Origin of the sequence: Streptomyces sp. NBC_01485 (assembly GCF_036227125.1) — a bacterium.
Taxonomy (GTDB): domain Bacteria; phylum Actinomycetota; class Actinomycetes; order Streptomycetales; family Streptomycetaceae; genus Streptomyces.
In genome coordinates, this window is the sequence record NZ_CP109435.1 from 747,912 (window position 1) to 802,562 (window position 54,651).

The 54,651-nt window shown below is 70.7% G+C and carries 56 protein-coding genes and 8 pseudogenes (2 of these 64 running past the window's edge); 29 read left to right on the forward strand and 35 right to left on the reverse strand.

The features are described from left to right. Positions 1-325, reverse strand: partial view of a hypothetical protein gene (locus OG352_RS02985; protein WP_329214020.1) — the beginning only. 554 nt of this gene lie to the left of the window's left edge; the window shows 325 of its 879 coding nt (coding positions 1-325); its start codon is at positions 323-325; its stop codon lies off the left edge, out of view. 156 nt (positions 326-481) lie between these two features. After that, positions 482-1,075 (reverse strand): hypothetical protein, encoded by a 594-nt coding sequence (locus OG352_RS02990; RefSeq protein WP_329214022.1) that lies wholly within the window; start codon positions 1,073-1,075, stop codon positions 482-484. Between the two features lie 81 nt (positions 1,076-1,156). Between OG352_RS02990 and OG352_RS02995 the strand changes: the two genes are divergently transcribed. Beyond that, on the forward strand, positions 1,157-2,404 hold the full coding sequence (locus OG352_RS02995; RefSeq protein ID WP_329214024.1) for an MFS transporter: 1,248 nt from the start codon (positions 1,157-1,159) through the stop codon (positions 2,402-2,404). A gap of 81 nt (positions 2,405-2,485) precedes the next feature. Continuing rightward, entirely contained in the window at positions 2,486-3,232 is a 747-nt protein-coding gene (locus OG352_RS03000; protein WP_329214026.1) for a maleylpyruvate isomerase family mycothiol-dependent enzyme, read from the forward strand. A gap of 13 nt (positions 3,233-3,245) precedes the next feature. Here the strand turns inward: OG352_RS03000 and OG352_RS03005 are convergent, their stop codons facing one another. Further along, positions 3,246-3,650: a MarR family winged helix-turn-helix transcriptional regulator gene (locus tag OG352_RS03005; RefSeq protein ID WP_329214028.1), complete on the reverse strand. Its 405-nt coding sequence runs from the start codon at positions 3,648-3,650 to the stop codon at positions 3,246-3,248. A gap of 86 nt (positions 3,651-3,736) precedes the next feature. On the opposite strand from OG352_RS03005, the gene OG352_RS03010 reads away from it, so the two are divergent. After that, positions 3,737-3,862, forward strand: coding sequence for a hypothetical protein (locus OG352_RS03010; RefSeq protein WP_329214030.1), 126 nt, complete (start codon positions 3,737-3,739; stop codon positions 3,860-3,862). A 10-nt stretch (positions 3,863-3,872) separates the two neighbouring features. Then, positions 3,873-4,169 (forward strand): DUF6332 family protein, encoded by a 297-nt coding sequence (locus OG352_RS03015; RefSeq protein ID WP_329214032.1) that lies wholly within the window; start codon positions 3,873-3,875, stop codon positions 4,167-4,169. Here OG352_RS03015 and OG352_RS03020 read toward each other — a convergent pair. The 3 genes from OG352_RS03020 to OG352_RS03030 form a co-directional block, all read right to left on the reverse strand. Then, positions 4,130-4,795, reverse strand: a complete 666-nt coding sequence (locus OG352_RS03020) for a response regulator transcription factor (protein WP_329214034.1) — start codon at positions 4,793-4,795, stop codon at positions 4,130-4,132. The two genes, OG352_RS03015 and OG352_RS03020, sit on opposite strands and share 40 nt — an antisense overlap. Before the next feature lie 32 nt (positions 4,796-4,827). Beyond that, on the reverse strand, positions 4,828-6,108 hold the full coding sequence (locus OG352_RS03025; protein ID WP_329214036.1) for a sensor histidine kinase: 1,281 nt from the start codon (positions 6,106-6,108) through the stop codon (positions 4,828-4,830). Between the two features lie 146 nt (positions 6,109-6,254). Next, positions 6,255-6,944 (reverse strand): TetR/AcrR family transcriptional regulator, encoded by a 690-nt coding sequence (locus tag OG352_RS03030; protein WP_329214039.1) that lies wholly within the window; start codon positions 6,942-6,944, stop codon positions 6,255-6,257. A 174-nt stretch (positions 6,945-7,118) separates the two neighbouring features. On the opposite strand from OG352_RS03030, the gene OG352_RS03035 reads away from it, so the two are divergent. Then, positions 7,119-7,571, forward strand: a complete 453-nt coding sequence (locus tag OG352_RS03035; RefSeq protein WP_329214041.1) for a nitroreductase/quinone reductase family protein — start codon at positions 7,119-7,121, stop codon at positions 7,569-7,571. Positions 7,572-7,645: 74 nt separating this feature from the next. On the opposite strand, the gene OG352_RS03040 is transcribed toward OG352_RS03035, so the two are convergent. Then, the gene (locus OG352_RS03040) at positions 7,646-8,941 is read right to left on the reverse strand and encodes a geranylgeranyl reductase family protein (RefSeq protein ID WP_329214042.1); all 1,296 of its coding nucleotides are present in this window, start codon (positions 8,939-8,941) and stop codon (positions 7,646-7,648) included. Positions 8,942-9,143: 202 nt separating this feature from the next. On the opposite strand from OG352_RS03040, the gene OG352_RS03045 reads away from it, so the two are divergent. Next, positions 9,144-10,502 carry a dipeptidase gene (locus OG352_RS03045; RefSeq protein ID WP_329214044.1) on the forward strand — a complete coding sequence of 453 codons (1,359 nt, stop codon included), beginning with the start codon at positions 9,144-9,146 and terminating at the stop codon, positions 10,500-10,502. A 35-nt stretch (positions 10,503-10,537) separates the two neighbouring features. Here OG352_RS03045 and OG352_RS03050 read toward each other — a convergent pair whose 3' ends face one another. The 3 genes and pseudogenes from OG352_RS03050 to OG352_RS39875 form a co-directional block, all read right to left on the reverse strand. After that, positions 10,538-11,593 (reverse strand): NUDIX hydrolase, encoded by a 1,056-nt coding sequence (locus OG352_RS03050; RefSeq protein ID WP_329214046.1) that lies wholly within the window; start codon positions 11,591-11,593, stop codon positions 10,538-10,540. 174 nt (positions 11,594-11,767) lie between these two features. Next, complete coding sequence (locus OG352_RS03055) at positions 11,768-11,962, reverse strand: hypothetical protein (protein WP_329214048.1); 195 nt, start codon at positions 11,960-11,962, stop codon at positions 11,768-11,770. Continuing rightward, positions 11,959-12,138, reverse strand: a pseudogene (locus tag OG352_RS39875) (hypothetical protein); the annotation flags it as partial. The gene OG352_RS03055 and the pseudogene OG352_RS39875, both read right to left, overlap by 4 nt. Before the next feature lie 50 nt (positions 12,139-12,188). Here OG352_RS39875 and OG352_RS39880 point away from each other — a divergent pair. After that, a complete protein-coding gene (locus OG352_RS39880) occupies positions 12,189-12,512 on the forward strand; it encodes a transposase (RefSeq protein ID WP_443072137.1) in 324 nt (107 codons plus the stop codon). Here the strand turns inward: OG352_RS39880 and OG352_RS39885 are convergent. The 6 genes and pseudogenes from OG352_RS39885 to OG352_RS03080 form a co-directional block, all read right to left on the reverse strand. Beyond that, a pseudogene (locus OG352_RS39885) lies at positions 12,481-12,612 on the reverse strand (chitinase); the annotation flags it as partial. The gene OG352_RS39880 and the pseudogene OG352_RS39885 overlap by 32 nt on opposite strands. A 105-nt stretch (positions 12,613-12,717) precedes the next feature. After that, a pseudogene (locus tag OG352_RS39890) lies at positions 12,718-13,086 on the reverse strand (cysteine/serine endopeptidase inhibitor); the annotation flags it as partial. 51 nt (positions 13,087-13,137) lie between these two features. Beyond that, positions 13,138-14,163 (reverse strand): glycoside hydrolase family 19 protein, encoded by a 1,026-nt coding sequence (locus tag OG352_RS03065; protein WP_329214052.1) that lies wholly within the window; start codon positions 14,161-14,163, stop codon positions 13,138-13,140. A 183-nt stretch (positions 14,164-14,346) separates the two neighbouring features. Next, positions 14,347-15,288: a glycoside hydrolase family 16 protein gene (locus tag OG352_RS03070; RefSeq protein ID WP_329214054.1), complete on the reverse strand. Its 942-nt coding sequence runs from the start codon at positions 15,286-15,288 to the stop codon at positions 14,347-14,349. Between the two features lie 282 nt (positions 15,289-15,570). Then, positions 15,571-16,135, reverse strand: a pseudogene (locus OG352_RS39895) (transposase); the annotation flags it as partial. Between the two features lie 617 nt (positions 16,136-16,752). After that, the gene (locus OG352_RS03080; RefSeq protein ID WP_329214059.1) at positions 16,753-17,712 is read right to left on the reverse strand and encodes an ROK family protein; all 960 of its coding nucleotides are present in this window, start codon (positions 17,710-17,712) and stop codon (positions 16,753-16,755) included. Positions 17,713-17,944: 232 nt separating this feature from the next. Between OG352_RS03080 and OG352_RS03085 the strand changes: the two genes are divergently transcribed. From OG352_RS03085 to OG352_RS03095, 3 genes are all read left to right on the forward strand, one after another. Beyond that, on the forward strand, positions 17,945-18,982 hold the full coding sequence (locus OG352_RS03085; protein ID WP_329214061.1) for a LacI family DNA-binding transcriptional regulator: 1,038 nt from the start codon (positions 17,945-17,947) through the stop codon (positions 18,980-18,982). Positions 18,983-18,989: 7 nt separating this feature from the next. Continuing rightward, on the forward strand, positions 18,990-19,727 hold the full coding sequence (locus OG352_RS03090) for a hypothetical protein (RefSeq protein WP_329214063.1): 738 nt from the start codon (positions 18,990-18,992) through the stop codon (positions 19,725-19,727). Between the two features lie 86 nt (positions 19,728-19,813). Beyond that, positions 19,814-20,203, forward strand: coding sequence for a VOC family protein (locus tag OG352_RS03095; protein ID WP_329214065.1), 390 nt, complete (start codon positions 19,814-19,816; stop codon positions 20,201-20,203). 75 nt (positions 20,204-20,278) lie between these two features. Here OG352_RS03095 and OG352_RS03100 read toward each other — a convergent pair whose 3' ends face one another. After that, positions 20,279-21,583, reverse strand: coding sequence for a DUF6986 family protein (locus OG352_RS03100; RefSeq protein ID WP_329214067.1), 1,305 nt, complete (start codon positions 21,581-21,583; stop codon positions 20,279-20,281). Between the two features lie 184 nt (positions 21,584-21,767). Between OG352_RS03100 and OG352_RS03105 the strand changes: the two genes are divergently transcribed. Then, a complete protein-coding gene (locus tag OG352_RS03105) occupies positions 21,768-22,691 on the forward strand; it encodes an endonuclease/exonuclease/phosphatase family protein (protein ID WP_329214069.1) in 924 nt (307 codons plus the stop codon). Between the two features lie 85 nt (positions 22,692-22,776). Here the strand turns inward: OG352_RS03105 and OG352_RS03110 are convergent, their stop codons facing one another. From OG352_RS03110 to OG352_RS03125, 4 genes are all read right to left on the reverse strand, one after another. Further along, on the reverse strand, positions 22,777-23,739 hold the full coding sequence (locus OG352_RS03110) for an electron transfer flavoprotein subunit alpha/FixB family protein (RefSeq protein WP_329214071.1): 963 nt from the start codon (positions 23,737-23,739) through the stop codon (positions 22,777-22,779). A 51-nt stretch (positions 23,740-23,790) separates the two neighbouring features. Next, positions 23,791-24,579: an electron transfer flavoprotein subunit beta/FixA family protein gene (locus OG352_RS03115; protein WP_093777933.1), complete on the reverse strand. Its 789-nt coding sequence runs from the start codon at positions 24,577-24,579 to the stop codon at positions 23,791-23,793. Positions 24,580-24,796: 217 nt separating this feature from the next. Next, entirely contained in the window at positions 24,797-25,309 is a 513-nt protein-coding gene (locus OG352_RS03120; protein WP_329214073.1) for a flavin reductase family protein, read from the reverse strand. A 208-nt stretch (positions 25,310-25,517) separates the two neighbouring features. After that, positions 25,518-25,931 carry a TlpA family protein disulfide reductase gene (locus OG352_RS03125; protein ID WP_329214075.1) on the reverse strand — a complete coding sequence of 138 codons (414 nt, stop codon included), beginning with the start codon at positions 25,929-25,931 and terminating at the stop codon, positions 25,518-25,520. Between the two features lie 75 nt (positions 25,932-26,006). Between OG352_RS03125 and OG352_RS03130 the strand changes: the two genes are divergently transcribed. Further along, positions 26,007-26,423, forward strand: coding sequence for a DUF4395 domain-containing protein (locus OG352_RS03130; protein ID WP_329214076.1), 417 nt, complete (start codon positions 26,007-26,009; stop codon positions 26,421-26,423). A gap of 190 nt (positions 26,424-26,613) precedes the next feature. Then, entirely contained in the window at positions 26,614-27,342 is a 729-nt protein-coding gene (locus tag OG352_RS03135) for a lysophospholipid acyltransferase family protein (protein ID WP_329214078.1), read from the forward strand. A gap of 150 nt (positions 27,343-27,492) precedes the next feature. Here OG352_RS03135 and OG352_RS03140 read toward each other — a convergent pair whose 3' ends face one another. The 4 genes from OG352_RS03140 to OG352_RS03155 all read right to left on the reverse strand — a co-directional run bounded on the left by OG352_RS03140 (position 27,493) and on the right by OG352_RS03155 (position 31,481). Beyond that, on the reverse strand, positions 27,493-28,086 hold the full coding sequence (locus OG352_RS03140) for a transglutaminase domain-containing protein (RefSeq protein ID WP_329214080.1): 594 nt from the start codon (positions 28,084-28,086) through the stop codon (positions 27,493-27,495). A gap of 97 nt (positions 28,087-28,183) precedes the next feature. Beyond that, positions 28,184-29,263 (reverse strand): threonine aldolase family protein, encoded by a 1,080-nt coding sequence (locus OG352_RS03145; RefSeq protein WP_329214082.1) that lies wholly within the window; start codon positions 29,261-29,263, stop codon positions 28,184-28,186. After that, positions 29,260-30,006, reverse strand: a complete 747-nt coding sequence (locus OG352_RS03150) for an SDR family NAD(P)-dependent oxidoreductase (protein ID WP_329223683.1) — start codon at positions 30,004-30,006, stop codon at positions 29,260-29,262. The genes OG352_RS03145 and OG352_RS03150 overlap by 4 nt, the downstream gene beginning before the upstream one ends. 71 nt (positions 30,007-30,077) lie before the next feature. Continuing rightward, positions 30,078-31,481, reverse strand: a complete 1,404-nt coding sequence (locus OG352_RS03155) for a DUF6421 family protein (protein ID WP_329214084.1) — start codon at positions 31,479-31,481, stop codon at positions 30,078-30,080. Positions 31,482-31,764: 283 nt separating this feature from the next. Here OG352_RS03155 and OG352_RS03160 point away from each other — a divergent pair, with 283 nt between their 5' ends. Continuing rightward, a complete protein-coding gene (locus OG352_RS03160; protein WP_329214086.1) occupies positions 31,765-32,448 on the forward strand; it encodes a glycerophosphodiester phosphodiesterase in 684 nt (227 codons plus the stop codon). Between the two features lie 124 nt (positions 32,449-32,572). Here the strand turns inward: OG352_RS03160 and OG352_RS03165 are convergent, their stop codons facing one another. Beyond that, entirely contained in the window at positions 32,573-33,124 is a 552-nt protein-coding gene (locus tag OG352_RS03165; protein WP_329223685.1) for a GNAT family N-acetyltransferase, read from the reverse strand. Between the two features lie 239 nt (positions 33,125-33,363). On the opposite strand from OG352_RS03165, the gene OG352_RS03170 reads away from it, so the two are divergent. Next, positions 33,364-33,756: a VOC family protein gene (locus OG352_RS03170; protein WP_329214088.1), complete on the forward strand. Its 393-nt coding sequence runs from the start codon at positions 33,364-33,366 to the stop codon at positions 33,754-33,756. 151 nt (positions 33,757-33,907) lie between these two features. Further along, the gene (locus OG352_RS03175; protein ID WP_329214090.1) at positions 33,908-34,672 is read left to right on the forward strand and encodes a VOC family protein; all 765 of its coding nucleotides are present in this window, start codon (positions 33,908-33,910) and stop codon (positions 34,670-34,672) included. Positions 34,673-34,738: 66 nt separating this feature from the next. Here OG352_RS03175 and OG352_RS03180 read toward each other — a convergent pair whose 3' ends face one another. Then, entirely contained in the window at positions 34,739-35,299 is a 561-nt protein-coding gene (locus tag OG352_RS03180; RefSeq protein ID WP_443072472.1) for a MarR family winged helix-turn-helix transcriptional regulator, read from the reverse strand. Between the two features lie 538 nt (positions 35,300-35,837). Here OG352_RS03180 and OG352_RS03185 point away from each other — a divergent pair. From OG352_RS03185 to OG352_RS03205, 5 genes and pseudogenes are all read left to right on the forward strand, one after another. After that, positions 35,838-36,392 (forward strand): DUF5134 domain-containing protein, encoded by a 555-nt coding sequence (locus tag OG352_RS03185; RefSeq protein WP_329214092.1) that lies wholly within the window; start codon positions 35,838-35,840, stop codon positions 36,390-36,392. 175 nt (positions 36,393-36,567) lie between these two features. After that, complete coding sequence (locus tag OG352_RS03190; protein ID WP_329214094.1) at positions 36,568-37,503, forward strand: M56 family metallopeptidase; 936 nt, start codon at positions 36,568-36,570, stop codon at positions 37,501-37,503. 313 nt (positions 37,504-37,816) lie between these two features. Next, positions 37,817-38,500, forward strand: coding sequence for a phosphatase PAP2 family protein (locus OG352_RS03195; RefSeq protein WP_329214096.1), 684 nt, complete (start codon positions 37,817-37,819; stop codon positions 38,498-38,500). Positions 38,501-38,523: 23 nt separating this feature from the next. Continuing rightward, a pseudogene (locus OG352_RS03200) lies at positions 38,524-38,646 on the forward strand (hydrolase); the annotation flags it as partial. 173 nt (positions 38,647-38,819) lie between these two features. Continuing rightward, a complete protein-coding gene (locus OG352_RS03205; RefSeq protein WP_329214098.1) occupies positions 38,820-39,611 on the forward strand; it encodes a TetR/AcrR family transcriptional regulator in 792 nt (263 codons plus the stop codon). Here OG352_RS03205 and OG352_RS03210 read toward each other — a convergent pair. Then, positions 39,577-41,079, reverse strand: a complete 1,503-nt coding sequence (locus OG352_RS03210; protein ID WP_329214100.1) for an LVIVD repeat-containing protein — start codon at positions 41,077-41,079, stop codon at positions 39,577-39,579. The genes OG352_RS03205 and OG352_RS03210 overlap by 35 nt on opposite strands. Positions 41,080-41,271: 192 nt before the next feature. Between OG352_RS03210 and OG352_RS03215 the strand changes: the two genes are divergently transcribed. Beyond that, positions 41,272-41,913, forward strand: coding sequence for a DUF305 domain-containing protein (locus OG352_RS03215; RefSeq protein WP_329214102.1), 642 nt, complete (start codon positions 41,272-41,274; stop codon positions 41,911-41,913). A gap of 69 nt (positions 41,914-41,982) precedes the next feature. Here the strand turns inward: OG352_RS03215 and OG352_RS03220 are convergent. Continuing rightward, positions 41,983-42,066, reverse strand: a pseudogene (locus OG352_RS03220) (DUF6214 family protein); the annotation flags it as partial. A 724-nt stretch (positions 42,067-42,790) separates the two neighbouring features. On the opposite strand from OG352_RS03220, the gene OG352_RS03225 reads away from it, so the two are divergent. Then, entirely contained in the window at positions 42,791-43,381 is a 591-nt protein-coding gene (locus OG352_RS03225; protein WP_329214104.1) for a transposase, read from the forward strand. A gap of 9 nt (positions 43,382-43,390) precedes the next feature. Further along, a pseudogene (locus OG352_RS03230) lies at positions 43,391-44,011 on the forward strand (solute carrier family 23 protein); the annotation flags it as partial. Positions 44,012-44,105: 94 nt separating this feature from the next. Here the strand turns inward: OG352_RS03230 and OG352_RS03235 are convergent. Both OG352_RS03235 and OG352_RS03240 read right to left on the reverse strand, forming a co-directional pair. Continuing rightward, positions 44,106-45,425, reverse strand: a complete 1,320-nt coding sequence (locus OG352_RS03235; protein WP_329214106.1) for an extracellular catalytic domain type 1 short-chain-length polyhydroxyalkanoate depolymerase — start codon at positions 45,423-45,425, stop codon at positions 44,106-44,108. An 81-nt stretch (positions 45,426-45,506) separates the two neighbouring features. Beyond that, positions 45,507-46,604 carry a non-reducing end alpha-L-arabinofuranosidase family hydrolase gene (locus tag OG352_RS03240; protein ID WP_329214109.1) on the reverse strand — a complete coding sequence of 366 codons (1,098 nt, stop codon included), beginning with the start codon at positions 46,602-46,604 and terminating at the stop codon, positions 45,507-45,509. Positions 46,605-46,923: 319 nt separating this feature from the next. On the opposite strand from OG352_RS03240, the gene OG352_RS03245 reads away from it, so the two are divergent. From OG352_RS03245 to OG352_RS03260, 4 genes are all read left to right on the forward strand, one after another. Further along, complete coding sequence (locus tag OG352_RS03245; RefSeq protein ID WP_329214110.1) at positions 46,924-47,901, forward strand: pectate lyase family protein; 978 nt, start codon at positions 46,924-46,926, stop codon at positions 47,899-47,901. Positions 47,902-47,950: 49 nt separating this feature from the next. Continuing rightward, positions 47,951-48,772 carry a pectate lyase gene (locus tag OG352_RS03250; RefSeq protein WP_443072141.1) on the forward strand — a complete coding sequence of 274 codons (822 nt, stop codon included), beginning with the start codon at positions 47,951-47,953 and terminating at the stop codon, positions 48,770-48,772. Positions 48,773-48,851: 79 nt separating this feature from the next. Further along, entirely contained in the window at positions 48,852-48,992 is a 141-nt protein-coding gene (locus OG352_RS03255) for a hypothetical protein (protein ID WP_329214115.1), read from the forward strand. A 106-nt stretch (positions 48,993-49,098) separates the two neighbouring features. Then, complete coding sequence (locus OG352_RS03260) at positions 49,099-51,084, forward strand: HEAT repeat domain-containing protein (RefSeq protein ID WP_329214116.1); 1,986 nt, start codon at positions 49,099-49,101, stop codon at positions 51,082-51,084. Between the two features lie 136 nt (positions 51,085-51,220). Here OG352_RS03260 and OG352_RS03265 read toward each other — a convergent pair whose 3' ends face one another. After that, on the reverse strand, positions 51,221-51,802 hold the full coding sequence (locus OG352_RS03265) for an Rv1733c family protein (RefSeq protein WP_329214118.1): 582 nt from the start codon (positions 51,800-51,802) through the stop codon (positions 51,221-51,223). 212 nt (positions 51,803-52,014) lie between these two features. Between OG352_RS03265 and OG352_RS03270 the strand changes: the two are divergent. After that, a pseudogene (locus OG352_RS03270) lies at positions 52,015-52,152 on the forward strand (exo-alpha-sialidase); the annotation flags it as partial. A gap of 383 nt (positions 52,153-52,535) precedes the next feature. Here the strand turns inward: OG352_RS03270 and OG352_RS03275 are convergent. The 3 genes in view from OG352_RS03275 to OG352_RS03285 are tightly spaced (at most 56 nt apart) and all read right to left on the reverse strand, a layout consistent with a single transcriptional unit that may run on beyond the window. Further along, entirely contained in the window at positions 52,536-53,348 is an 813-nt protein-coding gene (locus OG352_RS03275) for an ABC transporter ATP-binding protein (RefSeq protein WP_329214120.1), read from the reverse strand. Between the two features lie 13 nt (positions 53,349-53,361). After that, on the reverse strand, positions 53,362-54,336 hold the full coding sequence (locus OG352_RS03280) for a FecCD family ABC transporter permease (RefSeq protein WP_329223687.1): 975 nt from the start codon (positions 54,334-54,336) through the stop codon (positions 53,362-53,364). Positions 54,337-54,392: 56 nt separating this feature from the next. Then, on the reverse strand, positions 54,393-54,651 hold the end of the coding sequence (locus OG352_RS03285) for an ABC transporter substrate-binding protein (protein WP_329214122.1). Its footprint extends 785 nt past the window's final position; the window shows 259 of its 1,044 coding nt (coding positions 786-1,044); the start codon falls outside the window, past its right edge; its stop codon occupies positions 54,393-54,395.

Consider the following 54,651-nt stretch of genomic DNA (forward strand, 5'->3'; position numbering starts at 1 on the left):
CGAAATCCCCCACGGACCGGGCGAGTCGGTAAGACACCATCACCCACACCACGGCGGCCAGACCGACGCCGGTACGGATCTTCTGCATCCGGGCGACCACCGGATCGTCGACCCGCCCCGGCCGCGACGGCCGAAAGACCTTACGCCCGACGGCGATCGGACCGACGGCCCGCCACAGCCGCCGGAACAGCCCCACGCGCGGCACGGGCGGCGGCACCGGCGGCGGTCCGTAGGGCTGGTGCGGCTGATACGGCTGGTTCGGCTGATACGGCTGCTGGTAAGGGTCGTACGGTGGCCGGCCGCCCTGCTGGTTCCAGGCGTTCATGTAGCGGGCTCCCCCGAGTCACGGCTGATGTGCTGCTGCGCTGATGTGCTGAATGTGTTGATGGCGCTGATGAGTTGGCGAACTGACGGGCTTAAGCGACAGACGCGTCGCGGAAGTTTAGTGGTCGCACCCGCGCATGCCGGAGATACCCGGAAATCAGCGCGGAATCTCCTCCACCTCCGCGAAGCCTTCTATCCCGCTCCACCGAAGCCGGGTCAGCGACTGCGTGGAAGCCTCGCTGAAGACCAACTGCCGTACACCGTCCACGGCGACGACCTTCTCCCAGCCGTCGAAGTCCTCGGTGAGCTCGGTGTCCCAGCGGGACAGGTCACCGACGCCGACCGCGGCGATCGACTCCGTCGGCGGTTCGCCGTCGTAGCAGTAGTCGCCCCAGTCCGCGACGACCGCGACCGTCCCGCCGAACGCCTTGAGCGTGAGGCTCTGGCACCGATCCGTCGCGGTCGCGTACACCACACGCGGCGCGCTCCACGCTCCCGCACCCGCGCCCCGGTGCCGCTCGACGAGCCCACGCCCGGCGACGTACGACATGCCCACGCGTCGGCCGTCGGACAGCTCGATCTCCTCGTCGAACCGGGGGGTGGAGGGGGACGGCGAGGCAACCGTGCCGGTGGCCGAGGGCGCGGCTGTGGCCGCCCCTCCGCTGTCTCCGGGTCCGCCGCAGGCCACCACGACACCCCCCATCAGCGCCGTCCCCACCAGGGCCCACCGCCGGTCTCCGTACATTCGCATCCCCCCATGTTCCCGAACGACCTCACCCACGGCTGACGCGAGCCCCTTGTTCGGCTCGGGGCAACGCCCTAGCCTCATTTAGTGCCGCTAATAAACAAAACCCGAACGCACAACGCCGTGCCGGGCGACGGCGACCACCTCATCCGCCTCCGCATCGCCCTGACCGTCTTCTTCGCCCTCGACGGCTTCATCTTCGCCGGATGGGTCGTCCGCATCCCCGCCATCAAGCACCAGACCGGCGCCTCCCCCAGCACCCTCGGTCTCGCGCTCCTCGGTGTCTCCGCGGGCGCGGTGATCACGATGATGTTCACCGGGCGCCTCTGCCATCGCTACGGCAGTCACCCGGTCACCGTGGTCTGCGCGGTCCTGCTCTCCCTCAGCGTCACGCTTCCCCCACTCACCCACTCCGCCACCGCACTCGGCGCCGTCCTGTTGCCATTTGGCGCTGCCTACGGCGGGATCAACGTCGCGTTCAACAGCGCCGCCGTCGATCTGGTCGCGGCGCTGCGCAGGCCGATCATGCCCACCTTCCACGCGGCCTTCAGCCTGGGCTGCATGATCGGCGCCGGTCTCGGCGGCCTGGTCGCGGGCTCCCTGTCCCCCACGCGCCATCTGCTGGGCCTCGGGATCATCGGCCTGCTCGTCACCGCGCTCACGGCACCCACGCTGCTCCGGCACGAGCCACCACGCCCACCCGAACAAGCCGGACAGACCATCGCCGGCCCCGATGCTCCGGCCCCCGCGAAGGCAGCCCCGCACCGCCTCACCACCCGCACCCGCACCCGCACCCGCCGCCTTGTCGTCGTCTTCGGCCTGATCGCCCTCTGCACGGCCTACGGCGAAGGAGCCCTCGCCGACTGGGGCGCGCTGCACCTGCAACAGGACCTGGGCTCCTCCGCCGGGGCCGCCGCGGCCGGTTACTCCTGTTTCGCGCTGGCCATGACGGTCGGCAGACTCACCGGCACCACCCTCCTCGAGCGGCTCGGCCGCACCCGCACGGTGGTCACCGGCGGCGCGGTCGCGGCGGCCGGGATGCTGCTCGGCTCCCTCGCCCCGGCCCTGTGGGCGGCGCTGCTGGGCTACGCGATCGCGGGACTCGGCCTGGCCAACCTGTTCCCGGTGGCCGTCGAACGCGCGGGCGCCCTGGCCGGCCCGAGCGGAGTCGCCGTCGTCTCGACGCTCGGCTACGGCGGCATGCTCCTGGGCCCGCCCGCCATCGGCTTCATGGCCGACTGGTTCTCCCTGTCAGCCGCCCTCACCAGCGTGGCGGCCCTGGCCGCAGTGGCCGCGGCGATCGGCCTCGCCACCCGCCGGGCAACGGCCGACTGAGCACACCACCACGGCTCCCCCTCATCCCTCACCCCCTCCCTCACCGCCCCTCGCCCACACTCCATCCTGCAGACTCCCCCCATGGAGACTGCCGAGTTCATCCACATCCTCGACCGCGAGGGCCGGTCGCTGGCCGCCGCCGCGGCGGAGGCCGGCCCCGAGGCGAAGGTGCCGACCTGCCCGGAGTGGCAGGTCAGGGACCTGTTGCGGCACACGGGCGCCGTGCACCGCTGGGCGACGTCGTTCGTGGCCGAGGGCCACCCTTCGTTCCGTCCCTTCGACGAACCGCCGGACCTCGACGGCGACCCGCTGCTGAACTGGTTCCGCGAAGGACACGGACGGCTCGTCGACACCCTGTCCGCCGCCTCGCCCGACCTGCTGTGCTGGCAGTTCCTGCCCGCGCCGTCACCGCTCGCGTTCTGGGCCAGACGGCAGGCGCACGAGACGGCCGTGCACCGCGTGGACGCGGAGTCGGCCCGTGGCCGGATACCCGAGGAGATCGCCCCGGAGTTCACCGCCGACTTCGCGGCGGACGGCGTCGACGAGCTGCTGCGCGGCTTCCACGCGCGCGCCGGGAGCGGGGTGCGCACCGAGGAGCCCCGGGTCCTGCGGGTGCGGGCGACGGACACGGCCGACGCCGTGTGGACCGTACGCCTGTCGTCGGAGCCGCCCGTGACGGTGCGCGACGCCGAAGGGGACGCCGACTGCGAGGTGTCCGGACCGGCGGCGCTGCTCTACCTGTCACTGTGGAACCGCCTGCCGCTGCCCACCGCCACCGGGGACGACTCGCTGGCGCGGCTGTGGCGGGAGACGTCCGCCGTGAACTGACAGGCCGCCGACGTCAGTTCGTCAGCATCCTGGTCAACACCGCGCGCTGCACCGGCCGTACGTCGCCGTGCAGCGCGCGCCCCTTTCCCGTGAGCGCCACCCGGACGCCCCTGCGGTCCTCCGAGCACATGTGGCGCTCGACGAGATCGTCCTTCTCCAGACGGGCGATGAGCCGCGACAGCGCACTCTGGCTGAGATGGACCCGGTCGGCGATCTCCTGCACCCGGTAGCTGCACGAGCCGTCCGGGGCCGCAGACTCGGCGAGGACGTCGAGCACCTCGAAGTCGCTGCCGCACAAGCCGTGTTGGTGCAGCGCCCGGTCGAGTTCGCACTGCGTGCGCGCATGCAGCGCCAGCATGTCCCGCCACTGCCCCACCAGCGCCCGCTCGGCCTCGGTCCCGCCGTTCTTCGCCGCCATGGGGCGCACCGTAGCAGAGTGTGAGATTCATTGCGCGGGAATTAAATGCGCTCGCAATCGATGCATACACATGTGCCGCCTCCGCCATGACCTATCCGCTCCCCTCCCCCACGTCCCCTCTTGCCGAGGGCCGCTGGACCGCCCGGCTGTGGGGCACCCTGCTGGTGCTGTGCCCGGCGGGGACGATTGCCTCGCCGGGCGCGCACCTGTGAGACTGGCCCGATGAGCGGTTACGGGGGACGGCGCACACAGGCCGAGCGGGACGCGATCACCGTCGAGATCGGATACGCGCTGTGCAGTGCCGTGTTCGCGGCGGCGGTGCTCTTCGGGGCGGTCGCCGGACCGGCGCTGCTGTTCGAACTGCCGGACCTGGCGGAGAAGTCGCTGCTGCGGGCGGGCCTGGTGCTCGCTCCCCTGGTGTTCACGGCCCGGGTGATCTCCGTGCTGCTCCGCTTCCGCAGGGAAGCCGGCCCGGCGGCTCAGCCCAGCCAGCCCGGCCGGACCAACCCCGACTCGTAGGCCAGGACGACCAGTTGGGCCCGGTCCCGGGCGCCCAGCTTCACCATGGTGCGGCTGACATGGGTCTTGGCGGTGAGCGGGCTGACGACCAGCCGGCGGGCGATCTCCTCGTTGGACAGGCCGATCCCGACCAGCGCCATCACCTCCCGCTCGCGTTCCGTGAGCCGCCCCAACTCGCCTGCCGTGGCAGGCTCCTTGGAGCGGGCGGCGAACTCGGCGATGAGCCGGCGCGTCACTCCCGGCGAGAGCAGCGCGTCCCCGGCGACCACCGCCCTTACGGCACGCAGGAGTTCGTCCGGCTCGGTGTCCTTGACCAGGAAGCCGGAGGCACCCGAGCGGATCGCCTCGAAGACGTACTCGTCGAGTTCGAAGGTGGTCAGCATGACCACCTTGACGTGGGACAGCGCCTCGTCGTCGGTGATCCGGCGGGTGGCGGCCAGGCCGTCGAGGAGGGGCATCCGGATGTCCATCAGGACGACGTCGGGCCGCAGTTCACGCACCGCGCGCACCGCTTCGTCCCCGTCGGCGGCCTCCCCGGCCACCTCGATGTCCGGCTGCGCGTCGAGCAGCGCCCGGAACCCCGCCCGGACCAGCGACTGGTCGTCGGCGAGCAGTACACGGATCACCGCTCCTCCCGCACTCACCGGTCCTCCCTCGCTCACTGGTCCTCCCCCGCCTCGTCGGCCGTCCGGGTCGGCAGTACGGCGAGCACCCGGAAGCCGCCGTCGGGCCGCGGCCCCGCCTCGATCGTGCCACCCAGCGCCGCGGCCCGCTCCCGCATCCCGGCGAGACCGTTGCCGCTGCCGCCCGCGTCGGCGCCGGTCGCCGGTCCGTCGTCGTCGATACGCAGCCGTAGCGTCCCGGCGGTCTGATCGAACCGCACGCGCGCGTGACGCGAGCCCGAGTGGCGTACGACGTTGGTGAGGGCCTCCTGGACGATGCGGAAGGCGGCGAGGTCGGTGTGGGGCGGCAGGCGAGGCGGCAGGCCGGTCACGTCGACGGTCAGTCCGGCCCGCGCCGCCTGTTCCACCAGTTCGGGCAGCCGGTCCAGGCCGGGGGCCGGTGCGCGCGGCGCGTCTCCCGGCGCGCGCAGGCTGTCGAGCACCTGACGCACCTCGCCCAGCGCTTCCTTGCTGGCGGACTTGATGGTGGTGAGCGCGGTGCGCGCCTGCTCCGGGTCGGCGTCGAGGAGCGCGAGGCCCACGCCCGCCTGCACGTTGATGACCGACAGACTGTGCGCGAGGACGTCGTGCAGTTCGCGGGCGATGCGCAGCCGCTCCTCGTCGGCGCGCCGCCGGGCGGCCTGGGCGCGTTCGGCCCGCTCCCGGGCCCACTGCTCGCGCCGGATCCGGGCCAGCTCCGCGACCGCCACGATCGCCACGGCCCATCCGGCGACGACGATCTCCTGCCCGAAGGGGGCGGAGTCGTCGCCGGCGGGCGGCAGCCACCGGTACAGCCAGTGCGCGACCAGCAGGTGCACGGCCCACAGCATGCCCAGCGCCGTCCAGGCGGCCCTGCGGTGCCCGGCGACGACGGCGGCGAAGCAGGCCACCGCGACGGTCAGGAACACCGGCCCGTACGGGTAGCCGGCGCCCAGGTAGAGCGCGACGGCGGCCGCCGTGCCGAACACGACGGCCACCGGGTGCCGTTGCCGCCACAGCAGCAGCCCGCAGGCGACGACCAGCAGCACGCGCGCGAAGACGTCGAGCGAGGCCCGCTCGCCCTCCTGCGCGTGGGCCGCGAAGTTCGAGCCGACAAGGACGAAGAGGGTGATCAGCACGGTCGAAGGCCAGGGCCACCGCACCGCACCCGGCCACCGCGGCGCACCCGGCCCCGGCGTCGTGCCGTCACCGCCCTCCCAGCGGCGCGGCCACGGTGGTGGCCCGTGCCGCCACCACCGCCCCGGGCCGCCGCGCCCGCGCACCTGCTCTTCGTCCATGCCCGCCACGCTAGACGTCACCGCCCGCACCGGACGTCCGCCGGGCGAGGGCACCCCCCGTACTCCCCTGGAAGTACGCGCTCCCCCGGAAGCGCACGCTCCCTTGGACGTACGCGTCGGCGCACTCGCGCGCCGGACCAGCCCTTCTAGCGCAGCCCCGCCTCATGGGCGAGCCGTGTGACCGCGTAGCGGAAGAACGGTTCGCGTTCCTCCACGACGCGGTGGAACTGTCCGAACACCTCGAAGCCGATGAGCCCGTACAACTGGGCCCAGGCCGCGACGAGTGCGGCGACCGCGCCGGGCGGCAGGTCGGGGGCGAGCTCGGCCGCCATGCGTACCGCCTCGGGGACCAGGTCGTCCGTCAGGAGCGGTACCTCCAGCCCGTGCGCCTGGTGTGCGTCGCGCACGATCTCGGCGAGGAGGAGCCCGACGCGGGCGGCGGCCGGAACGGTCGCCTGGGGCGCGCTGTAGCCGGGCACCGGCGAGCCGTAGATCAGCGCGTACTCGTGCGGATGCGCCAGCGCCCAGCCGCGCACCGCCTCGCCGACCGCGACCCAGCGCTCGACGGGAACGGCGCCGGCGACGGCGGCGTGCGCGGCCTCCGCGCTCTCGCCGAGGGAGTCGTAGGCGTCGATGATGAGTGCGGTGAGCAGGTCGTCGCGGCTCGGGAAGTAGCGGTACAGGGCGGAGGAGACCATGCCGAGCTCGCGGGCCACGGCCCGCAGCGAGAGCTTGGCGGCGCCCTCGGACGCGAGCTGTCTGCGTGCCTCGTCCTTGATGGCGGCGGTGACTTCGATCCTGGCGCGGGCGCGTGCCCCTCGAACGGTGCTGCTCATGGAGAACAGTGTTCCACGAAAACGGATCGGCGCACACAGTTCGGATCAGCGAACATGATGTGGATCGATGCACTAAACAGAGAACAGTGCTCTTGCTTTGGGGCGCCAATCCCAGGCAGACTCACACCAAGCGAAGAAACGAGAGCAGCGCTCTCCCACTGACCGGAGGTCACCATGTCGTCATCGCCGTACTACCTCAAGGGCAGCCCGCTCAACGTCCGCCTCAACGGTGTCATCGGCTGGCTGGCCCGGCACGGGTTCAGCCTCATGGGCTCGGCGGAGATGTCCGTACGCGGTCGCAAGAGCGGTCAGATGCAGCGCATCCCGGTCAACCCGCACTCCTACGACGGCGCCCGGTACCTGGTCTCGGCACGCGGGCACTCGCAGTGGGTGCGCAACATGCGGGTCGCGGGGGGCGGGGAGCTGCGGGTCGGGCGCAAGGTGCGCGCGTTCTCCGCGGTGGAGCTTCCCGACGAGGAGAAGCTCCCGATCCTGCGGACCTATCTGGAGAAGTGGGGCTGGGAGGTCAACCAGTACTTCAACGGCGTCACGGCCAAGTCCACGGACGAGGAGATCATCGCAGCGGCGGGCGACCACCCGGTCTTCCGGATCACGGTCGAAGGCTGAGCCCCGAGCCCCGAGAACTGAGGGCCGAGAACTGAGGGCCGAGCCCCGGACCGCAATCCCTGGCCGCCGCAGGACTACTCGCTCTCCTCCGCCCCCGCCACCGGTGTCGGCGTCGCTGCCGAGTCCGGTGTCTGCGCCTGTGCCTGCCGCCGGTCCATGGCGGTCAGCGCCCGCTGGGCCATCGGATGCGTGCGGAAGAGCTCGCCCAGCGTCGTGCGACCGCGCGTGATGTCGGTGAACGCCCGCCAGGCCGGGCGGAAACCGGTGAGGGCCGCGTGGAAGAGTCCGGGCCGCCGCTCGAAGACGGTGAGCAGCCGCTTGCCGACGCTCATCTCCACGCCGAGGCCGGCCTTGATCGCGAAGGCGTAGTTCAGCGCCTGCCTGCGGGTGTCCACCGCGTCGTGCGCCTCGGCGATACGGACCGCCCACTCGCCCGCGAGCCGGCCCGACCGCAGCGCGAAGGAGATGCCCTCGCGGGTCCACGGCTCGAGCAGACCCGCCGCGTCCCCGCACACGAGCACCCGCCCGCGCGAGAGCGGCGAGTCGTCGGCACGGCAGCGGGTCAGATGGCCGGAGGAGATGCTCGGCTCGAACCCGGCGAGGCCGAGTCGCCCGATGAAGTCCTCCAGGTAGCGCTTGGTGGCGGCGCCTTCGCCGCGCGCCGAGATCACACCGACCGTCAGCGTGTCCCCCTTGGGGAACACCCAGCCGTAACTGCCGGGCATCGGACCCCAGTCGATGAGGACACGCCCCTTCCAGTCCTCGGCGACCGTCTCCGGCACCGGGATCTCCGCCTCGAGGCCGAGATCCACCTGGTCGAGCTTCACGCCGACATGCGCGCCTATACGGCTCGCGCTGCCGTCCGCGCCGACCACCGACCGCGCCAGCAGCGTCTCGCCGCCCTGCAGGACGACCGCGACCGTGCGCCGGTCGGGAACGGCCGAGCCGTGCTGCTCGACCCTCTGCACGGTGACGCCCGTGCGCAGCTCGGCGCCCGCCTTCTGGGCGTGCTCGACGAGCTGCTGGTCGAACTCGGGCCGGTTGATCAGCCCGAACAGCATCTGCCGGGAGCGCCGGGTCCGGGTGAAACGCCCGTTGTTCGAGAAGGTCACCGCGTGCACCCGGTCGCGGAAGGGCAGTTCGAAGCCGGGTGGCAGGCAGTCGCGCGAGGGGCCGATGATGCCGCCTCCGCACGTCTTGTAGCGGGGCAGCTCCGCCTTCTCCAGCAAGAGCACACTCCGCCCCGTGACCGCCGCCGCATAGGCGGCCGAAGCCCCCGCGGGCCCCGCGCCCACCACCACGACGTCCCACACACGCATGTCGTCCGTCGAAGAGTTCTCGTCGTCCGCCGAAGAGTTCTCGCTGCTCACGATGGTCTACTGCTCCCGATCAAGCCGCTTGCCGCACCTGTCCCCCGCATCCTACGGCGGAGATCGTCACGGTCCGATGACGGTCCGCTGTGGAAGGATCGGCGGCGTGCGCGACCCCGTCCCAGCAGCGCGTACGCTCGCACGGTCCCTCGAACGGACCAGTGACACCCTGTACAACGTCGCACCCACAAGGAGCGTGCCCATGTCGTCGAATTCGGTCGCCGAGACCGTCGCCTCGCTCATGCCCAGGGCGCGGGTGGAGCTCACCGAGCTGGTGGCCTTCAAGTCGGTGGCGGACTTCGACCAGTTCCCCAGGAGCGAGAGCGAGGCCGCCGCCCGCTGGATCACGGCCGCGCTGCGCGCCGAGGGCTTCCAGGACGTGGCGCTGCTCGACACGCCCGACGGCACCCAGTCGGTGTACGGGTATCTGCCCGGCCCGGCCGGCGCGAAGACCGTCCTGCTCTACGCCCACTACGACGTGCAGCCGCCGCTGGACGAGGCCGCCTGGACCACGCCGCCCTTCGAGCTGACCGAGCGCGACGGCCGCTGGTACGGCCGCGGCAGCGCCGACTGCAAGGGCGGCTTCATCATGCACCTGCTCGCGCTGCGCGCCCTCAAGGCGAACGGCGGCGTCCCGGTCCACGTCAAGGTGATCGTCGAGGGCTCCGAGGAACAGGGCACGGGCGGTCTGGAACGGTACGCCGAGGAGCACCCGGACCTGCTGACGGCCGACACCATCGTGATCGGCGACGCGGGCAACTTCCGTGTCGGACTGCCGACGGTCACCTCCACCCTGCGTGGCATGACCATGATGCGGGTGCGGATCGACACCCTCGAGGGCAACCTGCACTCCGGCCAGTTCGGCGGGGCCGCACCCGACGCGCTGGGCGCGCTGATCCGCGTCCTGGACTCGCTGCGCGCCGAGGACGGCTCGACCACCGTCGACGGCCTCACCGACGACGCCTCGCGCTGGGAGGGCCTCCAGTACGACGAGACGCGGTTCCGCCAGGACGCCAAGGTGCTGGACGGCGTCGAACTGATCGGCTCCGGCACGGTCGCCGACCGTATCTGGGCCCGGCCCGCCGTCACCGTCCTCGGCATCGACTGCCCGCCGGTGGTCGGCGCCACCCCGTCCGTGCAGGCGGGCGCCCGCGCGCTGATCAGCCTGCGGGTACCGCCGGGCGTGGACGCGGCCGAGGCGACGAAGCTGCTCCAGGCCCATCTGGAGGCGCACACGCCGTGGGGCGCGCGCGTGAGCACCGAACAGGTCGGCCAGGGCCAGGCTTTCAGCGCCGACACCACCAGTCCGGCGTACGCGGCGATGGCCGAGGCGATGGCGGTCGCCTACCCCGGTCAGGAGATGCAGTACGCGGGCCAGGGCGGTTCCATCCCCCTGTGCAACACCCTCGCCGCCCTCTACCCGCGCGCGGAGATCCTCCTTATCGGCCTGAGCGAGCCGGAGGCGCAGATCCACGCGGCCAACGAGAGTGTGTCCCCGGAGGAGTTGGAGCGGCTGTCGGTGACGGAGGCCCTGTTCCTGCGCAACTACGCGGCGAGCTGAACTGGGTAGGCCCCTGAGTAGGACCTGAGCAGGACCTAGGTGGGGCACTGCCCCGTCGGGATGCCCGCCTCCAGGTAGAGGGCTGCGCCTCGCTCGCGGGCGCGCAGGGCCCAGCGCAGTCGCTCGTAGCGGACCGGTGGCAGGAGGCCGGCCGCCTCCTCCTCGGTGACGAAGCGCCAGGCCCGCAGTTCAGGGCCGGGCAGCAGCAGTCCCGCGACGGCCGCCGGTTCGAGCCGGCCACCGTCGAAGAGGAGGCGCAGCCCGCCGTAGCCGGGCGGCCTCGGCCGTTCCCAGTCGACGACCAGCAGCCGGGGTGCGTCCGCCAGCCGGATCCCGGTCTCCTCCTCGACCTCGCGCACGCCCGCGCGCGCGGGCGCCTCGCCGGGTTCCACCACTCCGCCCGGGAACTCCCAGCCGGGCTTGTACGTCGGGTCGACGAGCAGCACCCGGTCCTGCTCGTCGAAGAGGAGCACGCCGGCGGCCAGCGTCTCGGCGGTGGGTTCGGGGGTCTGCACGATGTCGCACATGGACACGGCGCCGCTGCCGACGGCCTCGGCGATCCGGGCGGCCGTCTCGTGCGGGGTGAGGGCGCCGTTGTCCACGGGGTGGGCGTCGGCGGTGAGCCAGGAGGCGAGGGCGGCGTGGTACGGCTCGATGTGGTCGTACGACCACTGCCGGATCCGTATCTCGCCGTCCGGGAGGTCCGCGGGGACCTCCCGGTTGGCTATTCGCTCGCGCAGGATCGTTTCCGCCGGAGCGAGGAGGACATGCCGGACCGCGATCCGGCGGGCGGCGAGGCCGCCGAAGATCTCGTCGCGGTACTCCTGGCGCAGCAGGGTCATGGGGACGACGAGGGTGCCGCCCAGTTCGGCGAGCAGCGCGGCCGCCGTGTCGATCACGAGGCGGCGCCAGATCGGCAGATCCTGGAAGTCGCCGACCTCGGCGAGTCTTTTGGGCGGCAGCAGGTACGGGAGTGCCCCGCCGACGACCTCGGGGTCGAAGAGCGTGCTGTTCGGGATCAGGTCGATCAATTCCCGTGCGGTGGTGGTCTTCCCCGCACCGAACGCGCCGTTGATCCAGACGACGGTCACAGTTCCCCCTCTTCTGTTGGCCCCCTGTGGCTTGCCCGCTCCACCCTGCCACGGAAACCAGTTCCAGTTGAGGACACACGAACGACGTGACGCCGGCACCCCTCGCGGTGGGGTACCGGCGCCACGTCGGTCGTTCAGCCGTTCAGCCGTGCCGTTGTTCAGCCGTGCCGTCGTTCAGTCGTTCTGCCCGAGGGCGTTGCCGTCGACGGCCAGGCTGTCGCTGGCGATGGTGTGGTCGAGTGTGCTGAGGGTGTCGCCCACGTTCAGTCCGTCGAGGTCCGCACCGCCCAGGGCGTGCGAGGGGGTGATCGCCGCGACGACGAAGCCGGTGGCGAGGGAGGCGATGGCGAGCATGCTGCGCTTCTTCATGCGCGGATCAACTGCGCGGACGGGCGCGGGGTCACGCGTCGCCCGGCAATCCGCTCGCTGCAGCTCGTTCGGCGTGCAGCCGAGGTTGCGCAGGATCTCTGCGCGGCCGGGCTCTCCCCAGCGCGGATCAGGCCCAGCAGCGTGTGTTCCGTGCCGAGCGAATCGTGGCCGAGGTCGGCCGACGCGCGGCGTGCTGGGCCGGGACCCCACTCCCGGGGCCGCCATCGTGGACAGCCAGAGTGTCCGGGCCAGTGAACTCAGTGGCATGCACGGCTACGACTGCGGCAAGAAGGTCAGCGGCATCGAGCGCCACCTGCTCGTCGACACCGGCGGAAGTGTCCTGGTCACCTGTGTCAGTCCGGCCGGCATCGGCGACCACGATGGCGCCGTGGTGCTGTTCGCCCGGGTTGCCGATACCTTCCCGCGCCTGCGGCACATGTGGGCGGACCAGGGGTGGGGGCACACCGCTGGCGGCGGTGCCCCCGTTCGCTGTGGTCAGGCTTCTCAGACGCCCTCTAGCAGGCGTAGGGGTCCCAGTACCAGGTGCTGATGATGGGGTCGTAGCCAGGGTTGTCGTGCTCGGCGATGTAGTACCGGCCGTCGGTGTACCGCACGACGGTTCCGGCGGTGTAGGGCGTACCGGCCGCCCAGTTCCGCGCGTTGGCACAGGCGCCTCCGCCTCCGCCTCCGCCTCCGCCTCCGCCTCCGCTGCGGACGAACTTCCAGGTGATTCCGTTGAGTACGTCGTCCGTCCCCAGTGCCCGGATCGCCGGCAGGCTGAGGTCGATGTGCTCCGAAGTGCAGCCCATGCACTTGTCCTTGACCGGGACGGTGATCGTCCGGCCGTGGTAGGAGACCTCGACGGAGATGCCCTGGCAGAGCTCGTCGTTGTTGGGGTTGGCGGACGTCCACCACTGATACGACACCGCGACCAGCATTTCGGTGGAGGCGTTGATGGGTGTTCCGCAGGCTCCGAAGCCCGCGTCGTTGTAGTAGGTCGCCTTGCCGGTGCGGGACTGACCGATAGGGATCGCGGCGAAGGCCGCTTCCACGCCGAGCACGGTGAACAGGACCACACTGAGTGCGGCTGTCGCTAAGCGGAGTATTCGTTTCCGGGCGTTCAAAGCTTCCTCCCGTACGTTGGTTGGGCATGGCTTTACCTGATCGGCAAGGCGTCAGCAGTACAGGTTGCCGCCCGGCGTTGTGCCCAAGATCTGGGCAAAGCTCCGGTACTTGTCGATCCTGCTCTGCACCTGCGCCGGGTTGTGCCCGTCGCATTCGAGTGCGCCGTTGATCGAGCGAATGCTCTGGCCGAATCCCGCACCACTGACGATGGCGTTATGGCCGGTGTAAGTGCCCGGCCCGGTCTGGGTGTTCCAGTACCAGAGCCCGGTCTTCCAGGCGACGGCCGCGTTGTTCTGCACGAGGTACGGGTTGTTGAGCAGGTCGATGCCCAGTGCGTCACCGGCTGCCTTGTAGTTGAAGTTCCAGCTCAGCTGGATCGGACCACGGCCGTAGTACGCCGCCTGGCCGGCGGGGCAGCCGTAGGGCTGGTTCCGGTCGCAGTAATTCGGGTAGTGGGATGTGTCCTGCTCCACGATGTGGACCAGGCCGCCCGTCTCATGGCTGACGTTGGCCAGGAAGGCGGCAGCCTCCTGCCTCTTCACCGTGTCGCTGCCCGTGTTGGCGAAACCGGGGTAGGCGCTGAGCGCCGAGACCAGACCGCTGTATGTGTAGAAGGGGTTGCGGCCAGGGAACATCTGGTTGAACTGGGCCTCGCTGACCACGAATCCGGAGCTCGGCGGATCGTCACCGCCGCCGGTGCAGGTGTACGGGTCCCAGTACCAGGTGCTGATGACGGGGTCGTAGCCAGGGTTGTCGTGCTCGGCGATGTAATACCGGCCGTCGCTGTAGCGCACAACGGTTCCGGCGGTGTAGGCCGTACCGGCCGCCCAGTTCGGCGCGGTGGCACAGACGTCGCCTCCGCCTCCGCCGCCGCTGCACGTGTACGAATCCCAGTACCAGGTGCTGACGACGGGGTCGTAGCCAGGGTTGTCGTGCTCGGCGATGTAATACCGGCCGTCGCTGTAGCGCACAACGGTTCCGGCGGTGTAGGCCGTACCGGCCGCCCAGTTGGGGGCGCTGTCACAGATGCCTGCGGCACCGGCCGTGGAGGCCGGTCCGAGCAATATCGTGCCCACGATGGCGAATACAGCCACTAATAAGGCCGTGATGCGTTGTCTTACCACGTTTGCTCCCGAGTGATCGAAGAGTGCGGTTGGTACGTGACACATCGAGCGGTGCCGCGGAGGGCGAGGAAATCCGGCAGGGACCGCGCCGGAAGACGAAAGGCGGCTGCCCCCGCCCAAAGAGATCCAGCCCCGCTAGTTCGGCAGAGTTGTCGAGTCGATGAAGGCGGAAACAGCCGTCTGTGGCTGTTCGCGAGCCGGGCCGTCCAGCGGGTCCCAGTCAGGGGTGTGCCAGACGTTCTGCATGAACGCTCCCGGCTTCTTGGGAATACGAGAACTCGGCCCCCTGTAGTCCCACAGCACGTTCTTGTTTCCGTTGTCGTCGTACGTCCAGAAACTGACGGAGTTCGGCTGCCAGTCGAACATGAACGTATGGAACTTTGTGGCGGAATTGAATCCCGGATTGGGGGTTACACCGGCGGGGCTGTACTCACCCGGCTGGGCCGGTTCGCAGTCGCCGCCCAATTGGACGTTGTAGCAGTTGTACAGGACCTGGCCGCTGCGCATGTCGATCGCGCGGGAGATTTTCCGGACCGCGCCATCGGGGTCGTCGGGGTCGTAGTCCGTCCACAACGTCAGCCAGACGACATTCGGCTGGGCGCAGAGTACCTCGACGTCGATCTCGTCGTTGTCCGGGAGGCCGTTGCCGTTGCTGTCCGAGTGATCGTTGGAGTAGGTGAAGGTACCGGTGACCACACCCACCCGGCCCAATCCGGTGCAGTCCGCTGTCTTGATGCGGGTGCCGTAGGTGCCGTAACGATAGGTGTCCGCATTACTGCTGATCTCCACCCCGTTGCCGGGGCTGGTGCCAGGGCGGGCGTTGAGCCGGAGTTGCAGAGCTCTGCCGTCGCTCGCGCCCGACGCGGACACGATTTGCGTTGTCCCGCCGGGAGCCCCTGTCTGACTGAAGAGAGGCGAACTCCCTGTCCATTGCTCGGTCACCGGAGCGGCGACCGCCGAGCCGCCCATGAACAAGGAGAAGGCGACGGTCGCCGTGGCCACGGGAGCGGCCTGTGCGGCCAATTTGCCGATGTGCCGTTCGCGGGAGGATTTCCATGAGTGACGCATTCTGAACATGGGACCTTCCGTAGGTTTTCTGGCGGCCCCGGAGGGCCGGATATGACTGATGCGGAATTTCCTGCAGCGGTTTCGACAGAGTGGACGCCCGGCTGTTCGGGGCGCTCTCGCCACCGCCAGCCCTGTTCGCGGCCCATTCCCGGCGGTCCGGTACCACTACCAGACCGTCGGACACGGCACCGGGACAGCGGAGAGCAACTCCGCCATGAGGTGGTAACCACCATGCTCGGGACCGCTCGCGGGCCTACCACCACACGGCTGGAGATCTTCAAATGGCTGAGGTTACGGCGGTTGGAAGTCGAGGCCGGTCTTGGCGATGAGGCCGGCGATGAGGCCGGGCCGGTACTGCATCCGTTTGAGCCGGGTCTTCACCAGCGCGGTGAGCTGGTCGAGGCTGTGTTCGGTGAGGTTGGCCAGGGACCGTTTCAGGTGCGACCACACGCCGTCGACCGGGTTGAACTCGGGAGCGCAAGGCGGGAGTTGGTAGAAGGTCAGCCATGATCGGGCGTCGATCAGCTCCCGCATGGTGCGGCTGACGTGCGTGTTCAGATTGTCCCGGACCAGGATGGTCGGGGCCGCCGAGCTGCTGGTGTGCGGCGTAGAGCAGGCGGGCGTAGTCGGTCAGGCGGGCGTCGTCGGTCTCGGTGAAGCGCTTGCGCCGGCCTTTGGCGGGGCCGCGCTCGAGGCGGACACGGTGGATCAGCCGGGACCGGTGGCCGGACCTGGTACAGATCAGCGCCGCCATCGAGACACGTTCGGTGCCCGCGGCGGTGACCCGCACGACGGGCGTGTGGCCTCGTCGGCCCCACGTTCGCCCCTTGGGCGGCCTCAGCCCCTGACCGGACTGGCGTCTGGTTGAAGACGGGCACGGGCAAGCGACGGATACGGCCGTCCGACGTCTCGGAGAAGGGATGCTACGGCGAGTGCAGTTCGTCACCGTCTACAAGCACCATGAACACGCTGTCCGGGCCGTGAGTCGAGTTCATCGCGGACTTTCCCTTCAGTGAGTGCGACGGGTTCCTCCAAGTCGCTAATGTTCCTCACCCCGGAGAACAATCGCATCGGCAGTAACCACCGTTACGGCAACGGGCGTTGACCGGTGGCGCGGAGCCGGTTCAGAGCAGTGTCCCGGCGGTGCACGTCGGCTGACGTTGGGCGTGATGTGCAGCATCTGTCCCGATGAGAGCGGTGGAGCGATTAGTCCGGGAAGACCCGCCACTACCCGCCGGGCACACGTGCATGGGCACCCGCACTCAGGCACTCGTCAGGCACCGACACAGACGCTCGCCCAGCTACCCACACCCGGATCCGCACCCGCCCAGGCATGGTCGCCGACGCCGACGCCGGCACCGGCACCGGCACCCGCCCAGCACCACCCCGCGGCCCCGTCCCCCGCCCCTCGCGCCGCCCACCGCAACGCCCGTAACGGCCGCAACACCGGAACGTTCCTTCAAAGGCGGCCGATCAGACCCCCGCCACCGTAGCCCCCGCCCCCGCCCTCCCCGCCAGCGCGGCCGCAGCCGCCCCCACCAGACCCGCGTCCGTGCCCATCTGTGCGGGCGTGACGGTCAGGCGCTGGACGAAGGACAGCGTCGCGTAGTCGCGGAGGGCCCGGCGCAGGGGGGCGAAGAGCACCTCGCCCGCCTTGCCCACGCCTCCGCCGATCACCGCGATGTCGATCTCGACGAGGGTCGCGGTGGCCGCGATGCCGGCGGCCAGGGCCTGCGCGGCCCGTTCGAAGGAGGCCACGGCGACCGGGTGGCCCGCGCGGGCGGCGGCGGCCACCGCGGCCGCGGACGTGTCGCCGTCGGGGCCGGGCAGCCAGCCGTTCTCCAGCGCCCGCCGGGCGATGTTGGGGCCGCTGGCGATGCGCTCCACACAGCCGCGAGCGCCGCACGGGCACAGGTCGCCGTCGAGCTCGACGCTGATGTGGCCGATGTGACCCGCGTTGCCGGTGGGACCGGGGTGCAGCCGGCCGCCCAGGACCAGGCCGCCGCCGACGCCGGTGGAGACCACCATGCACAGCGCGTTGTCATGGCCGCGGGCGGCGCCCTGCCAGTGTTCGGCCGCCGTGATCGCCACGCCGTCGCCGATCAGCTCGACCGGGAGGTCCCCGGTCGCGGCCCGGACCCGGTGGACGAGCGGAAAGTCCCGCCAGCCGGGCACGTTCACCGGGCTGACCGTGCCCGCGGAGGCGTCCACCGGGCCCGCGCTGCCGATACCGAGGGCGTGCACCCGCTCCCACAGCGGCGACCGCGTCAGCTCGCCCAGCACCTCCTCGACGGCCCGCATCACGGTGTCGCCGTGCTCCTGTGCGGGCGTGGCGCGCTGCGCGCGGGCCAGGATCGTGCCGTCGCCGTCCACCAGCGCCCCGGCGATCTTGGTGCCGCCGATGTCGAGCGCGGCCACGAGGTCGGTGTGCATCTGTCTGGTTTCTCCCGGTCCACCATGGAAAAGAGCTGGCCGGTCCAGCGGTGGGGGACGCGGGCCGGAGATTGCGGTGGACAGTGTCTCCCGCATCTGACAACGTTGTCCAGGCTCTATGCTCGACGCCACATCCTCATACAACCCCTGGGACCCGCGCATCCCGTACGCAACATCCTGTGGACGGCGTGCGGAACCGACCCCGGTGGACGACAGGACAGGACCCAGCACCGTGCCCGAGACGCAGCGCCGGCCCGAGAGCCGCTACGGCAACCGTCCCACCATGAAGGACGTCGCCGCTCGCGCCGGAGTCGGCCTCAAGACGGTCTCGCGCGTGGTGAACGGCGAGCCCGGGGTCACGCCCGAGACGGAACGGCGGGTCCAGGAGTCCATCGACGCGCTGGGGTTCCGCCGCAACGACAGCGCCCGGGTGTTGCGCAAGGGCCGTACGGCCAGCATCGGCCTGGTCCTGGAGGATCTCGCCGACCCGTTCTACGGGCCGCTCAGCCGCGCGGTGGAGGAGGTCGCCCGGGCCCACGGCGCGCTGCTCATCAACGGCTCCAGCGCCGAGGACCCGGACCGCGAGCAGGAGTTGGCCCTGGCGCTGTGCGCACGCCGGGTGGACGGTCTGGTGGTGATCCCGGCCGGTGACGACCACCGCTATCTGGAGCCCGAGATCAAGGCGGGGGTCGCCACGGTCTTCGTCGACCGGCCGGCCGGGCGGATCGACGCCGACTGCGTCCTGTCGGACAACTTCGGCGGCGCCCGCGCGGGCGTGGCCCACCTCGTGGCGCACGGGCACCGCCGGATCGGCTTCATCGGTGACATGCCGCGCATCCACACCGCCGCTGAGCGCCTGCGGGGCTACCGCACGGCGATGGAGGACGCCGGCATACCCGTCGAGGACGCCTGGATGTCGCTGGGGATCACCGATCCGCCGCGGGTGCGCCGGGATGCCGAGCGGATGCTGTCCGGGCCCGCGCCGGTCACGGCGGTCTTCTCGGGCAACAACCGGGTGACGGTCACCGTGATCCGGGTGCTCGCCGAGCAGTCCCGCCCGGTCGCCCTGGTGGCCTTCGACGACCTGGAGCTCGCCGATCTGCTCCAGCCGGGGGTCACGGTGATCGCCCAGGACGCGGCCGCCCTCGGCCGTACCGCTGCCGAGCGGCTGTTCCGGCAGTTGGACGGCACCTTGATCGTTCCCGAGCGCATCGAACTGCCGACCCGGCTCGTCGCCCGCGGCTCGGGCGAGCTGCCGCCGGCGGACTGAGGCGCGCATGGACGACCGTGGCGAGCACCGCACACTGGAGGCGCTGGGTCTGGCCGACGCGCCCCGCGACCGTCCGCTGAGCTATCCCGGCGCCTGGCCGGCCGGGTCCGGGCTGCTCGACGGGGACAGACTGCTGCCGCTGGAGCGTCTGACGCATCCCGGCCGGACTCCCGTGGTGGCCGTCGGCTCCAACGCCAGCCCGGCCCAACTGCGCCACAAGATGGCCGAGTTCGGGATCACCTCGCCCGTCCCGATGGTGCGGGCCCGTGTGACGGGTATCGACGTGGGCGTCTCGGCGCATGTCAGCCGTCTCGGCTACGTGTCCGCGTCCCCGGTCAACGCCCCCGCCGTCACCCGGGAGTTGTTCGTGATCTGGCTGGACGCGGAACAACTCGCCGTGGTCGACGCGACGGAGCCGAACTACGACCGCGTCCTGCTGCCCGCGCCGGACTTCCGGATCGAGCTGGAGAACGGCGAGGCGCTCCTCGACGCGTTCGCGTACGTGAACCATCACGGCGTGCTGCACAACGGCGCCGGGGTTCCGCGCAGCCATCCCGGGCAGCGCGCCCTGATCACCGAACTCCTCGCGGGATCACCGGCGTTGCGGCACCTGTTCGGGGTGACCCCGGAGGAGTTCTGTGCCCGCGCCCGGGCCGACGCGCGGCTGTGCGAGCGGGGCACCCGGCTGTTCGCGGAGGAGAAGCTGGTGACCGGTTCCGGTCTGGAGCATCTGCGCGTCCGTTAGGGTGTTCGGACGGCATCGCGTGTCGGTCACCGACCAGGTGAGGCATGGAGGTGCCCGTGAGTTTGCCTTACGGAGGCATTCCACACATGTCAGTCGAGCTGAACCACACCATCGTCCACTCCCGCGACAACCGGGAGTCCGCCGAGTTCCTCGCCCGCATCCTGGGACTCGAAGTCGGGGCCGAGTGGGGCCCGTTCGTCCCGGTCGACACGAGCAACAAGGTCACCCTGGACTTCGTCACGATCCCGGCGGAGTCGATCGTCACGCAGCACTACGCGTTCCTCGTCTCGGACGAGGAGTTCGGCGCGGCCCTCGACCGGATCAAGCAGGCGGGGATCACGTACTTCGCGGATCCGCAGGGCAGGCAGCCCGGTGAGATCAACCACCACCACGGCGGCCGGGGCCTGTACTTCATGGATCCCGCGGGGCACGGCATGGAGATCATCACGACCCCGTACACGTTCCCCGCGCAGTAGTCACAGCAGTCGTCAGTTGAGGACCGGTGACCGGTCGGAGCGGGACTCCCCGACCGGTCGCCGACCTCTCGCGCCCTACGGCGCGGAGACCGTCAGATCGCCGCGGCGCGGGGCCGCGAAGCCCTCCAGGGCCACCCGGGTCAGGCCGGTCGCGCCGGTGACCTCGGTGAGGTCGAGGGCGCCGCAGTCCAGGCCGCGCAGCAGGTAGCCGCTGAGGGCCTTGGCGGTCGCCGGTTCGTCCATCACGTCGCCGCCGGTCCGGTTGGCGTACCGGGACAGGCGCTCGGCGGCCTGGGCGAAGCCCTCGCGGTAGAAGGCGAAGACGGCCGCGTAGCGGGTGGGGATGTGGCCGGGGTGCATGTCCCAGCCCTGGTAGTAGGCGCGGGCCAGGGCGCGGCGGGTGAGGCCGTAGTGCAGCCGCCAGGCGTCGTGGACCTGCGCGGTCGGGCCGACCGGCAGCACGTTCGTGGAGCCGTCCGAGACGCGGACGCCGGTGCCGGCCGCCGCGACCTGCATGACCGCCTTGGCGTGGTCGGCGGCCGGGTGGTCGCTGGCCTGGTAGGCGGCGGAGACGCCGAGACAGGCGCTGTAGTCGAAGGTGCCGTAGTGCAGGCCGGTGGCGCGGCCCTCGGCCGCCTGGATCATGCGGGCGACCGTCGCGGTGCCGTCGGTGGCCAGGATGGACTGGCTGGTCTCGATCTGGATCTCGAAGCCGAGCCGCCCGGCCTCGAGCCCGCGCGCCTTCTCGAAGGCCTCCAGGAGCCTGACCATGGCGGTGACCTGCTCGGGGTAGGTCACCTTGGGGAGGGTGAGGACCAGGCCGTCGGGCAGGCCGCCGGCCTCCATCAGGCCGGTGAGGAAGACGTCGAGGGTGCGGATGCCCCGGTCGCGTACGGCGGCCTCCATGCACTTCATGCGGATGCCCATGTACGGGGCCGCGGTGCCCTTGGCGTACGCCTCGGCGATCAGCCGGGCCGCCCGGGCGGCCGTCTCGTCCTCCTCGGCGTCCGGGCGGGGGCCGTAGCCGTCCTCGAAGTCGACGCGGAGGTCCTCGATGGGCTCGCGCTCCAGTTTGGCCCGCACGCGCGCGTACACGGGCTCGGCGAGGTCGTCCGACAGGCCGAGGCAGGCCGCGAAGGACGCGGCGTCCGGGGCGTGCTCGTCGAGGGCGGCGAGGGCCCGGTCGCCCCAGTGGCGGACCGTGGTGGCCGCGAAGGCGTCACCGGGGACGTAGACGGTGTGGACGGGCTGACGGGTGCCGGGGTCCCCGGGGTAGCGGCGGTCGAGTTCGGCGTCGACCGGGACGAGGGAAGCGCTGATCTCCTCGCTGACGGCGCCCGCGAGGCTCGTCGCCACCGTCTCCTGCTGGCCCTGACCCATGCCACATCCTCCAGGTTTCCGCTTGCCGGAATACATTATCCGCAGAATGAAGTTATCCGGGGATCTTCCGGCTGGTCAACACCCTGTCCACGGCGTGGTCCCCTCGCGTTCACCGCCGCACCCACGCCCTCTTCCGCACAACGGTTCACCCCTTCATCCTTGCTCACGGGACGAGGGGGAACACATGACGGGCAGCGGTGGGCCGACCCGGCGGGCTGGACTGAGAACGATGGTGGCCGCCATGGTCGCCGTACCCCTCCTCGGCACGGCCGGGGCCTCCTCCGCCGCCCGGCACAAGAGCGAACCGTCCAGGGCACTCCTGCGCGCGCCCGTGCCGCCGCTGGAGGTCATGACGTTCAACCTCCGTTACGCGTCCACCCAGGAGCCCAACAGCTGGGCGGACCGCCGTCCGGTGACGCGCGCGCTGTTACGCCGGGCGGCCCCGCACGTCATCGGCACCCAGGAGGGCCTGCCGCCGCAGTTGCGGGACATCGAGGCCGACCTCGGGCCGCACTACGACTGGATCGGCACGGGCCGCGGCGGCGACGAGGAGTCGATGGCCGTCTTCTACGACACGCGACGGCTCGCCCCCGCCGAGTACGGGCACTTCTGGCTCTCCGCCACGCCCGAGGTGCGCGGCTCCAACACCTGGGGCGGGGGTCACCCCCGCATGGTCACCTGGGTCCGCTTCCGTGATCTGCGGGCGCGGGGGCGGGAGTTCCACGTCCTCAACACCCATCTCGACAACGCCAGCCAGTACGCGCGCGTGCGTTCCGCCGACCTGATCGCCGAGCGGCTCGCCGGCTTCGACCGCTCCCTGCCGCTGCTGCTGACCGGCGACTTCAACGTCGTCGCCCACGACAATCCGGTCTACGACACCCTGCTCGGCGCCGGACTCGTCGACACCTGGGACGCGGCACGCGCGCGTGGCGGGGCGTACGCGACGTTCCACGGGTACAAGGCGCTCACGCCGGGCGGGGACCGCATCGACTGGATCCTGGCCACGCCGGGCGTCACGGTCCACCGGGAGTGGACCGACACGTTCACCGTGGACGGCCAGTATCCGAGCGACCATCTGCCGGTGCAGGCCTCCCTGAGCCTGGGATGAGCCCGGAACACGGGCCCGGAACGGCCGAGGCCCCCGTGACCGGGCGGTCACAGGGGCCTCGGGCAGTCGTGGGACTGCCGGGTGATCAGCCCTTGCGGGTGTTGATCTCCTCGGTGAGCTGCGGGACGACGTCGAAGAGGTCGCCGACCACGCCGTAGTCGACCAGGTCGAAGATCGGGGCCTCGGCGTCCTTGTTGACGGCCACGATGGTCTTCGAGGTCTGCATGCCGGCGCGGTGCTGGATCGCGCCCGAGATGCCGTTGGCGATGTAGAGCTGCGGCGACACGGACTTGCCGGTCTGGCCGACCTGGTTGGTGTGCGGGTACCAGCCGGCGTCCACAGCGGCGCGGGAGGCGCCGACGGCCGCGCCGAGGGAGTCGGCGAGGGCCTCGATGATCGCGAAGTTCTCCGCGCCGTTGACGCCCCGGCCGCCGGAGACCACGATCGCGGCCTCGGTCAGCTCCGGACGCCCGGTCGACTGACGCGGCGTGCGGCCGGTGACCTTGGTGCCGGTGGCCTGCGCGGAGAAGGTCACCGCGAGGGCCTCGACCGCGCCGGCGGCCGGGGCGGCCTCGACGGCGGCGCTGTTGGGCTTGACGGTGATGACCGGGGTGCCCTTGGAGACACGGGTCTTGGTGGTGAAGGACGCGGCGAACACCGACTGGGTGGCCACCGGGCCCTCGTCGCCGGCCTCGAGGTCGACGGCGTCGGTGATGATGCCGGACCCGATGCGCAGCGCGAGGCGGGCGGCGATCTCCTTGCCCTCCGCGGAGGACGGGACGAGGACGGCGGCCGGGGACACGGCGGCGACGGCGGCCTGCAGCGCGTCCACCTTCGGTACGACGAGGTAGTCGGCGTACTCGGACGCGTCGTGCGTCAGCACCTTCACGGCGCCGTGCTCGGCGAGCGCGGCGGCGGTGTTCTCGGCGCCCGGGCCGAGGGCGACGGCGACCGGCTCGCCGATGCGGCGGGCCAGCGTCAGCAGCTCCAGGGTGGGCTTGCGGACGGCGCCGTCCACGTGGTCGACATAGACGAGGACTTCAGCCATGGGATTTGCTCTCCTGCGAAACGAAGTTGAGGGGCGGTCGGCGAGGGGCCTTTAGATGAACTTCTGGCCCGCGAGGAACTCGGCGAGCTGCTTGCCGCCCTCGCCCTCGTCCTTGACGATCGTGCCCGCGGTGCGGGCCGGACGCTCGGTCGCGGAGTCGACCGCGGTCCAGGCGCCCTCCAGGCCGACCTCCTCGGCCTCCAGGTCCAGGTCGGAGAGGTCCCAGGACTGAACCGGCTTCTTCTTGGCGGCCATGATGCCCTTGAAGGACGGGTAACGCGCCTCGCCCGACTGGTCGGTGACCGACACGACGGCCGGCAGGGCGGCCTCGAGCTGCTCGGAGGCGGCGTCGCCGTCACGGCGGCCCTTGACGGTGCCGTCCTCGACGGAGACCTCGGAGAGCAGGGTGACCTGCGGGACGCCCAGGCGCTCGGCCAGCAGGGCCGGGACGATGCCGGCGGTGCCGTCGGTGGAGGCCATGCCGGAGATGACCAGGTCGTAGCCGGCCTTCTCGATGGCCTTGGCCAGCACCAGGGAGGTGCCGATGGCGTCGGTGCCGTGCAGGTCGTCGTCCTCGACGTGGATCGCCTTGTCGGCGCCCATGGAGAGGGCCTTGCGGAGCGCGTCCTTGGCGTCCTCGGGGCCCACCGTCAGGACGGTGATCTCCACGTCGTCGTCGGAGTTCTCGGAGATCTGCAGCGCCTGCTCGACCGCGTACTCGTCGAGCTCGGAGAGCAGACCGTCCACGTCGTCCCGGTCGACGGTCAGGTCATCGGCGAAGTGCCGGTCGCCAGTGGCGTCGGGCACAAACTTCACAGTGACAACGATCCTCAAGCTCACGCCGGCTCTCCTACTGCATCGTCAGTTCTCGGCTGCCTTCTTCCAGGCAGCATAGGCTCCACAAGCGGCCGATCCCGGTCGGGGCGACCCGCGCACCGCCGAAATATTACTCGCCAGTACACCCAGTTCGTACCCGCTGAGCAAGCGCTTTGAACTGTGACCTTCGCAACGCAGCGTAACCGGAACTCGACGGCTTCGCAGGAGAGCCGGCCAGTGATCAATCCCGCAGGGCGGTGAACCGCCCCTGGTGGTAGAGCAACGGACGGCCCACGCCCTCGGGGTCGCCCAGGACGACTTCGGCCAGCACGATGCGGTGATCCCCGGCGGGCACGCGCGCGACGACACGGCACACCAGCCACGCGAGCACGTCGTCCAGGACGGGCACGCCCTCCGGGCCCTCCCGCCAGCCGGTCGGCGCGCCGAAGCGGTCGGCGCCGCTCCTGGAGAAGGTGGCGGCCAGCGCCTGCTGGTGCTCGCCGAGTATGTGCACGCCCACGTGCCCCGCCCGGGAGATCGCCGGCCAACTGGAGGCGCCGGTGCCGATGCCGAAGGACAGCAGCGGGGGCTCGGCGGAGACCGAGCTGAGGGAGGTGGCGGTGAAACCGACCGGACCGCTCTCACCGGAGGCCGTGATCACGGCGACTCCGGCCGCGTGCCGCCGGAAGACGGAGCGCAGGAGATCGGGGGAGGCGAGCTGAGGTGCGCCGAGGCCGGGCGGCGTGGCCGTCATCGAGTTGTCCTTCTGCGGGAAGTGGCGAGCCTGGCCGTGGGTGCTCAACGGGCCGGACAGCGCGGGCTCGCGGTACGGACCAGGTCGACGTGGGCCCGTCCGTGGAGAAGGGGTTCCTCAGGCATACGGTCAGGCTGACGATAGGTGGCGCGCACAGTCAAGTACGTTCCGGTATCTGGGAGATGCCTCACCGTCCCCCTCAGGAGGGTCACACCGCCTCCCCCAGGGCCGCGATGACGTCGGCCTTGCGGGGCTGCCCGGTGGCACGCCGGACGATACGGCCCTCGGCGTCGAGGACCAGGACGGTCGGGGTCTTGAGGATGTCGAGTTCGCGGACGAGGTCGAGGTGCGCCTCGGCGTCGATCTCGATGTGGGTGACTCCGGGCACCACCCCGGCCACCTCGCCGAGGACCCGACGGGTCGCCCGGCAGGGCGCGCAGAAGGCGCTGGAGAACTGCAGGAGCGTGGCCCGCTCACCGAGTTCGCCGCCGAGCCGGTCCGCCCCGAGCCGCTTGCCGTCGTCGCGCCCACGCACGCGTACCCTCCCGCTCCGCCGCCGCTCCAGCACTCCGTAGGCGCTCGCCGCCACGAGCACCGCCACGCACACCACCAGTCCGGTCATCAGCCGCTCCAGCGTTCATGAGACTGCAAAGATTCCCGGCCCCAGGAATCGTCACCGTTGCGGAATGCTTGATTCATGGACATCGACGCGAGGGGCCCGCGCTTCGGGGCCGCAGTGACGACCGTAGTACTCGCGGTCGTACTGATCACCGGCAGCACCTGGCTGCTGGCCTGGCAGACACTGGCGTTCGTGCTCGGCGCGGCGGGCGGCGTGGCGCGCTCGCCGTACGGCTGGGTGTTCCGCACCGTCGTACGGCCGCAGATCGGGCCGCCTGGCGAGTTCGAGGCGCCGGAGCCGCCGCGGTTCGCGCAGGCGGTGGGACTGCTGTTCGCGGGCTTCGGCCTCGTCGGCCTCACCCTGGGACCTGGCTGGCTGGGCCTCGCGGCGACCGGCGCGGCGCTGGCGGCCGCGTTCCTGAATGCCGCTTTCGGGTACTGCCTCGGCTGCGAGATGTACCTGGTCGTACGACGGGTCGCGGTTCGCGCGGAGTAAAGAAGACTTAAAAGGCCGAGGTGGATCAAGTGGGGTCGACGTGACGAGAATCTCGCCGCCGCCGGGCACCAGGGCTGGCTCCCCGGCCGTTCTTGGGGCACGATCTGCGAGATGCCGTAAACCTACGGCTGCGTAACTTTGTCGTCGGGAGCCCTTCCCCGGCAAAGAGAAGGAAGGGTTCGCCCCGCCCATGGCAGAGCTTGTCTACCGTCCCGCCGTCGGCCTCGCCCAGACGCTGTTCAAGGTCTGGGACCTCAAGATCGACTGCCAGGGGTCGGAGAACATCCCGCGCTCGGGCGGAGCCGTGCTGGTGAGCAATCACATCAGCTACCTCGACTTCATCTTCGACGGCCTGGCCGCGCTCCCGCAGAAACGTCTCGTTCGCTTCATGGCGAAGGAGGCCGTCTTCCGCCACAGGATCTCCGGTCCGCTGATGCGCGGCATGAAGCACATCCCGGTCGACCGCAACCAGGGCGAGACGGCGTACGCGCACGCGCTGGAGTCGCTGCGCTCCGGTGAGATCGTCGGGGTCTTCCCCGAGGCCACGATCTCGCAGTCGTTCACCCTGAAGAGCTTCAAGTCGGGTGCCGCCCGGATGGCCCAGGAGGCGGGCGTCCCGCTGATCCCGGTGGCCCTGTGGGGCACGCAGCGGCTGTGGACCAAGGGGCACCCGCGCAACTTCAAGCGCAGCCACACCCCGGTCACCATCCGCGTCGGCGAGGCCATCGAGGCCTCCCGCGACAAGTACGCGGGCGCCATCACCCGGCAACTGCGCGAGCGCGTCCAGGAACTCCTGGAGGCCGCTCAGCGCGCCTACCCGGTCCGCCCCAAGGACGCGAACGACACCTGGTGGATGCCGGCCCACCTGGGCGGCACGGCACCGACCCCGGAGCAGGTCCGCGAGGCCGAGGCACGCTGACGTCCGCTTGTCGGTACGTCTGTCGGGGTTGCCGGGGGCCGGGGTTCGTTTGCGTGACCCCGCGCCTCGGGCGTCCACGAGTGGTGGGTCCGCACCGCCTGTGGCGGGGTGATTGGCCACCGTGACCGTGCGGGGCGGCGGCGGGGGTGTTCACAGGGATGTGGGGAGCGTCTGCCAGAGGTGTGGGCGGTCCGTGGCGGCCTGGAGCGCGTTGAGGACGGCCGGGTGGGGTACGCCGTACAGGCGGGGGCAGTCCAGCTCGCCCGCCTCGGGGTCGGGCAGGAAGGCCAGTCGCTCGCCCTCCAGGGAGAAGCGCGCGTCCACGCCCGGCTTGTTGCCGCGCGGATCCTGGCGGTGCCAGGCCCCGTTGAAGCGCACGGCGACGAGTCCGTGGACGGCGTACCCGTCGCCCTCGTCGTGCGCGAGCCGCTGGTAGCACAGCGCGGTCGGGATGTCCTCGGCGCGCAGCAGGGCGGCCAGCGCGTGGGCCTTGGCGTAGCAGATGCCCGTCCCCCGCTCCAGCACGTCCGAGGCGCGCCAGGTCACGCGCGGGTCGCCGACGTCCTGCGAGTGGGGAATGGCGTCGCGGACGAACTCGAACGCCAGGCGTGCATAGACATACGAGTCCGCCGCGTCCTCCGCGAGACGTGCCGCCGTGGCCCGCACCAGCGGATGATGGTGGTCGATGACCTCGTCAGCGGCCAGATATACGGACAGGTCGGGGTTCTCCTGGATCAGCTCCATGGCCGCAGAGCATAGGGAAACGACCATCTGAGAGTCAATTAATTTACGAGTGACCGCATATCTATGCACATCGCGCAGTGCGCGCTGCACGGTGCCGCTAGCCCGCCATCTCCTCCTTGACCGCCGCCACGAACGCGTCGACGTCCTCCTCGGTCGTGTCGAACGCGCACATCCAGCGCACGTCCCCCGCCGCCTCGTCCCAGAAGTAGAACCGGAACCGCTTCTGCAGCCGCACGCTCACGTCGTGCGGGAGCCGGGCGAAGACCCCGTTGGCCTGGACCGGGTGGAGGATCTCCACGCCGTGCACGGCCCGCACGCCCTCCGCCAGCCGCTGGGCCATCTCGTTGGCGTGGCGGGCGTTGCGCAGCCACAGGTCCTTGGCGAGCAGCGCCTCCAACTGCACCGACACGAAGCGCATCTTGGAGGCGAGCTGCATGGACAGCTTGCGCAGGTGCTTCATGTGGCGGACGGCGTCCTGGTCGATGACGACAACCGCCTCCCCGAACAGCGCCCCGTTCTTCGTGCCGCCCAGGGAGAGGATGTCGACGCCGACCGCGTTGGTGAACGTCCGCATCGGGACGTCCAGGGAGGCGGCCGCGTTGGCTATGCGGGAGCCGTCCAGGTGGACCTTCATGCCGTGCGCGTGGGCGTGGTCGCAGATCGCGCGGATCTCGTCCGGCGTGTAGAGGGTGCCGAGCTCCGTGCTCTGGGTGATCGAGACGACCTGCGGCATCGCGCGGTGCTCGTCGTCCCAGCCCCAGGCCTGCCTGTCGATCAGCTCGGGCGTCAGCTTGCCGTCAGGCGTCGGGACGGTGAGCAGCTTCAGGCCGCCCATGCGCTCGGGCGCGCCGCCCTCGTCGACGTTGATGTGGGCGCTCTCGGCGCAGATCACCGCTCCCCAGCGGTCGGTGACCGCCTGGAGCGCGAGGACGTTGGCGCCGGTGCCGTTGAAGACCGGGAAGGCTTCCGCCGAGGCCCCGAAGTGGCTCCGGATGATTCCCTGGAGGTTCTCGGTGTAGTCGTCCTCGCCGTACGCCACCTGGTGGCCGCCGTTGGCCAGGGCCAGGGCGGCCATCACCTCCGGGTGGGCTCCGGCGTAGTTGTCGCTGGCGAAACCGCGCACTTCGGGGTCGTGATGGCGACGAGCCTGCGTGAAAGCGGTCTTCGGGGGGTTCACGGCTGGTCGGTGAGCCACAGACGCTGTCCGTTCGCTTCGGGGGCGGACTTCTCCCAGACTCCGGCGATGGCCTCGGCCAGGTCGTTGACGTCGGTGAAGCCCGCGAACTTCGCGTTGGGTCGATCGGCGCGCATCGCGTCGTGCACCAGCGCCTTCACCACCAGGATGGCAGCCGCCGACGTGGGTCCTTCGGCGCCCCCGGCCTTGTGGAAGGCGTCGGCGAGCGCGAGCGTCCAGGCCTCGGCGGCCGCCTTGGCGGCGGCGTAGGCTGCGTTGCCCGCGGTGGGCTTGGAGGCGCCGGCCGCGCTGATCAGCACATACCGGCCGCGCTCGCTGCGCTGCAGGCCCTCGAAGAAGGCCAGCGAGGTGTGCTGCACGGTCTTGACGAGCAGCAGCTCCAGGAAGTCCCAGTCGTCGAGGCTCGTCTTGACGAACGTCTCGCTGCCGCGCCAGCCGCCCACGAGGTGGACCAGGCCGTCGACGCGGCCGAAGTCGTTCTCGATGCGGGCGGCCCACTCCTGCGTCGACTTCAGGTCCAGCAGATCGACGGTGTCGCCGGTGACGCTGGCGCCGCCGGCCTCGTAGCGCGCGTGGTCGACGGCCTCCGCCAGGCGCTCGGGGTCGTTGTCCGAGCCGACGACGGTCGCGCCCTGCCGGGCGAGCTTGAGCAGTGCCGCCCGGCCGGCGGGTCCGCCCGCACCGGCCACCGCGATCACCGCACCGCTGAGAGCACCGTTCCCCATGGTCTTCGCCTCCTGAGCAGTGTTCTGCTCGGCAGCGTTCTGCGGAGCAGTGTTCTCGGTTCGCAGGTCGCTCACGCGGCGATCCGCTCGGCAGCGTCCCCCGTGATGCCCCGGGTCGAGGCGATCACGGTCTTCAGTTTCTTGGACAGTGCCTCATAGAACATGCTCAGCGGAAACTCGTCCGGAAGCACGTCATCCACGAGTCTGCGCGGCGGCTGGGACAGGTCCAGGGCGTCGGGACCCTTGGCCCACTTGGAGCCCGGGTGCGGGGCGAGGTAGGTGGAGACCAGCTCGTAGGCCTTGAACCAGTGGACGAGCTTGGGGCGGTCGATGCCGGCGCGGTAGAGGTCCTCGATCTCGGCGCACAGCCGGTTGGTGACCTCGGGGGCGCGCTGCCAGTCGATGTGCAGCTTGTTGTCGGTCCAGCGGACGACGTCGTGCTTGTGCAGGTAGGCGAAGAGGAGCTGGCCGCCGAGGCCGTCGTAGTTGCGCACGCGCTCGCCGGTGACCGGGAAGCGGAACATGCGGTCGAAGAGCACCGCGTACTGCACGTCACGGGCCTGCGGGACGTCGACGCCGTCCGACTCCAGTTTCACGGCCTCCTTGAAGGCGGTGAGGTCGCAGCGCAGCTCCTCCAGGCCGTACATCCAGAACGGCTGGCGCTGCTTGATCATGAACGGGTCGAAGGGCAGGTCGCCGTGACTGTGGGTGCGGTCGTGGACCATGTCCCACAGGACGAAGGCCTCCTCGCAGCGCTTCTGGTCGTGGACCATGGCGGCGATGTCCTCGGGCAGCTCCATGCCCAGGATGCCGACGGCGGCGTCGGTGACGCGGCGGAAGCGGGCGGCTTCGCGGTCGCAGAAGATGCCACCCCAGGAGAAACGTTCCGGCGCTTCGCGGACGGCGATGGTCTCCGGGAAGAGGACGGCTGAGTTGGTGTCGTACCCGGCCGTGAAGTCCTCGAAGGTGATGCCGCAGAAGAGCGGGTTGTCGTATCGGGTGCGCTCCAGCTCGGCCAGCCACTCCGGCCAGACCATGCGCAGGACGACGGCTTCCAGGTTGCGGTCCGGGTTGCCGTTCTGCGTGTACATCGGGAAGACGACCAGATGCTGGAGCCCGTCCGCACGGCCGGCGGCCGGCTGGAAGGCGAGCAGCGAGTCGAGGAAGTCCGGCACCTCGAAGCCGCCGTCGGCCCAGGTCCGCAGGTCGGCCGCCAGGGCCCGGTGGTAGTCGGCGTCGTGCGGGAGCAGCGGGGACAGCTCCGCGACGGCCTCGATCACGCGCCGGACGGCCTGCTCGGCGTCCGTGCGCTCCGGTGCGCCCTCGGCCGCGAAGTCGATCGATCCGTCCTTCGCCTGCCAGGGCCGGATCCGCTCCACGGCATCCTTGAGCACGCGCCACGCCGGGTGCTCCACCACCCTGCTCGCCGGAGGAACCCGCTCCTCCGTAGCTGCCCGCACAAGAATTTCCGTCATGTCCCATCCTCCACTGGAGAACCTCGCGTCAGGACACCGTATGCATATGAGGTTTCCTCCAGCAAGTGGATCCTCGGGAGATTATCCTGTGCGTTCGCATCTTCACCGCACTTTTTCCTGTCTGACATCGAAGGAGCGAATACTTCCGCTTCGACTGGGTACTGGCCGGCACCGCGCGCACATCGTGGCGGGCTGGCATGCCTACACGTGTCCCCGGCGGGCAGGGGTCGTTAGGCTGCGAGCTCTCCGCCCGCCCCCGCCGTCGACGGAAACGAGTCCCGTCTTGAACTTCCTCACCATCGGTCACCGCGGAATCATGGGTGTCGAGCCCGAGAACACCCTGCGCTCCTTCGTCGCCGCCGAGCAGGCCGGTCTCGACGTCATCGAACTCGACCTGCACCTGAGCAAGGACGGCGCGCTGGTGGTCATGCACGACCCCGACGTGGACCGTACGACCGACGGGACCGGGCCCATCGCCGACCAGACGCTCGCCGAGCTGCGCACCCTCGACGCGGGCCGAGGGGAGCGCGTCCCGTTCTTCGAGGAGGTCCTGGACGCCGTACAGGTACCGCTCCAGGCCGAGATCAAGGACGTACAGGCGGCACGGGCGCTGGCCGAGGTGATGCTCGCACGGGACCTGGTGGAACGGGTGGAGGTGTCCTCCTTCCACGACGAGGCCGTCGCCGAGATGGCACGACTGGTCCCCGGGGTGCGCACCGCGCTCATCGGCAGCCGCTACGGCCTCGACATCGCGGACCGGGCCGTGGACGCCGGCGCCGCGACGGTCTGCCTGAACCTGCGGCGCCTCAACCTGGAGACCGTCGAGGAGGCGCGCAAGCGGGACCTGCGGATCATCGGCTGGGTGGTCAACACACAGGATCAGCTACGGCTCGTCCGCGCCCTGGAGCTGGACGGCGCGACCACCGACTACCCGGAGATCAGGCGCACGGGCCGCTTCACGGCGTGAGCGGGCGTGCGCGTGTGTGAGCGGACTCGGGGGCGAGGTGGGGTCGGGCGGGGGTCCGGGTCGGGGCGAGGGGCGGGCGTGGGGGTTGGGGGCGGGCTCAGGTCGCCGACGGCTTGGCCAACCGCTAGACCAACGGCTTGACCAGCAGCTCGAACTGGAGATCGTCGCGCTGCGGGATGCCGAAGCGCTCGTCGCCGTACGGGAAGGGGGTCATGCGTCCCGTACGGCGGTAGCCGCGACGCTCGTACCAGGCGATGAGGTCGTCGCGTACGGAGATCACGGTCATGTGCATCTCGGTGACGCCCCAGTCCTCGCGGGCCTGCCGCTCGGCGTGCGCCATGACCGTCTTGCCGAGGCCTGCCCCCTGCACCGTCGGACTGACCGCGAACATGCCGAAGTAGGCGTGGTCGCCGCGGTGTTCGAGCTGACAGCAGGCGACGATCCGGCCGTCCTGCTCGACGGCGACCAGCCGGCTGTCCGGCGCCTTGATGACCGCGAGCACGCCGTCGGGGTCGGTCCGCTGCCCCTGGAGGATGTCCGCCTCGGTCGTCCACCCGGCCCGGCTGGAGTCCCCGCGGTAGGCGGACTCCACGAGCGCGACGAGGGCGTCCACGTCGGCGTGGGTGGCGTCGCGGAAGGTGTATTCGGGGGCGGCGGTGTCGGTGTCCGCGCCCATCCCCATGTTGATGTCCGTATCCGTGTACGTATCCGTGTACGTATCCGTGTACGTATCCGTGTCCGTGTCCGTGTCCATGCGGTCCATGCGGGCGTTCTCCGGTCTCTGACGCGGCGGCGACACGGACGAGCCTAGCTCTGCCCTGACCGGGCGGGGCGGGTCCGGTGGATGCAGTCACGGGCAGGCAGCAGCGACCTGCTGCATGGTCCGGTGGACGACAGCCCCTAAGCTCCGGATGCATGGTTCACGTACTCAGCAGCAGGACCCTTCTCCGCCCGACCGACCCCGAGCGCACCCGGACCTTCTACGGGGAGCAGCTGGGGCTGGCCGTCTACCGCGAGTTCGGTACGGGGTCGGAGCGTGGGGTCGTCTACTTCCTCGGCGGCGGTTTCCTGGAGGTCTCGGGCCGGTCGCCGACCCCGCCGGACCCTGCCGTACGGCTGTGGCTACAGGTGCCGGACGTCGCAGCGGCGCACGAAGAGCTGCGGGCGAAGGGGGTCGAGATCGTCCGACCGCCGGTGAAGGAGCCGTGGGGCCTGCTCGAGATGTGGATCAAGGATCCGGACGGAACACCGATCGTCCTGGTGGAGGTCCCGGCAGACCATCCGATCCGGTACCGCCCGGGGATCTGAGGGTGCTTCCCCGCCGTGCGCCCGCCCTGCTGGGCCGCGCGCCCGGGAACGCCGGTCCGTGTTCGAGGGTGGCGGTGGTCACCGGATGCCGTGGTGCGGGGTGAGGTTTAGCGTGCTGGAAGGGGTTCCTGTTGTCTTCGGAAGGAACGCCATGAAGCTCGACGCGCCCGTGCCCGGCGGGCCCTGCTGGGCGGAGCTGGGGACCAGTGACCTGGAGGCGGCGAAGCGGTTCTACGCGGAGCTGTTCGGATGGCGTGCGGAGACGGATCCGCGGCAGGAGGCGGGCGGCTACACGGTCGCGCACCTCGGCGAGGCGGCCGTCGCCGCGCTCACTCCCCTCTACCAGGAGGCACAGCCGTGCGCCTGGAACGTGTCGTTCGCGGTGACCGACGCGGATGTCAGCGCGCGGCTGCTCACCGAGGCCGGCGGCAAGGTGCTGGTCGGCCCGATGGACATCTTCGACGTGGGTCGTTTCGTGGTCGCCCTCGATCCGGGCGGCGCCGCGTTCCAGTTGTGGCAGGCGCGGGCCTTCCCCGGCGCCGGGCTGTTCAACGCGCCCGGCTCGCTCGGCTGGGTCGAACTGCTGACCCGCGATCCCGACCGGGCGGAGACCTTTTACACCACCGTGTTCGGCTGGACCGTCAACTCCTCGGAGAACTACGTGCAGTGGGGCGTCGGCGGTGCGGACTTCGGCGGCATGGTCACGATGGACGAGAAGTTCCCGCCCGAGGTGCCGCCGCACTGGCTGCCGTACTTCGCGGTGACCGACGTGGACGCGTCCACGCAGACGGCGGTCGGTGCGGGCGGCACCACGCTCATGGAGCCGGCCTCGGTACCGCACGGTCCGCGGATCGCCGTGCTGCGGGACCCGCCGGGCGCGGTGTTCGGCGTGTACCGGGCGGGAGACGAGGGGTGATCCTCGACTTCGACAGGTTTGCACGCCAGGTGCCGTGACGGGGCTGGGGCGTGGACTGGACGGCGCTCAAACCCGCAGCGTCCGCATGTGTTCCTCCAGTCTGCTCAGCAACTCGCCGAGCAGATCGGCCAGTTCGTCTTGACGGTCGCCGTCCAGGGCGGACAGTACGGCGCTCTCGTAGGCGAGTTGCTCGGGCAGGATGCCGTCGACGAGGTCACGTCCGGCGTCCGTGAGGCGGAGGTGGGCGACGCGGCGGTCGCGGGCGTCGCCGCGGCGCTCCACCAGACCGCGCTCGGCGAGCTGCTTGAGACGCTTGGTGACGGCCGCCCCGGAGGAGAAGGTCTCGCGGGCCAGTTCGCCGGGGGTCAGCTCGTGGCCGGTGCGGCGCAGCGCGCAGAGCAGGTCGAATTCGGGGCGGCTCAGGCCGGTTCGCCGCAGGGGCGCGTCCTCGGTCTGCTGGAGGAGGGCGGCGCAGCGGTTGACGCGGCCGATGATCTCCATGGGCCCGGTGTCGAGCTCGGGCCGCACGGCCTGCCACTGCCGTACGACGCCCGCGACCGTGTCACTCCTCGCCGGGGCACCGACACCCGCCCGGTCACCGGGTTCCAGCCGGTCACCAGGTTCCAGCCGGTCGTCACGGTCCGACTGGCCGGCGCTGCCCGTCGGGTCGACACTCCCCGGCCCGTCACCGTCACTCGGTCGGTCACCGCTGCCCGTCCGGTCGCCGCTGGTCTTCGGATCGGTGGCGGCGGGCCGTTTCTGCGGGGCTTCGCCGGTCGTCGGTTCGTCGGATCCTTCCTGTGTCCCGTTCCCGGTCGCCGCCCGTCCCTGCGTCGCCGTCATCGCCGCGCGTCCTCCGCTTTCGTGCTCGCGTCCCGGTCCAGGAGCAGCCCCGGCGCCGTACCGTCGCCGCGAGCGTACGGTGTCCGGGCTGCTCGGCCGTCACGACCCGCTCTTCGAGGAGCGCCCGCTGCCACCACTCGCCGGATTCGAGGCATGCTGATCAATTCAGCCAGTGTTTTACCTGTGAACGATTCCCCATCGCACCCTCGCCACCTGCCGTGCTCCGTCGAATGCTCCCCGTGTACACCCTTGCGCCCGCGTGCGCGCGGCATGGCGTGGGCATCGCATCCCTCGATCGCGAACGTCGAGCGGGGAGGTGCGCGTGCACGGACCGGCTTCGCCCGGCTGGCTGCTGGTCGCGCTGTGTGCGGCGACCGGGGCCTACTGCCTGCTGCGGATGCGCAGCGGAGTCGAGGAACAGCGCAGGGCCGCGGGCGGCGAGGCGCTGATGGGTTTCGGGATGGCCGCGATGGCCGTACCCCCGGCCGTGTTCACCCCGCCGGCGTGGGCCTGGCCGGCGTTCGCGGCGGTATTCGGCGCGGCCGGGCTGCGGTCCCTGTGGGCGGCCCGCACGAGCACTCACCACCTGCACCACCTGGTGGGGACCGGGGCCATGGTCTACATGGCGGCCGTGATGGCCGCCTCGCCCGCATCCGCACACGCCCACGGGCACGCGCACGGCGGCTCGGGGGTCCCGCTGCTGACGGGCGTGCTGCTGCTGTACTTCACCGGGTACATCCTGCTCTCCGGGGTCCGGCTGCTGCCGGTGGCCGGGGTGGGCGGAGCGGCCGTCGCCTGGAGCGACCGGCCTGAGGTGGCGCGCGCGTGCCGGCTGTCGATGGGCATCGGGATGCTCGCCATGCTGCTGACGATGTGACCCCAACTCCCGGACGGGCGGCGGGAGTCCCCAGGCACCGACCGCCGCCGCGGCCCGCGCCGCCCATGTCACCCGCGCCGCCCGGCTTCGATCCACGACACCCGGACGTGGCCTACGTCACTTCGCCGTAACAAGTCGTACCCCTGAGCGGTACGCCGCTCATAGGGTGCTGTCCATGATGGTCCCCGCGGTCCTGCTGCTGCTCGCTGCCCTGACCGCCGTCGTCGCCCCCCGGCTGATCGCCCGGGCCGACTGGCCGGACCGCGAACCGGTGCTCGCCCTGTGGGCGTGGCAGTGCGCGGTGGCGACGGTCCTGCTGTGCTGTGCGCTGTCGATGACGCTCAGTGCGGCGGCGGCCTGGCACGCGGTGCGCGGGCACGTCTTCGCACCGGCTCCTCAGGGGGTCGTGGAGGCGTACACGCTGGATGCGACGGGCCCTTGGGCGGCGGCGACCGCGGTGCTGCTCGCCTGCGGCGGGTTGTGGAGCGGGGCGATGCTCGTACGGGAGGTGCTGCGCAGCCGGGCCCGAGCCCGGTCCCGGCGCGCCGAACTCCGGCTGCGCGCACCGCTGTTGCCGGGCGAGGAGACCGCGACGGGTCGGCTGCTCGTACTGGAGGGTGAGCGCCCCGACGCCTGGTGGCTGACCGGCGCAGAGCCCCAACTCGTCGTCACGACAGCCGCGTTGCGGCGTCTGAAGGGCCGTCAGCTCGATGCGGTGCTCGCGCACGAGCAGGGGCACGCCCAGGCGCGGCACGACTGGCTGCTGCACTGCTCGACGGCGCTGGCCACGGGATTCCCGCAGGTCCCGGTGTTCGCCGCGTTCCGCGACGAGATGCACCGGCTGGTCGAGTTGTCCGCCGACGACATGGCGTCCCGCCGCTTCGGCCGCCTGACGACCGCGCTGGCGCTGGTGGAACTCAACGAGGACCGCGGCGTGTTCGGCCCCTCCCCCGCCCCGCAGGCCCATCTCCCGCAGCGCGTCCACCGGTTGCTCACCCCGCCCGACCGGCTCACCGTGGCCCGCAGACTGCGCCTGACGGCGGCGGCCTCGCTCGTGCCGGTGATTCCGGTACTGGTGGCACTGGTGCCCGGACTGCACGCACTGGGCTGAGCACCCACCCCACCGATCCGGACCCGCCGTCCGGGGACCTGAAGAGCAATCCCGTAGCCAGGACAAGCCACCCGAGCCAGGAGAGCCCAGCCCAGCCGAACCCCACTCCAAAGCGGGGCGGGACGAGCCACCCCGGAACCGACAGCCGGCCTGGGACCGGACAGCCACCCCACCCCAGTCCCAGCACAACCGCCCCAGGCCCAGGACAACCGCCCCACCGGAACATGCCCCAAAGATCAGGACGAGCCACCACGAGCCCGGGCAAGCCACCCCGGGTTCGCCTCCCGCCCCACCGTTGGGCGAGGATCACACCATGCACAACCCGCCCGTCGACTCCCCGCCCCGCCCCGGCCCCCACCCCCGCGCCCTGCCCACGGCCGTCTGTAGCGCCCTGGTCCTTGGACTGAGCTCCGTCCTGCTCCTCGTCCTGGTCTGGGCCGAGTGGCATCCCCTGATCTCGCTCGACGGCGACATCTCCCGCGCCACTCACCGCTGGGCCGTCGCCGACCCCGACGTCACCCAGGTCTGCCGCATCCTCACGGACTGGGTCTGGGACCCCCTGACCATGCGCCTGCTCGGCGCAGCGGTGGCCGTGTGGCTGGTGTGGCGGCACGCGGCCTGGTGGACGGCCGGGTGGCTGGTCGTCACGTCGGCGCTGGGCACGCTGATCCAGCAGGGCCTCAAGGCCGCGGTGGGCCGCGCCCGCCCGGTCTGGCCCGACCCGGTCGACTCCGCTCACTACGCGGCGTACCCCTCCGGGCACGCACTGACCGCCACCGTGATGTTCGGCCTCCTGCTGTGGCTGCTGCACCGGCACGGCGTCGGCCCCGTCGTGTGGCGTACGGCGGTGGCGGTTGCGGTGGTCTCCGTGGCGGGCGTGGGACTGACCCGGATCTGGCTGGGCGTCCACTGGCCCTCGGACGTCCTGGGCGGCTGGCTGCTCGGCTCGATGCTGGTGGCACTGGCAATCGCGGCACACCAACGATGGCGACCCTGACAGTGCCGCGCCGACGGACGGGCCGGCGAGCGGACGGCGGGGCGGCGGCGCTGGGCTGCGCGGTGCACTTCGTGGACCATCTGCCGACGGACGAGCGTCCGCACGGGCTGCGACCGGTGCTGGACCTGGTGGGCCTCGAAGGCTGATCTGCCGCCCCTGTCGACGGTAGCCTCAGGCCACCATTGCGGGAAAAGCGCGCCCACTCTGGACGATCCCCCGCGTCGCCCAGAGCAGGCGGCAGCCCGGTCCCTCCGTACGGAGTCGACCGGGACTCCCTGAGTATAGTTGGCTGCCAGCCAGTCAACCCAGGAGTTACAGGATGTGCCCGCGCAGCGCCTCGGTCAATGAAGAATTGCGGCGGCGTTCCCGGGAGCGGCTTCTGCAGGCGGCGGTGGAGCTCGTGAGCGAGCGCGGGTACGAGGCGACGACCCTCGCCGACATCGCGGACCGGGCCGGTTCGGCGCGCGGTCTGGTGTCGTACTACTTCCCCGGCAAGCGGCAGCTCGTGCAGTCGGCCGTGCACCGGCTGATGCACCGCACGCTGGAGGAGGCGCTGGAGCGGGAGCCGTACACCGAGGACGGCCGGGAGCGGATGGCGCGGGCCATCGACGCGATCATGGGGCTGGCCCGGGACCGTACGGTGCTGATGCGCCAGCACATGGCGGGGCTGTTGCAGGCCGAGGGCTTCGTGCAGTGTCCGGAGCAGCAGCGGCTGGCCGAGCTGCTGCGGGACACCGCGGCCCGGCACGGGTCGCAGGACCTCGACCACGACTACCCGATGCTGCGCTCCCAACTGATGGGCGCCGTCTACGCGTTGGTGCTGCCGAACGTGCCCCTGCCGTACACGACCCTGCGCGCCGAACTGTTCGCGCGCTACCGGCTCGACTGGGAGCAGGGGGTCCCGCCGGACGCCGAGGCGCCCGGCGGGAGAGGTGACACGGACACCGATCTGTCGCGCTTCTTCGCGACCGACCCGCCGGCCGGAGATCAGCCCCCACGGGACCGGCCTCACGCGGATCAGCCTCACGCGGATCAGCCTCCCGGAGATCGGCCTCCCGGGGATCGGCCCCCGGGGATCAGTCGAAGTAATCCGGCTGGGTCTGGACGTTGAGCTCGCGCAGATGGACCCGCTTCGCCGGATCCGTGCGCCGGTCGCTGAGCTTCAGCACGTCGAAGCCCTTGGCTATGTCGTTGGAGTAGATGTAGCCGTTGTAGTAGTACGCCGACCAGGAGCCGCCGACCTGCAGCGTGTCCGTGCTCAGCGGACCGCGCTCGAAGTAGGCGATCTCCTTCGGCTTCGACGAGTCGGTGAAGTCCCAGACGGAGACGCCGCCTTGGTACCAGGCCTGGACCATGATGTCCTTGCCCTTGACCGGGATCAGCGAGCCGTTGTGGGCGACGCAGTTCTCCGTGTCGGCCTGGTGGCGGGGGATCTTGTAGTAGTTGCGGAAGACGAGCTTGCGCTTGTCGCCCTTGCCGACGATGTCGTAGATGCCGTCGGCGCCGCGGTTCGGGCCGACGGCCGCGTTGCAGGTGGCCGCACCGCCGCCGCCCAGCTCATCGGTGAAGACGACCTTGTTCGCCTTCTGGTTGAAGGTCGCCGAGTGCCAGAACGCGAAGTTCACGTTGTCCTGGACCCGGTCGATGACCTTCGGGCGCTCCGGGTCCTTGATCGAGAACAGGATGCCGTCGCCCATGCAGGCGCCGGCCGCCAGTTCCTTCTCCGGCAGGACGGTGATGTCGTGGCAGCCGGTGGTCTTGGAGGCGCCGGGGTTCGTGGGAGTGCCGGGGTTGCCGCCGCCGTCCGGACCCTCACCCGGGAAGAGGACGGGGAAGCCCACGAGCGCGGCCTTCTCCGGCGCGTTGCGCGGCACCTTGATGACCGAGATGCCGTCGTGCGGGGGCTGGCAGTCGGGGTAGGCGGCGTTCGGCGAGTACGAGGAGACGTAGACGTAGACGTTCTTGCGCTCGGGCACCAGGGTGTGGGTGTGCGAGCCGCAGGCGGTCTCCACGGCGGCGACGTACTTCGGGTTCGCCTTGTCGCTGATGTCGAAGACCTTCATGCCCTCCCAGGAGGACTTCTCGGTCACCGGCTGCGTGGTGCTGTTGCAACTGCTGTCGCTGCGCGAGGAGTCGGTCGACAGGAAGAGCAGGTTGCCCGAGACGGAGATGTCGTTCTGCGAGCCGGGGCAGAGCACCTGGGCCACGGTCCTCGGGGACTTCGGGTTGCTGATGTCGAAGATGCGGAAGCCGTCGTAGTTGCCGGAGAAGGCGTACTTGCCCTGGAAGGCCAGGTCCGAGTTGGTGCCGGGCAGGGCATCCTTGGGGATGTTCGTCAGGTGATCGATGTTGGCGGAGTGGACGATCTCGTCCTTCCCGGGTATCTCGCCCTCGGCGATCGCCTCGGCCGCCTCGGCCTGGACGCCCTGGGACACCTCGCGCTGCACTGCCGGGCCGTCCCCCGGGTCCGGGGTCGCGACCGCCGGTGCCGCCGTCAGGAGCGTGGCCAGGAGTCCGGCGCCCGCGGCTGCGACTCCCAGCCGTCTGCGGCGTGTTCGGGGATCGTTCAACAGGGTCACTGCATCCTCCCTCGTCGCCGTTCGCACAGGAACGGTTCACGGTGCTCCGAAGTATCGTCTTCATCATGCACATATCAAGGGTTGGCAACGCACTCGTAACGAGTCTTTCTGCTCAACAGCTCGGCCAGTGATGCGAAGATCCCTACGAGCGCGGGACCCCCGTCCCCAACTCACCTGCCTCAGGAGGTCGTTGTGCTCGTCCGTCGCCGCGTGCCCCTCGCCGCAGCCTCGCTGCTGCTCGCACTCGCCCTCACGGGCTGCGACTCCGAGGAGGACACCAAGTCGGGTGCGGCAAGCGGGCCTTCGGTGATCGCACCGGGCAAGCCGGGCGAGGCGAACCGGACCCTCTCCGCCCAGGACGCCGCCGAACAGCGCGTCGACGACGACACGCCCAACTCGGCCGATGTCTCGTACGCGCAGATGATGATCGAGCATCACACCCAGGCGCTGGAGATGGCCGAACTCGCCCCGAAACAGGCCGAGTCGACGACCGTCAAGGGGCTCGCGGCGCGGATCGGCGCCGGGCAGGGGCCGGAGATCGAGGCCATGAAGGCCTGGCTCACGACCTACGGCGAGGAGACGGCGAGCAGCGGGCACGCGCACACGGTGATGCCCGGAATGGCGACCGAGGCACAGCTCACCAAGCTGCGCGCGGCGCGCGGCAAGGCGTTCGACGCGCTCTTCCTCACGCTGATGATCACCCACCACGAGGGCGCCCTCACCATGGCCGCGAAGGTCAAGGCGGAGGGCAACAACGTGCGGATCGAGGAGATGGCGGACGACGTGGTCGCGCAGCAGACGAGCGAGATCACGCGGATGCGCGGAATGCAGTAGCCCCCCTCCCCTTCCCAACTCCCCCCGGCCTCCCCGGCCTGCCCACAACAGACCGCGTCAGTGGCCGAGTCAGCGCCGCGTGTGACGTGGTGTCAGATACCCCGCGTCCCGCGCCTGCGCGATCAGTCTCAGCGACCGGCGTCGGCTGTGCCCGTCGCGCACATGACCGTCTCGCCGTCGTCGGCCAGATCAGCTACGGGCCCCAGGGAGCGACTCACACCGTCGTCCTGGGGCCTTTCCATGCCCCGCTGAAGCTCAGGCGACGAGGACCGCTTCCGGGACGCTCTGACGCGCCCCTGCACGGCCGCCCGTGAGGCTGGCCGGAACTTCGCCTGGGACACGAAGACGGGCAAGGGACAGGGCCGTTTCATGCTGGTCCCCGCGTTCATGAAGCCCCGCGACGCGTACGACTTCTACCGCGGCCAGGATGTCGCCGAGACGGCCTTCCAGGCGGTCGAGTATCTCGCTCTGCACGTCGGGCCGTCATGCGCCTGCGGCCTGCAAGGAATGATCCGCTGCCGCTGGTGCGGCGGCGAGTACGAGCGTCACTGCCCCCTGCACGAGGAGGGCGCGCGGGTACATCAGTGCCGTCCCACGACCTGGAGATCGGAGCACCATGCAGGACGGAGCCGCACGAGGAGAAGAGGCCGGAGCCTGGCTCAGAGAGAACCTCAAGGACAAGCCCGACCCGAAGGTTCAGTATCGAATGGACGGCCCGTCCGGAGACGGACGACGCGGGCTTCGCCCGCTTCCTCTCCGCGCTGTTCACGCCTATCCCTGACGGACCGGAGGCATAGGATGCCCGCCACATGGGTGATCCCGGGAGCGTTTCTGAGGCCCTCCCGGGATCACGTCCGCCAGTCGCGAAGGAACTGACATGACCCAGGCTCTCATGAGCAGCATCGACGTAGTCCAGCGGGCCGTAACGGCCCAGCTCCGTGCCGTCAGCTACCTCCGGGTGTCGACAGAGGAGCAGACCAAGGGCTACGGCATCGCCTACACCGACAAGAAGACGACGGCGCACATGCGGCGCAAGGGCTGGGCCCACGTCGGCACCTTCGCGGACGAAGGCGAATCGGGCACGCTTCCCTGGCAGCAGCGCCCGGACGCGAAGCGCCTGATGGATCTGACGGACGAGCTGTGGGGGCAGGTCTCCCGGAGCATGCCGCCGTTCCAGGTGCGCAAGAACAGCCTGGACCCGCGAGCGGTCGTCGAAGCGGTTCTCTACAAGCTGCGCACGGGTACTGGTTGGGAATCCCTGCCGGACCGCTTCCCGGCGGGCCCGTCCGTACAGGCACGAGTGAAGGCGTGGATCAAGTCCGGCGCCTGGGTGCAGATGATGGAGCCGCTGCTCTCCCCGGACGCGAAGCGCTTCGAGCGCCCGCTTCTTCCCGCGCTCAAGGTGACCGGGGAGCTGGACCCGAACCTGTCCGTCTTGCTGGACGGGAGGCAACATTATGGATCTTGATTCGGGGAAGCACTCGCGACGATGACCGAGACGACCGGTGACCTCATCGCGGTCGGTGAGATGACAGGCCGCGAGATCGAGCCGCGCACCCTCTCCGACGGCCTGCGCGCGGACGGCCTGTCGACCGTCCTCGGCGGTGTCTTCAACACGTTCCCGTACACGGCGTACGCGCAGAACGTCGGCCTGGTGGGCATGACCCGGGTGCGCAGCCGCTGGGTCGTCGCCACCGCGGGCGGCATCCTCGTCCTGCTGGGCCTGCTGCCCAAGCTCGGCGCTGTGGTCGCGGCCGTTCCGGCACCGGTGCTGGGCGGTGCCGGGCTGGTCATGTTCGGGACGGTGGCCGCGAGCGGGCTGCGCACTCTGGCCGGCGTCGACTTCAAGGACAACCACAACCTGACGGTGGTCGCCGTCTCGGTCGCGATGGGCGTCCTGCCGGTCGGCGTGCCGACGATCTACGAGAAGTTCCCCGACTGGTTCCAGACAGTCATGAACAGCGGCATCAGCGCGGGCTGCGTCACAGCGATCACCCTCAACCTGCTTGTCAACCACCTTCCCTCGACGGCGGGTTCGGCACCGCAGCCGATCGCCCCGTCGGGCGGCCGGGTATGCCGACCGCCCTCGGAAACCTGAGGCCCGCGGAACCTCACCCCGATCGTGGCCTCAACTCTTCGTGGCCTCAACTCTTCGTGGTCTCAACTCTTCGTAGTCTCAACTCTTCGTGGTCTCAACTCTTCGTGCAGGCGGCCCCGTTGAGGGTGAAGGCTCCCGGTGTCGCGCTGTTGCCCGTGTGGTTCGCCTGGTAGCCGATGGTGACACTTGCGTTGGGGGCGAGCGTTGCGTTGTACGTCGCGTTCGTCGCCGTCACCGCTCCGGAGGCCGGTGCGTACGTGGCGCCCCAGCCGTTGGTGATGGTCTGGCCGCTGGGCAGGGTGAAGCCGAGCTGCCAGCCGTTGACCGTGGTGGTGCCGGTGTTGGTGAGGGTCACGGAGGCGGTCAGACCGGTGCTCCAGGCGCTGGTCGTCGCGGTCACCCGGCAACTGCCGGGCTCGGGTTGCGGGGCCGGGCCCGAAGCGTCCAGGCCGAAGAAGGTCAGCGCGCGGGCCGCCATGCCCCAGGCGTACAGGTTGTGGCCGACACCCTGCAGGCTGATGGCCTCCACCGGGGCCTGGTCACCCGTACCGCCGTACCGGGTGCGGGTCCAGCCGGAGGCGGGCGAGTCGGTGGCGGACGGGGTCTGGCTCACCCCCTGCACATTGGTCCACTGCTTGATCTCCTCGCCGAAGTTGGCGTAGCGCAGCACGTCGTCCTCGGTGCCGTGCCACACCTGCATGCGCGGCCGGGTCCCGGTGTAGCCGGGGTAGGCCCCGCGGACGAGGGCGCCCCACTCCTGAGCGGTGTGGATCACGGTGCCGCCGGAGCAGGCGCTGTTCCACTCGGAGCCGTCGGTGGTGGCGAAGCAGGCGAACGGCACGCCGGAGAAGGCCGCGCCGGCGGCGAACACGTCGGGGTAGTCGCCGAGCAGGACGTTGGTCATCATCGCCCCGGAGGAGATGCCGGTGGCGAAGACGCGGCTGGTGTCGGCCGCGTAGGCGGCGGTCACCCAGTCGACCATCGACTTGATGCCGACGGGGTCGCTGCCGCCGCCGCGCGTGAGCGCCTGGGGTGAGGCGACGTCGAAGCACTTGCTGCTGCGCGTGACGGACGGGTAGACGATCACGAACCCGTACTGGTCGGCGAGTCGGGCGTATTCCGTGCCCGAGTACATGTCCGAGCCCGAGCCTCCGCACCAGTGCACGGCGACCAGGACGGCCGGGTGCGCAGTGACGGTGGCCGGTGCGTACACGTACATCTTGAGGTTGCTGGGGTTGGTGCCGAAGCCGGTGACCTCGGTGAGGGTGGAAGCGGGGACCGGCGCGGCGGCCTGTGCCCGGGCGGACGCCTGTGGTCGGGCGGCGGCCGTGGGCGCGGCGAGGAGGGCGGCGGCTAGCAGGAGCAGCAGTGCGCCGCACAACGAACGCAGCGCTCTCCCAGGTGAGTTGGACACGTGCTTGTCCCTTTCTGTAGCGGCTCGGGGGACGTCGTACGTGAGGTGCGTGTGAGCGTTGCGGGCGAGCGGGCTGACGTCTCAGCAGGTGGAGTTCGTCTGGGTCACCAGGGCGAGCCGCCAGGGGAGTTGGGAGTAGTCGCCGCTCGCGGCGGGGTCCATGCCCTGGTAGAGGAAGCGGAGCCGGCAGGGGTTGATGGTGAGCGTCTGGTCGACTCCGTCGCGGATCAGCTCGCCGTGACTGAAGTCCGTGGTCCAGGCCGGCTGACCGGCCGCGAAGGTGACGTTGTCGGACCGGAGGAAGGAGTTGGCCTCGGTGTCGGCGAGCGGGGTCCACGCGCCGCCGAGGCTGTCGGCGGTCCAGGCCCGGAAGTAGCGGCGCCAGTCGGAACCGGTGGCCAGCGCCTCGACCAGCATCAGGTACTTGCCGCTGTTGCCGAGGCGGTAGACGTTGCTCGCCTCGAAGAGGTCGAAGCGGTTGGGCTCGGACAGCACGATCGCGGTGTCGCGGAAGCCGTTCGGGAACTCGGCGCGGGTGGTGCGGGAGCGGTACTGGTGGCCGTTGTCGTCCGAGAAGAACAGGTAGCAGTCGGTACGGTCGCAGACGGTCCAGAAGTCCAGCCAGCCGCCGGTGCCCTTGTTGTCGAGGACGATCTGCGGCTCGGCGTCGAAGAAGTACTTCGGCGCGCTCCAACTGGCGGGGTTCGCGGGGTCCTTGGTGGTCGAGTAGGACGGCGGCCCGGTCTGGTAGACCATGTACCAGGTCTTCTGCGGTGCGAAGTAGAACACCTGGGGCGCGGCCGCGTACCGGTTGCCGATGTTCGGGTTTGCGTCGAGGAAGGTCTGCGGTGCGGCGGCGGCCTGCGACCAGTCGGTGAAGCTGGTGTGCCCCAGGCTCCACGCCCCGGCGGTGTTGGCGGTCGTGAAGTAGACGTGCCAGCGGTTCTTGTAGCGGAAGACCGTCGGGTCCTTCACGGAGACGATCGGGTGGGTGGCGTCCGGCTTGGGGCTGATCAGCGGCCCCGTCGAGGTCCAGGCGAAGGAGCCGGGAAGCGGCCCGGCCCGCTCCGGGGACGTGGTCGTCGCGCCGGCGGGACCCGGTGACAGAACCAGGCCGGCGACGGCGATCAGGAGCAGGACCAGCCCGGCGGTGAACGTACGCGTGCGCGGAGTCGGCATCGACTCGCCCCTCTCTGACAGGTCATGAAGGGAAGCGTGCGCATCGCATGGTGGCATGCGCATGCCTGCCATGGAAGCGCTCCCACGCCAACTGCCCGGAAGCCCTTGCCGGTTGGCCGGAGCCTGGCAGGGGTGGCCGAATACGTTCTGCGCAAAGCGTTGACCAGAAAGCGCTTACCCTCTACGTTCCGTTCAGCAGTGTGACCGAGCCGCTTGCACTGACCCCCACAGAGGGCCGCACTGCCCGTGCATGACGTTCAGCAAGATGTACGTCATTCACATACGTGTCTCACTTCCCTCCCCGAAGGGACGCACCCGCATGCGCACAAGCCCCCCACGTACACACGCGCAAAGGTCCGCTTTCGTGGCGGTGGCCGCCGCTCTCGGCACGGCGGCGGTCCTCGCCCTCCCCCAGTCGGCCGGTGCCGCCGACAGCTCGCCGGTCGGGTTCGGCGCCGGCACGACCGGCGGCGGCAGCGCCACCGCGGTCACCGTCGCGACAGCGGCCGCCTTCAAGACCGCGGTGACCGGCACCGCGGCGAAGGTCGTGAAGGTCAACGGCCTGATCTCGCTGAGCGGTCAGATCGACATCGGGTCCAACACCACGGTCCTGGGCGTCGGTTCGTCTTCCGGGTTCACCGGGGGCGGGCTTCGCCTGAAGAAGGTGACGAACGTCGTCGTCCGCAACCTGAACATCAGCAAGCCGCTCAAGCCCGCCGACGGCATCGAGGTCCAGGCCTCGACGAAGGTGTGGATCGACCACAACTCCTTCTCGGCCGACCGCGATCACGACAAGGACTACTACGACGGCTTACTGGACATCAATCACGCCTCGGACTACGTGACGGTGTCCTGGAACACCTTCAAGGACCACTTCAAGGGCTCGCTCGTCGGTCACAGCGACAACAACGCGAGCCAGGACACCGGGCACTTGAGGGTGACCTACCACCACAACCACTTCAGCAACGTCTACTCGCGCATCCCCAGCCTGCGCTTCGGCACCGGCCACTTCTACGACAACTACGTCGTCGGCGCCGAGACGGCCGTCCACTCGCGCATGGGCGCCCAGATGCTCGTCGAGAACAACGTCTTCCGCTCGACGGCGGTCGCCGTCACCACCAGCCGCGACAGCGACGCGGACGGCTACGCCAACCTGACCGGCAACGACCTCGGCGGAGCCGCGACCGAGGTCTCGCAGGTCGGGACGTTCACCAAGCCGCCGTACAGCTACACCGCCGAGCCCGCCTCGTCCGTCGTCGCCTCGGTGACGTCCGGCGCGGGCGCCGGAAAGCTCTGACCGTCCGGAGAACTGTCACCATCCCCACTCTGGAAGAAGGCATCGGGACATGACTTCACCAGCACTTTCACCAGCACCTCGGCGCACCCGCGGGCGCGCTCTCACCGGCGGGCTGGCCGCCGTCGGCCTCACGGTTGGCATGATCATGACTAGTGGGGCGCTCACCCCCGCGAGCGCCGCCACCTGGCCCAGCGCGAACGGCAGCCAGGCGGTCACCGCCACCATCTCCGTCTCCGGCACCAAGGACTACGGGATGAAGCGCCTCTACGGCAGCGGCGACCTCGGCTCCGGCGGCCAGAACGAGGACCAGGACCCGATCCTGGAGCTCGCCGCCGGCGCGGTCCTGAAGAACGTCATCATCGGCGCGCCCGCCGCCGACGGCATTCACTGCAAGGGCAGTTGCACGCTGCAGAACGTCTGGTGGGAGGACGTCGGCGAGGACGCGGCGACCTTCCTCGGCTCCTCGTCGTCCAACGTCTACACCGTCTCGGGCGGCGGGGCGAAGGAGGCCAGCGACAAGGTGTTCCAGTTCAACGGCGCCGGGACGCTGAACGTCTCGAACTTCGCCGTGCAGAACTTCGGTACGTTCGTGCGCAGTTGCGGCAACTGCAAGAGCGGCCAGTACAAGCGCACGATCAACCTCAACACCATCGAGGCGACGTACAAGGGCAACAAGCTCGTCGGCATCAACACCAACTACGGCGACAGCGTGACCCTGAAGAAGATCACGATCGTCGGGGACAGCAGCAAGAAGATCATCCCGTGCCAGAAGTACATCGGCAACAACACGGGCAAGGAGCCGACCACCAACGGCACCGGAGCGGACGGGACTTACTGCAAGTACTCCTCGTCCGACATCACCTACAAGTAGTCCCGCACACCGACCCCCCACGGTAAGAAGGCGGCCGTACGAAGCGTCCCCGCACGGCGCTTCGCACGGCCGCCGACGCTTGTCCGCCGGAGCCGACCCCGAACACCGTTGCGGTGAGTTCGCGTCGGTGGCGGTGGTGGTCGTACGCGGTGAGACCGGCCATCTCCCGGTCGCCGATCCGGACGGGATCCTGGAGCGGAGCCTTCCCGTCCCGAACTGACCGTTCTCACCTGTGAGTCATCGCTCGATTCCGGTTCGTTGTCAGTGGCGTGGTGCAGACTCGTGATCAGTTGGCACTTCTCGCACTTCGTCCGGGGGAGGACAACGTGTTCACGGGGATCGACGAGGTCGACTGGGCCTCACTGCGACACGCGTACGGCAGCGCACGGGACGTGCCCGCACTGCTCAGAGGGCTGGCCTCCGCCGAGCCCGGCGAGCGGGCGGCGGCGCTGGACCGTATGTACGACGCGGTGCACCACGAGGGGAAGGTGTACGACTCGACGCTGGCCTGCGTTCCGTTTCTGCTCGCGCTCGCCGCCGACGAGCGGGTGCGGGAACGGGGCGGGCTGGTGGAGCTGTTGGTGAGCATCGGGGAGTGCGCGGACGCCGCCGTCCGGGAGGGCGCCGAGGTCTTCGTCGGGCTGGCCGGGGATCCGGACCCGGGAGTGCGCCGGGCGGCGGCCGCGGCGGTCGTGCGGTTCCTCGACGAACCGGCGCGTGTCCTGGCCCTGTTACGGGAGCGGCTCGCGGTCGAGCGGGACGACCGGCTCGTGATCGTCCTCGTCGAGAACCTCGGCCACTTCGCGCGACGGCATCCCGGGCAGGCCGCCGAGGCGGTGGAGTTGCTCGCCGCGCGGAGCGGTCCACCGTACGGGCCGGGACCGCGGCTGGCCGCACTGGGCCAGCTCGCGGGCTGCGCTCCCGGGCGACTTCCGGCCGATCTGGTGCCGACGGTCCTCGGGCTGGTCGGGGAGCGCTCCGCGCACCACCCCTGCCGCCCGGGCGCGGCGGGCGCGTCCGCCGTGCACTCACTCGTCGACCGGTTACGGCGCCTGCGGCCGTCGGACGAGGAGGGCACCCGGCTGCTGCGCACCCTGCACACGGCGCTCGACGACCGGCTGCCGGACCGGATCGCCCTGCTGCACGGGCAGTTGACGAGCCCCTGCCCGACCGACCGGTGCAACGCCGTGCTGCTGGCCGCCGCGCTGTTGCGGGAGTGGCGGGGCGACCACAGCGCGACGGTGGCGTTGATCGGGGAGCAACTGCGTCCGGAAGCGGGCGAGGACGAGGGGCGGTTGCGGGACACGGCCGTGTCCGTCCTCGCCGAGCTGTTCGCGCTGGCCGCCCCGGCCGCCGACCGCCTCCACGCGCTGGTCGCCGCGCGCCCCGACCAGTGGATACGGCGGTGGCGGCCCGAGGCTCCCCTGCTCGCCGGGCCGCTGCACGCGCTGGCCAGGAGCGGGGATCCACGGGCGGTGCCCGTCCTGGCCCAGGTGCTGGCCGGGCCGGTCGTCCCCCGGGACCTGGGAACCGCCGTCGCGGACCTCGGCGCCCCGGCGGCCCCGCTCGGGCCGGCCCTGCGGCGGGCGCTCGCCGCCGTGCCGCTCGACTCCCCCGACACGGCTACGCCCCTGCTGTCCGCGCTGCGGGCGCTGCGCGACGCGGAGGCCGTGCCCGAGGTGCTGCGTCGGCTGACCGGCGCCCGAACCGGCCTCGGGGAGCGGCACATACGGGCCGCCGTCGAGGCGCTGGGCGCCTTCGGGGCGGGTGCGCGCGAGGCCGTGCCGGTCCTGCGTGGGCTGCTGGACGGCGAACACGCCCTCGCGGCGGCGGCCGCCCTGTGGGCCGTCGAGGGCGACGTCTCCGCCGTCCTCCCTGTCCTGCTGCGGGAGTTGGGGCACGAGGATGCCTCTCACCGGGTGCTCGCCGCGCGCTCGCTCGAACTGCTCGGCCCCGAGGCCCACCCTGCGCTGCCCGCGCTGCGCCGGGTGATCGAGACGGGCAGCGGGCCGGAGCGGGCGGCTGCCGCATGCGCGGTCTGCCGGATCACCGGGGAGGTGGAGCCGGCCGTCGGCGGGGCACTGCGGTCCGCCTGGGCACAACACCCCCGAACGCGAACGGCGATAGCCACCTGCCTCACAGCCCTCGGCCCTACAGCAGCCGCACCACTGCACGACCTGGCGGCTACGGAACTCACCGTCCCCCGCCGCCACACCACCCACACCACCCGCCCCGGCGGCCACCGCAGCCACGACATCCCAAGAGACGAAGCGCTGTTGAGGCTGTGCCGGGAACTGGTGAGGGGCGCGTAGCCGGACGGCCGCCCTTGCGCACCGGACACCCTCGGCTGGGGGTACGGGTGGGGGCAGCGGCAAGGGCGGCCCCGCCCGGCCCGACCCGCAGGCCCGACCTGCAAGCCCGACCTGCAAGCCCGACCCGCAGGCCAGATCAGCCCGTTGGGCGGCCCCACAGTGCGTCGAAGCGGGCCCAGTCGGTGTCCCACTGGGCTACTCGGCGGCGTTCCAGGCGGCCTCGTACGAAGCGGCCGCCTGTGAAGGGGAAGGTTGCCGCGACCACTCCGGCCAGGCCGCCGACCAGGGAGGCGCGGAGTCTGGCCTGGGCTGCGGTGGCCGGTTCGGTCACCAGGCGGCCCCTTCGGTCCGTCCAGACCGTGACGGGGGTGCCTGCGGCGCTGCCGGGGCCGACCCGGACCTGGCCGGTGTGCGCGGAGCCGTCCGGCCCCGTCCATCCCACCTTCGCCCACACCTGATCGCCGCTCGAGGAACCGCTCGCGGCGACCTTGCCCGGGGCCTGCTCGGACAGTCGCCCCACGAGGGGTCGCCACTCGATGCGTTCCCGCGCCAGACCGTGCTCGACGGACCCTGCGGTCGCCAACCCCGCCAGCACCCCGGCGAGGACGGTCAGCGCCCACACGCCGAGCACGACCCAGGACTCCACCACGTCGGCGCGACGCTTGAGCGGGTTGCGCCGCCAGCGCCACAGCCACACCTTCGGACCACGGAACGCCATCGAAGGCTTCCTCCTCATGAGCACATGAACATCCCGGCCGCCCTCCCATACGGGGCAGGCGGGCGTGATGCTCAGGACGACTCCCTCGTCCCGACGTTCCCACGGCCTCGCCGCCCGCGCAGGCGTCCCGGCGAAAGTGGCCGATGTCATGCGGTCCCGGCCCGCCGTCCCGCTGTGACCTGCGGCGACGGACTGTCCGGAGGTGACTGTCAGTGGCGGGGTGCAGACTGGCCGGTGTCTGGGACAAAGAGGTCGAGGACACAGCGGAGGTGATCGGCATGAGTGAGGTACTGCTCGCCGTGGGCACGCGTAAGGGCCTGTTCCTCGAGCGGCGGCACGGTGGCACGTGGGGGTTGGGAACTGCTGGGGTTTGACTGCGTACGAGTGTGTTCCGGCGTGGATGGGTGAGTGCTGACGGTCGTGGCCAGGGGCTCAGTGCTGCTCTCCGGGTGGGGACCGGGTGGAAGCCAACCGCGCCGTCGCCTACCGCATCCACTACGACATACCTCCAGAACCACTGGGGGGCTCCACCAGCACCTGCAGCGGCGGCTGACCCGGCAGGACGGGGCCGCGCGGCATCTGGACCGCCCGGCCCCAGACGTGGTCACCTCCGCCGGGGTGTCGGCCGGCGTCGACATGACGCTGCATCTGGTCCAGCGCTTCGAGGGGAACGGGGCGCGCGAGCCGGCCCGGAGCGGCCTTCAGTACGAGCCGTTCAGCGGGTGACGGCACGTCACCGCTCGGCGGGTTCGGGTTCGGGCTCGGGTTGCCGGTCGCGAGCGAGTGGCTGGGCCGCGTAGGTGATGCGGACGACGCCGTCGGGGTGGCGTTCCGTGGTGCCGCGTACGCCGAAGACGTCGTGGAGGATGTCCGGGGTCAGGACCTCCAGGACGGGGCCCGCCGCCACCACCGCACCCTCGTGGAGGACGACCAGGTGGTCACAGAGGCGGGCGGCGAGGTCCAGGTCGTGCAGGACGGCCAGGGTCGTGATCCCGGTGCTGCGGATCAGGTCCAGGAGCTCGAAGCGGGCGCGGATGTCGAGGTGGTTGGTGAGTTCGTCCAGGACCAGGAGCTCGGGGCGCTGGGCGAGGGCGCGGGCGAGCAGGACGCGTTGGCGTTCGCCGCCGGAGAGGGTGGCGTAGTCGCGGTGGGCGAAGGGGGTGACTCCGCAGCGGGCGACCGCCTCGGCGACGACGTCGCGGTCCTCGGCGCCGTCGCGGCCCATCAGCCCGTGGTGGGGGGTGCGGCCGAGGGCGACGATCTCGGTCACCGTCAGGCCGGTGGTGGTGCCGGCGTCCTGGAGGACGGCCGCCGTGCGGCGGGCGGCGGTGCGCGCCGACAGCTCCCAGACGTCGTCGCCGCCGACCCGGACCACTCCGTCGACGGGGCGCAGCGAGCGGTAGACGGTGCGGAGCAGGGTGGACTTGCCGCTGCCGTTGGGGCCCACCAGCCCGACGATGTCTCCCTTGGCGGCCTCCAGGGTCACCTCACGGAGGATCGGCCTGCGGTCCAGGGTGATGTGGAGCTGGTCCACGGTCAGTTTCATACGGCCGTCTTTTTCATACGGAGTCCAGGCCCTTGTTGCGGCGCAGCAGCCACAGGAAGAAGGGGGCGCCGAGCAGGGCGGTGAGGATGCCCAGCGGGAGTTCGTTGGGGCGGGTGAGGGTGCGGGAGAGCAGGTCCACGAGGACCAGGTAGATCCCGCCCAGGAGTGCGGTCAGGGGCAGCAGGCGGCGGTGGTCGGCGCCGGTCGTGAGGCGGACCAGGTGGGGGATCATCAGGCCGACGAAGCCCACCCCGCCCGCGACGGCGATGACCGTGCCGGTGAGCAGTGCGCTGATCACCAGCAGGACGGCGCGCAGGCGGTTGACGTCCACGCCGAGGGCGGTGGCGGACTCGTCGCCGGCGAGCAGGGCGTTGAGCCGCCGTCCGAACAGGGTCAGCAGGACCGTGCTCGTCAGGACCACCACCGTGACCGTGGGCAGTTGGCTCCACTGGGCGCCGGCCACGCTGCCCAGCATCCAGAACATGACCGTCCGCAGCTCGGTGGGCGTCGCCAGCAGTTGGACGAAGCTGGTCACCGACAGCAGGACGTAGCCGACCGCGACCCCCGCCAGCACCAGCCGGGTCGGGGCCAGCCGGCCTTGTCTCTGCCCGAGGGCGAAGACCAGCGCCCCGGCCGCGAGCGCCCCGACGAACGCCGCGCCGGACACCCCGAGACCGGCGAGGCCGCCGAGCGCCGCCCCGCCGAGGGTGATGACCAGCACGGCTCCGAGCGAGGCGCCGTAGGAGAAGCCGAGGACGACGGGGTCGGCGAGCGGGTTGGAGACCAGGGTCTGGAGCACCGCCCCGGCGACGGCCAGGCCCGCGCCGACCAGCGCGGCGAGCGCGACACGAGGGGCCCGGAAGGTCCACACGATCTGGTCCAGGGCCAGGTCGTCGGTGGCTCCACGGCCCGTGACGTGGTGCCAGAGGATTCCCCACACGTCGCCGACCGGGATGTTGACCGCGCCGATGCTCACCGCCACCACCATGACCGCGACGAGCACGATCAGCAGGGCGGCGACGGAGAGCGGGAGTGGCAGGCCGCTCAGAACTTGTCGGGGTGCAGCATCTCGGCGACCTTCGCCACGGCCAGGTCGTTGCTCGGGCCGAGGTACATCGAGTCCGACAGCGCCACGTACGTGTTGTTCTTCGCGGCCGGCCACTGGGGGAACTCCTTCAGCAGTTTCTTGGCGTAGGCCGCCGGGTTCGGGTCGTTGTAGCCGATGACGACGAGGGCGTCGACGTCGGTGGCGGCCACCTTCTCCTTGCTCAGGTCGGCGAAGGAGGTCTTCGAGGCGTTCTCG

Excerpts from the sequence above, each read along its gene's own strand:
- OG352_RS03125 (WP_329214075.1), bottom strand. The coding sequence starts at position 25,931 with ATGACCGGACTGGTGGTGTGCGTGGCGGTGCTCGTGGCGGCGAGCGCC.
- OG352_RS03095 (WP_329214065.1), top strand. The coding sequence starts at position 19,814 with ATGTCAGTCGAGCTGAACCACACCATCGTCCACTCCCGCGACAACCGG.
- OG352_RS03175 (WP_329214090.1), top strand. The coding sequence starts at position 33,908 with ATGAAGCTCGACGCGCCCGTGCCCGGCGGGCCCTGCTGGGCGGAGCTG.
- OG352_RS03120 (WP_329214073.1), bottom strand. The coding sequence starts at position 25,309 with ATGACGGCCACGCCGCCCGGCCTCGGCGCACCTCAGCTCGCCTCCCCC.
- OG352_RS03240 (WP_329214109.1), bottom strand. The coding sequence starts at position 46,604 with ATGCCGACTCCGCGCACGCGTACGTTCACCGCCGGGCTGGTCCTGCTC.
- OG352_RS03140 (WP_329214080.1), bottom strand. The coding sequence starts at position 28,086 with ATGGAGCTGATCCAGGAGAACCCCGACCTGTCCGTATATCTGGCCGCT.
- OG352_RS03055 (WP_329214048.1), bottom strand. The coding sequence starts at position 11,962 with ATGAAGAAGCGCAGCATGCTCGCCATCGCCTCCCTCGCCACCGGCTTC.
- OG352_RS03130 (WP_329214076.1), top strand. The coding sequence starts at position 26,007 with ATGGACATCGACGCGAGGGGCCCGCGCTTCGGGGCCGCAGTGACGACC.
- OG352_RS03280 (WP_329223687.1), bottom strand. The coding sequence starts at position 54,336 with ATGGTGGTGGCGGTGAGCATCGGCGCGGTCAACATCCCGGTCGGCGAC.
- OG352_RS03045 (WP_329214044.1), top strand. The coding sequence starts at position 9,144 with ATGTCGTCGAATTCGGTCGCCGAGACCGTCGCCTCGCTCATGCCCAGG.
- OG352_RS03010 (WP_329214030.1), top strand. The coding sequence starts at position 3,737 with ATGACCTATCCGCTCCCCTCCCCCACGTCCCCTCTTGCCGAGGGCCGC.
- OG352_RS03265 (WP_329214118.1), bottom strand. The coding sequence starts at position 51,802 with ATGGCGTTCCGTGGTCCGAAGGTGTGGCTGTGGCGCTGGCGGCGCAAC.
- OG352_RS03005 (WP_329214028.1), bottom strand. The coding sequence starts at position 3,650 with ATGGCGGCGAAGAACGGCGGGACCGAGGCCGAGCGGGCGCTGGTGGGG.
- OG352_RS03080 (WP_329214059.1), bottom strand. The coding sequence starts at position 17,712 with ATGCACACCGACCTCGTGGCCGCGCTCGACATCGGCGGCACCAAGATC.
- OG352_RS03195 (WP_329214096.1), top strand. The coding sequence starts at position 37,817 with ATGCACAACCCGCCCGTCGACTCCCCGCCCCGCCCCGGCCCCCACCCC.
- OG352_RS03135 (WP_329214078.1), top strand. The coding sequence starts at position 26,614 with ATGGCAGAGCTTGTCTACCGTCCCGCCGTCGGCCTCGCCCAGACGCTG.
- OG352_RS03015 (WP_329214032.1), top strand. The coding sequence starts at position 3,873 with ATGAGCGGTTACGGGGGACGGCGCACACAGGCCGAGCGGGACGCGATC.
- OG352_RS03205 (WP_329214098.1), top strand. The coding sequence starts at position 38,820 with ATGTGCCCGCGCAGCGCCTCGGTCAATGAAGAATTGCGGCGGCGTTCC.
- OG352_RS03025 (WP_329214036.1), bottom strand. The coding sequence starts at position 6,108 with ATGGACGAAGAGCAGGTGCGCGGGCGCGGCGGCCCGGGGCGGTGGTGG.
- OG352_RS03150 (WP_329223683.1), bottom strand. The coding sequence starts at position 30,006 with ATGGGGAACGGTGCTCTCAGCGGTGCGGTGATCGCGGTGGCCGGTGCG.
- OG352_RS03105 (WP_329214069.1), top strand. The coding sequence starts at position 21,768 with ATGACGGGCAGCGGTGGGCCGACCCGGCGGGCTGGACTGAGAACGATG.
- OG352_RS03275 (WP_329214120.1), bottom strand. The coding sequence starts at position 53,348 with ATGAAACTGACCGTGGACCAGCTCCACATCACCCTGGACCGCAGGCCG.
- OG352_RS03165 (WP_329223685.1), bottom strand. The coding sequence starts at position 33,124 with ATGGGCGCGGACACCGACACCGCCGCCCCCGAATACACCTTCCGCGAC.
- OG352_RS02990 (WP_329214022.1), bottom strand. The coding sequence starts at position 1,075 with ATGCGAATGTACGGAGACCGGCGGTGGGCCCTGGTGGGGACGGCGCTG.
- OG352_RS03035 (WP_329214041.1), top strand. The coding sequence starts at position 7,119 with ATGTCGTCATCGCCGTACTACCTCAAGGGCAGCCCGCTCAACGTCCGC.
- OG352_RS03000 (WP_329214026.1), top strand. The coding sequence starts at position 2,486 with ATGGAGACTGCCGAGTTCATCCACATCCTCGACCGCGAGGGCCGGTCG.
- OG352_RS03225 (WP_329214104.1), top strand. The coding sequence starts at position 42,791 with ATGACCCAGGCTCTCATGAGCAGCATCGACGTAGTCCAGCGGGCCGTA.
- OG352_RS03070 (WP_329214054.1), bottom strand. The coding sequence starts at position 15,288 with ATGTTCAGAATGCGTCACTCATGGAAATCCTCCCGCGAACGGCACATC.
- OG352_RS03170 (WP_329214088.1), top strand. The coding sequence starts at position 33,364 with ATGGTTCACGTACTCAGCAGCAGGACCCTTCTCCGCCCGACCGACCCC.
- OG352_RS03245 (WP_329214110.1), top strand. The coding sequence starts at position 46,924 with ATGCGCACAAGCCCCCCACGTACACACGCGCAAAGGTCCGCTTTCGTG.
- OG352_RS03190 (WP_329214094.1), top strand. The coding sequence starts at position 36,568 with ATGATGGTCCCCGCGGTCCTGCTGCTGCTCGCTGCCCTGACCGCCGTC.
- OG352_RS03030 (WP_329214039.1), bottom strand. The coding sequence starts at position 6,944 with ATGAGCAGCACCGTTCGAGGGGCACGCGCCCGCGCCAGGATCGAAGTC.
- OG352_RS03100 (WP_329214067.1), bottom strand. The coding sequence starts at position 21,583 with ATGGGTCAGGGCCAGCAGGAGACGGTGGCGACGAGCCTCGCGGGCGCC.
- OG352_RS03250 (WP_443072141.1), top strand. The coding sequence starts at position 47,951 with ATGACTTCACCAGCACTTTCACCAGCACCTCGGCGCACCCGCGGGCGC.
- OG352_RS03090 (WP_329214063.1), top strand. The coding sequence starts at position 18,990 with ATGGACGACCGTGGCGAGCACCGCACACTGGAGGCGCTGGGTCTGGCC.
- OG352_RS03110 (WP_329214071.1), bottom strand. The coding sequence starts at position 23,739 with ATGGCTGAAGTCCTCGTCTATGTCGACCACGTGGACGGCGCCGTCCGC.
- OG352_RS03155 (WP_329214084.1), bottom strand. The coding sequence starts at position 31,481 with ATGACGGAAATTCTTGTGCGGGCAGCTACGGAGGAGCGGGTTCCTCCG.